Annotated in this window: 52 protein-coding genes (2 of these 52 running past the window's edge); 37 read left to right on the forward strand and 15 right to left on the reverse strand. The window is 41.5% G+C overall.

Going from position 1 to position 57,671, the window contains the following annotated elements:
- Together FW774_RS05080 and FW774_RS05085 are read left to right on the forward strand one after the other, a co-directional pair.
- Positions 1–1,446, forward strand: the 3' portion of a protein-coding gene (locus FW774_RS05080) for an FG-GAP repeat domain-containing protein (protein WP_149347037.1). It extends 561 nt beyond the left edge of the window; the window shows 1,446 of its 2,007 coding nt (coding positions 562–2,007); the start codon falls outside the window, past its left edge; its stop codon occupies positions 1,444–1,446.
- A 154-nt stretch (positions 1,447–1,600) separates the two neighbouring features.
- Positions 1,601–3,595, forward strand: coding sequence for an FG-GAP repeat domain-containing protein (locus FW774_RS05085; RefSeq protein WP_242457730.1), 1,995 nt, complete (start codon positions 1,601–1,603; stop codon positions 3,593–3,595).
- Positions 3,596–4,060: 465 nt separating this feature from the next.
- Here the strand turns inward: FW774_RS05085 and FW774_RS20610 are convergent, their stop codons facing one another.
- Both FW774_RS20610 and FW774_RS05095 read right to left on the reverse strand, forming a co-directional pair.
- Positions 4,061–4,366: a type II toxin-antitoxin system VapC family toxin gene (locus FW774_RS20610; protein WP_317132756.1), complete on the reverse strand. Its 306-nt coding sequence runs from the start codon at positions 4,364–4,366 to the stop codon at positions 4,061–4,063.
- A gap of 79 nt (positions 4,367–4,445) precedes the next feature.
- Entirely contained in the window at positions 4,446–4,661 is a 216-nt protein-coding gene (locus FW774_RS05095; RefSeq protein ID WP_149347038.1) for a DUF2281 domain-containing protein, read from the reverse strand.
- Positions 4,662–4,955: 294 nt separating this feature from the next.
- Here FW774_RS05095 and FW774_RS05100 point away from each other — a divergent pair, with 294 nt between their 5' ends.
- Positions 4,956–5,303, forward strand: a complete 348-nt coding sequence (locus FW774_RS05100; protein ID WP_149347039.1) for a hypothetical protein — start codon at positions 4,956–4,958, stop codon at positions 5,301–5,303.
- 89 nt (positions 5,304–5,392) lie between these two features.
- Positions 5,393–5,929 (forward strand): ferritin, encoded by a 537-nt coding sequence (locus tag FW774_RS05105; protein WP_149347040.1) that lies wholly within the window; start codon positions 5,393–5,395, stop codon positions 5,927–5,929.
- A gap of 259 nt (positions 5,930–6,188) precedes the next feature.
- Here the strand turns inward: FW774_RS05105 and FW774_RS05110 are convergent, their stop codons facing one another.
- A complete protein-coding gene (locus tag FW774_RS05110; RefSeq protein ID WP_149347041.1) occupies positions 6,189–7,691 on the reverse strand; it encodes a hypothetical protein in 1,503 nt (500 codons plus the stop codon).
- 23 nt (positions 7,692–7,714) lie between these two features.
- Between FW774_RS05110 and FW774_RS05115 the strand changes: the two genes are divergently transcribed.
- Positions 7,715–8,548, forward strand: coding sequence for a sulfatase/phosphatase domain-containing protein (locus tag FW774_RS05115; RefSeq protein WP_187774812.1), 834 nt, complete (start codon positions 7,715–7,717; stop codon positions 8,546–8,548).
- A gap of 85 nt (positions 8,549–8,633) precedes the next feature.
- The gene (locus tag FW774_RS05120; protein WP_149347043.1) at positions 8,634–9,212 is read left to right on the forward strand and encodes a transposase; all 579 of its coding nucleotides are present in this window, start codon (positions 8,634–8,636) and stop codon (positions 9,210–9,212) included.
- Positions 9,213–9,839: 627 nt separating this feature from the next.
- Here the strand turns inward: FW774_RS05120 and FW774_RS05125 are convergent.
- The 4 genes from FW774_RS05125 to rbsK are packed head-to-tail and all read right to left on the reverse strand — an operon-like array spanning position 9,840 to position 13,773.
- Positions 9,840–10,151 carry a hypothetical protein gene (locus FW774_RS05125; protein ID WP_149347044.1) on the reverse strand — a complete coding sequence of 104 codons (312 nt, stop codon included), beginning with the start codon at positions 10,149–10,151 and terminating at the stop codon, positions 9,840–9,842.
- A 42-nt stretch (positions 10,152–10,193) separates the two neighbouring features.
- Positions 10,194–11,195, reverse strand: coding sequence for a GRP family sugar transporter (locus FW774_RS05130; RefSeq protein WP_149347045.1), 1,002 nt, complete (start codon positions 11,193–11,195; stop codon positions 10,194–10,196).
- Positions 11,196–11,224: 29 nt separating this feature from the next.
- Positions 11,225–12,769: an ADP-ribosylglycohydrolase family protein gene (locus FW774_RS05135; protein WP_149347046.1), complete on the reverse strand. Its 1,545-nt coding sequence runs from the start codon at positions 12,767–12,769 to the stop codon at positions 11,225–11,227.
- A 56-nt stretch (positions 12,770–12,825) separates the two neighbouring features.
- On the reverse strand, positions 12,826–13,773 hold the full coding sequence (gene rbsK, locus FW774_RS05140) for a ribokinase (RefSeq protein ID WP_242457731.1): 948 nt from the start codon (positions 13,771–13,773) through the stop codon (positions 12,826–12,828).
- 155 nt (positions 13,774–13,928) lie between these two features.
- On the opposite strand from rbsK, the gene FW774_RS05145 reads away from it, so the two are divergent.
- The 24 genes from FW774_RS05145 (at position 13,929) to FW774_RS05260 (ending at position 40,536) form a co-directional block, all read left to right on the forward strand.
- Positions 13,929–15,476 (forward strand): hypothetical protein, encoded by a 1,548-nt coding sequence (locus tag FW774_RS05145; RefSeq protein ID WP_149347047.1) that lies wholly within the window; start codon positions 13,929–13,931, stop codon positions 15,474–15,476.
- 131 nt (positions 15,477–15,607) lie between these two features.
- Positions 15,608–16,510 carry a dTDP-4-dehydrorhamnose reductase gene (gene rfbD / locus FW774_RS05150; protein ID WP_262714430.1) on the forward strand — a complete coding sequence of 301 codons (903 nt, stop codon included), beginning with the start codon at positions 15,608–15,610 and terminating at the stop codon, positions 16,508–16,510.
- Positions 16,511–16,538: 28 nt separating this feature from the next.
- Positions 16,539–17,411 (forward strand): glucose-1-phosphate thymidylyltransferase RfbA, encoded by an 873-nt coding sequence (rfbA, locus tag FW774_RS05155; RefSeq protein ID WP_149347049.1) that lies wholly within the window; start codon positions 16,539–16,541, stop codon positions 17,409–17,411.
- Between the two features lie 5 nt (positions 17,412–17,416).
- A complete protein-coding gene (locus tag FW774_RS05160; protein ID WP_149347050.1) occupies positions 17,417–18,676 on the forward strand; it encodes a nucleotide sugar dehydrogenase in 1,260 nt (419 codons plus the stop codon).
- A gap of 192 nt (positions 18,677–18,868) precedes the next feature.
- A complete protein-coding gene (locus tag FW774_RS05165) occupies positions 18,869–20,002 on the forward strand; it encodes a DegT/DnrJ/EryC1/StrS family aminotransferase (RefSeq protein ID WP_149347051.1) in 1,134 nt (377 codons plus the stop codon).
- On the forward strand, positions 19,999–20,580 hold the full coding sequence (locus tag FW774_RS05170) for an acyltransferase (protein ID WP_242457732.1): 582 nt from the start codon (positions 19,999–20,001) through the stop codon (positions 20,578–20,580). Before FW774_RS05165 ends, FW774_RS05170 begins: the two co-directional genes overlap by 4 nt.
- Positions 20,573–21,616: a Gfo/Idh/MocA family protein gene (locus tag FW774_RS05175; protein ID WP_149347052.1), complete on the forward strand. Its 1,044-nt coding sequence runs from the start codon at positions 20,573–20,575 to the stop codon at positions 21,614–21,616. Before FW774_RS05170 ends, FW774_RS05175 begins: the two co-directional genes overlap by 8 nt.
- A gap of 535 nt (positions 21,617–22,151) precedes the next feature.
- Positions 22,152–23,288, forward strand: coding sequence for a GDP-mannose 4,6-dehydratase (gene gmd / locus FW774_RS05180; protein ID WP_149347053.1), 1,137 nt, complete (start codon positions 22,152–22,154; stop codon positions 23,286–23,288).
- Between the two features lie 90 nt (positions 23,289–23,378).
- Positions 23,379–23,708 carry a nucleotidyltransferase family protein gene (locus FW774_RS05185; RefSeq protein WP_149347054.1) on the forward strand — a complete coding sequence of 110 codons (330 nt, stop codon included), beginning with the start codon at positions 23,379–23,381 and terminating at the stop codon, positions 23,706–23,708.
- Positions 23,672–24,097, forward strand: a complete 426-nt coding sequence (locus FW774_RS05190; protein WP_149347055.1) for an HI0074 family nucleotidyltransferase substrate-binding subunit — start codon at positions 23,672–23,674, stop codon at positions 24,095–24,097. Before FW774_RS05185 ends, FW774_RS05190 begins: the two co-directional genes overlap by 37 nt.
- Positions 24,098–24,138: 41 nt before the next feature.
- Positions 24,139–24,348, forward strand: coding sequence for a hypothetical protein (locus FW774_RS05195; protein ID WP_149347056.1), 210 nt, complete (start codon positions 24,139–24,141; stop codon positions 24,346–24,348).
- Positions 24,341–24,793 (forward strand): DUF6036 family nucleotidyltransferase, encoded by a 453-nt coding sequence (locus tag FW774_RS05200; RefSeq protein WP_149347057.1) that lies wholly within the window; start codon positions 24,341–24,343, stop codon positions 24,791–24,793. Before FW774_RS05195 ends, FW774_RS05200 begins: the two co-directional genes overlap by 8 nt.
- A 158-nt stretch (positions 24,794–24,951) precedes the next feature.
- Positions 24,952–27,471 carry an SLBB domain-containing protein gene (locus FW774_RS05205; protein ID WP_149347058.1) on the forward strand — a complete coding sequence of 840 codons (2,520 nt, stop codon included), beginning with the start codon at positions 24,952–24,954 and terminating at the stop codon, positions 27,469–27,471.
- Positions 27,472–27,995: 524 nt separating this feature from the next.
- Complete coding sequence (locus FW774_RS05210; RefSeq protein WP_149347059.1) at positions 27,996–29,372, forward strand: ATP-binding protein; 1,377 nt, start codon at positions 27,996–27,998, stop codon at positions 29,370–29,372.
- 611 nt (positions 29,373–29,983) lie between these two features.
- A complete protein-coding gene (locus FW774_RS05215; protein ID WP_149347060.1) occupies positions 29,984–31,111 on the forward strand; it encodes a Wzz/FepE/Etk N-terminal domain-containing protein in 1,128 nt (375 codons plus the stop codon).
- Between the two features lie 11 nt (positions 31,112–31,122).
- Positions 31,123–32,616: a lipopolysaccharide biosynthesis protein gene (locus FW774_RS05220; protein WP_149347061.1), complete on the forward strand. Its 1,494-nt coding sequence runs from the start codon at positions 31,123–31,125 to the stop codon at positions 32,614–32,616.
- 28 nt (positions 32,617–32,644) lie between these two features.
- Positions 32,645–33,814: a glycosyltransferase family 4 protein gene (locus tag FW774_RS05225; RefSeq protein WP_149347062.1), complete on the forward strand. Its 1,170-nt coding sequence runs from the start codon at positions 32,645–32,647 to the stop codon at positions 33,812–33,814.
- A gap of 41 nt (positions 33,815–33,855) precedes the next feature.
- Positions 33,856–35,067, forward strand: coding sequence for a hypothetical protein (locus FW774_RS05230; protein ID WP_149347063.1), 1,212 nt, complete (start codon positions 33,856–33,858; stop codon positions 35,065–35,067).
- Entirely contained in the window at positions 35,030–36,283 is a 1,254-nt protein-coding gene (locus tag FW774_RS05235) for a glycosyltransferase family 4 protein (RefSeq protein ID WP_149347064.1), read from the forward strand. Before FW774_RS05230 ends, FW774_RS05235 begins: the two co-directional genes overlap by 38 nt.
- The gene (locus FW774_RS05240) at positions 36,283–37,041 is read left to right on the forward strand and encodes a glycosyltransferase family 2 protein (RefSeq protein ID WP_149347065.1); all 759 of its coding nucleotides are present in this window, start codon (positions 36,283–36,285) and stop codon (positions 37,039–37,041) included. Before FW774_RS05235 ends, FW774_RS05240 begins: the two co-directional genes overlap by 1 nt.
- Before the next feature lie 61 nt (positions 37,042–37,102).
- On the forward strand, positions 37,103–38,212 hold the full coding sequence (locus FW774_RS05245; protein WP_149347066.1) for a glycosyltransferase: 1,110 nt from the start codon (positions 37,103–37,105) through the stop codon (positions 38,210–38,212).
- A 25-nt stretch (positions 38,213–38,237) separates the two neighbouring features.
- A complete protein-coding gene (locus FW774_RS05250) occupies positions 38,238–38,828 on the forward strand; it encodes a DapH/DapD/GlmU-related protein (protein ID WP_149347067.1) in 591 nt (196 codons plus the stop codon).
- Entirely contained in the window at positions 38,825–39,643 is an 819-nt protein-coding gene (locus FW774_RS05255) for a glycosyltransferase family 2 protein (protein ID WP_149347068.1), read from the forward strand. Before FW774_RS05250 ends, FW774_RS05255 begins: the two co-directional genes overlap by 4 nt.
- Positions 39,640–40,536 carry an NAD-dependent epimerase/dehydratase family protein gene (locus tag FW774_RS05260; protein ID WP_149347069.1) on the forward strand — a complete coding sequence of 299 codons (897 nt, stop codon included), beginning with the start codon at positions 39,640–39,642 and terminating at the stop codon, positions 40,534–40,536. Before FW774_RS05255 ends, FW774_RS05260 begins: the two co-directional genes overlap by 4 nt.
- A gap of 673 nt (positions 40,537–41,209) precedes the next feature.
- Here FW774_RS05260 and FW774_RS05265 read toward each other — a convergent pair.
- Positions 41,210–42,394, reverse strand: a complete 1,185-nt coding sequence (locus tag FW774_RS05265) for an ATP-binding protein (RefSeq protein ID WP_149347070.1) — start codon at positions 42,392–42,394, stop codon at positions 41,210–41,212.
- A 283-nt stretch (positions 42,395–42,677) separates the two neighbouring features.
- Here FW774_RS05265 and FW774_RS05270 point away from each other — a divergent pair, with 283 nt between their 5' ends.
- From FW774_RS05270 to FW774_RS05290, 5 genes are all read left to right on the forward strand, one after another.
- The gene (locus FW774_RS05270; protein WP_149347071.1) at positions 42,678–43,658 is read left to right on the forward strand and encodes an MraY family glycosyltransferase; all 981 of its coding nucleotides are present in this window, start codon (positions 42,678–42,680) and stop codon (positions 43,656–43,658) included.
- A gap of 271 nt (positions 43,659–43,929) precedes the next feature.
- On the forward strand, positions 43,930–44,157 hold the full coding sequence (locus FW774_RS05275) for a hypothetical protein (protein ID WP_149347072.1): 228 nt from the start codon (positions 43,930–43,932) through the stop codon (positions 44,155–44,157).
- Between the two features lie 623 nt (positions 44,158–44,780).
- Complete coding sequence (locus FW774_RS05280) at positions 44,781–46,745, forward strand: polysaccharide biosynthesis protein (RefSeq protein ID WP_187774813.1); 1,965 nt, start codon at positions 44,781–44,783, stop codon at positions 46,743–46,745.
- Positions 46,746–46,761: 16 nt separating this feature from the next.
- Entirely contained in the window at positions 46,762–48,369 is a 1,608-nt protein-coding gene (locus FW774_RS05285; RefSeq protein WP_149347073.1) for a gliding motility protein RemB, read from the forward strand.
- 138 nt (positions 48,370–48,507) lie between these two features.
- On the forward strand, positions 48,508–49,689 hold the full coding sequence (locus tag FW774_RS05290) for a glycosyltransferase family 4 protein (RefSeq protein ID WP_149347074.1): 1,182 nt from the start codon (positions 48,508–48,510) through the stop codon (positions 49,687–49,689).
- Here the strand turns inward: FW774_RS05290 and FW774_RS05295 are convergent.
- From FW774_RS05295 to FW774_RS05320, 6 genes are all read right to left on the reverse strand, one after another.
- Entirely contained in the window at positions 49,634–50,200 is a 567-nt protein-coding gene (locus FW774_RS05295) for an NUDIX hydrolase (protein WP_149347075.1), read from the reverse strand. The genes FW774_RS05290 and FW774_RS05295 overlap by 56 nt on opposite strands.
- A complete protein-coding gene (locus FW774_RS05300; RefSeq protein WP_149347076.1) occupies positions 50,193–50,606 on the reverse strand; it encodes a hypothetical protein in 414 nt (137 codons plus the stop codon). Before FW774_RS05300 ends, FW774_RS05295 begins: the two co-directional genes overlap by 8 nt.
- Positions 50,607–50,823: 217 nt before the next feature.
- Complete coding sequence (locus tag FW774_RS05305) at positions 50,824–51,615, reverse strand: TPM domain-containing protein (RefSeq protein ID WP_410522725.1); 792 nt, start codon at positions 51,613–51,615, stop codon at positions 50,824–50,826.
- Between the two features lie 17 nt (positions 51,616–51,632).
- Positions 51,633–52,058: a TPM domain-containing protein gene (locus tag FW774_RS05310; RefSeq protein WP_149347077.1), complete on the reverse strand. Its 426-nt coding sequence runs from the start codon at positions 52,056–52,058 to the stop codon at positions 51,633–51,635.
- Between the two features lie 9 nt (positions 52,059–52,067).
- The gene (locus tag FW774_RS05315) at positions 52,068–52,649 is read right to left on the reverse strand and encodes a LemA family protein (RefSeq protein WP_149347078.1); all 582 of its coding nucleotides are present in this window, start codon (positions 52,647–52,649) and stop codon (positions 52,068–52,070) included.
- Positions 52,650–53,006: 357 nt separating this feature from the next.
- Positions 53,007–55,064 carry a dipeptidyl-peptidase 3 family protein gene (locus FW774_RS05320; protein WP_149347079.1) on the reverse strand — a complete coding sequence of 686 codons (2,058 nt, stop codon included), beginning with the start codon at positions 55,062–55,064 and terminating at the stop codon, positions 53,007–53,009.
- Between the two features lie 210 nt (positions 55,065–55,274).
- Between FW774_RS05320 and FW774_RS05325 the strand changes: the two genes are divergently transcribed.
- Positions 55,275–56,360 (forward strand): MraY family glycosyltransferase, encoded by a 1,086-nt coding sequence (locus tag FW774_RS05325; RefSeq protein ID WP_149347080.1) that lies wholly within the window; start codon positions 55,275–55,277, stop codon positions 56,358–56,360.
- A 31-nt stretch (positions 56,361–56,391) separates the two neighbouring features.
- Complete coding sequence (locus FW774_RS05330) at positions 56,392–57,201, forward strand: alpha/beta fold hydrolase (RefSeq protein ID WP_149347081.1); 810 nt, start codon at positions 56,392–56,394, stop codon at positions 57,199–57,201.
- Positions 57,202–57,342: 141 nt separating this feature from the next.
- Here FW774_RS05330 and FW774_RS05335 read toward each other — a convergent pair whose 3' ends face one another.
- Positions 57,343–57,671, reverse strand: partial view of a family 43 glycosylhydrolase gene (locus FW774_RS05335; RefSeq protein WP_242457734.1) — the end only. Its footprint extends 862 nt past the window's final position; the window shows 329 of its 1,191 coding nt (coding positions 863–1,191); the start codon falls outside the window, past its right edge — the gene reads right to left on this strand; the stop codon is at positions 57,343–57,345.

The raw sequence follows: 57,671 nt of genomic DNA on the forward strand, positions 1-57,671 counted from the left end.
GCTGTAGGTAAGCCGGGTGTGTTCAGTGATCCTAAGCAAGGCCCGGATAGCGCTTATTACACGTCCGAAGGTTTCTGGCCCTTTGATTTGCCTTCTGCCGGAGTTTATGGGGCTTTAACCAATGATTTTACCCGAACAGAATCGCTGAATGCCGTCGTCCTGACCGGTTTAGATGAAGCATTATTCAGCTTTAGCGGTTTTACCTCGTATCGTGAAGGCCAAACAGCTTATGTGGTTGGCGGAGTGCGCATGGGTAATTTCCTGGCTTATACATTAGATGAGAATAAAGGAATTTTTGACAAAAAGAGGTATCTGGTTGGTACAGATGAGGTGTTGCTGCGTCAGCCGGGTGTGAATGCTTTTCCGGCATATTGCAAAATGCCGGGTAATAAAGAAGGGATCATTGCTTCCGGCGAAGGCGGGATCTGTTTTTATGAGAATATCCACCGGAGTGATAGCAAGGGCAACCCGGTGTTCAGCGATCCGGTTTACCTGATGCAGGAAGACCCTGAATTATACGGTGGTTCGCTGGTAGTGCCGAGCCTGGCAGACTGGGATGGCGATGGCGTGACCGACATGATATCGGGAGCTTCATCCGGACATATCTTTTTCTTTAAAAATACCGGAACAAATAGTAAGCCCGCTTTTCAGTCGCCGGTACCGTTAAAAGCAGGTGGCAGGGAAATTCATATACAGCCTGGCTACCGCGAAGATATTCAGGGGCCTGGCGAAGCCCGCTGGGGCTACACATGCCCGACAGTAATAGATTGGAATGATGATGGCTTGCCGGATATCCTTACCGGCGATAGTCGCGGGAAGTTCATGGTGTTTATAAATACCGGCACTAAGGCGCAACCTCGTTTAGAGCCGGAACATCCGCTGTATATGGATGGCATGAATGTGCATGGAGGCTGGCGGGTAAGACCCGGAGCGGGTAAGCTGAACGGAAAGATGGCTTATATCATTCTTGATCGTGACAACGAGTTTCACCTGTACCGGCAGTTGGATCAATATAACCTGGAAGATGGTGGCAAGCTGATGATGAGCGATGGCAAATACATTAAGGCAAACCGCAGGCCAGGTGGGCAGGTTGGTCGCATGAAGATTGACCTGGTAGACTGGGATGGCGATGGTGTGAAGGATTTACTGGTTGGTACAGGACGCAGCGCCTCGGTACCTAATCCGGTTAATGGTTTGCCCTATAACCGGGCAAAGAAAAATGAGGGCGCCGCGGTTCTGTTTCTGAAAAATGCAGGCACTGAAGCCAAACCGGTCTTTGAATTCCCCAAGATGATGGAATTTAAGGGAAAAGACATTCTGCTGGGCGCACATTCCTGTTCACCGGCTGCCACCTATATTGGCGGCGATGGTAAAAGCCTGAATCTTGTTGTAGGGACAGAATACGGCACGTATATGTTCTATGACCGCAAGGATTTGTCGTGGTAATGAAGATAATTCAATGGGACTCGTTTGCAACGAGTGCCTATTCTGTTGTGATTGCATCGCAAACAAACATAATCTTTGGCGTTATAAACGCCGTTTAATAAAGCACTCGTTGCAAACGAGCGCTAACCGGTAAAAACATAATATTAGAAAGAATATGAACTTTTATTTAAAGTCAAAAGCCGTGTTAAAACCAGTTACTGTTTTTCTGTTCAGCATTACGTTTGCTTTCCAGGCCAACGCCCAGGGAAATACGTCCATGTTGCAAAGCGGCGAACCTGTCAAAAACAGTACTCCGGGAGGAGTTGGTCGCTTAGCCTTACCTTTTTACAACGGGTACCTGGCAGGGTTTGTAGCTATCAGCGGAAAAGAGAGAACAGATCTGTTTTTGCAGGGAACCGATGGGCATGGCCGGGGGCTTTATTTCTATACCTTCCGGAAGCTGTCTGCCGCCGGAGTGCCGGTTTATTCGCATCCCCGTAAAATAACCATGCCTTTTACAGATAAAGGCAACAACAGAACGGTGATGCTTCAGGCTGCTAATGGTAAAATATATGGTATCTGGAGTTTTGGAAAAACCTTAAAATGGGCGCAGTTTAATCCATCAACCTATACTTTTTCCGGGCTGAAAACCATAAAAATTGCAGGCTTGCCGCGAGGCTATTCAGATTATGGCATTGTTCAGCTCAAAAATGGCAAGTATCTCCTGCTCTTTTCTGTGCGGGAAGAAGGCATATTTAGTAATGGCAAGCCTTTCCCGGCTAAGATTATGTATACACCCGAAGGCTTTTGGCCTTACGAGATTGCCCGTGCTGGTATTTATGGCGCTATGATTGATGAATTGAATACTTCACAGGTTGTCGTAAAACAGTTTACCAAACTTAACCAGGCATATTATTCGCTGGAAGGCTTTGCCCTGTACAGGCAAGGTTCAAAGTCGTTTTTAATAAGCGGCTCACGTTTAGGGAATATCCTGGTATATGATCTTAATGAGAATAATGGCGCTATAGGCGAAAGAAAGTATGCCGCAGACAGTGAAAATATCCTGTTAAGGAATCCCAATGTGCACGCCTATGCCGGTTACTTTTATCACTCGCCCGGAAACCAGGGATTGGTAACGGTAGGCGAGGGCGGCATCTATTATTATCGTAATACGGAGAAATTCAGTAAAACGGGAAACCTGATTTTCAGGGAATCGCAGCCCTTATTGCAGGAAAAACCCGACTTATACGGTGGTTCGCTGGTAGTTCCGGCTATTGCCGATTGGGATGGCGATGGCAAGCTGGATATGATCTCGGGCAATTCGATGGGCTTTATTTTCTTCTATAAAAATACCGGTACTAATGCTGATCCGCAATACGTTGATCCAGAGCCGTTAAAAGCTGGCGATAAGGTTATTCATGTGCAGCCCGGTTACCGTGAAGATATACAAGGCCCGGGCGAAGCTCGCTGGGGATACACCTGTCCGACAGTTATTGACTGGAATGGCGACGGCTTACCCGACATCCTTACGGGAGATAGTCGCGGGAAATTCATGGTGTATCTCAATAAAGGTACAAAAACACAACCCGTTTTAGAGCCGGAGCATCCTTTATACCTTAACGGGATGGATATGTACGGAACATGGCGGGTGAAGCCGGGAGTTGCAAAGATCGGTAACCGGATGGCGTATGTGATCATGGATCGCGATGATGAATTTCATCTGTACTGGCAACTGGATAAATACAACCTGGAGGATGGTGGCAAATTGAAACTGACGACCAACCAAACCATACACGGTAACTATTATGGCGGCGGTACAGTGGGGCGTGCTAAAATAGAGCTGGTAGATTGGGATGAAGATGGTAAGATGGACTTGCTGATAGGCACGTATGGCAAACAATCTATCCCCGATACTATTACCGGCTTACCTTTGCACATGAAACCCAAACGGGCTTCTACCGTTTTGTTCCTGAAAAACGCCGGCACAGATGAGCGGCCGGTATATGAATATCCCAAAGTATTGAAGTTTAAGGGAGAAAACTTGTCTCTTGGCGGACATTCCTGTGCCCCCGTTGCAGCCCGTATCGGGCCGGGAAACAGGCTTAATTTAATTGCAGGAATTGAAACCGGCGCCTATATGTTTTATGACCGTAAAGATTTGAGCTGGTAGACACTCATTATATTAATAACATTATTAATTAATCTGATTTCGATTAATAATCCTGCTCAAAACAAGATTTAACAAAGGTTATTCATTAGTTTTTATGTTTTTCAGTGGTATTCATGAGCTCGCTGCGTTCGGTTGCTTTCCCGAGGCCTGGGGATCCTCGTCCCGAGGCTTCGTATTAGCTCTGTCTGTGCTGCCACTTCACTTACTGCTTTTTTACCAATAACTATCTAAATATCAATAAATTGACAGTAAATTCCTGAAATTATCTTGACGCCTGTGCGATCCCGTATGTACGGGGGGGAACGAAAATAGGAGCGTCATTGCGAACAGTTAAATATTAATCGAGCTCAGGTTAATTAACATTAGAGCTTAAGAAAATAATAACGCCTGTACAGAGCTTTAAAAGCTGTTTAGAAAGTTATAAGGGCCGCTTCCCCCCGACGTTGGGGATTCAGCATATAAAATTTACCAGAGTACCTGTGCCTGGCTGTAAAGACGGAAATTAGCGTCTTTTGTGATCATGGGCATGTGCTCGCTGCAGGCCTGTGCAATAATTATCCTGTCAAAAGGATCTCTGTGATGAAAATCAAGAAGCAGTAGTTGCTGTAAATGCTCAAAAGTAACAGGAAGAATTTCAAAACCATTTGCCTGTATATTTTTCCATAGCTCTGAGAAGGAGATATCCAGCTTTAGTTTGTCGATATTTATTTTAATAGCTATTTCCCATAAGGAGGCAATACTGATAAAGTTTGTCGTTTGTTCATCAACAATAACTTTTTTTGCTTTGCTGTTAACTGCTTATCCCCATTGATGAACCATAAAAAAGTATGGGTATCTAAAAGGACATTCATTACATATAGTCTTTAAAGTCTTCCAAAGGCTCATCAAAATCGGATAACATGTGGATTTTTCCTTTTAAACTTCCAAATATTGGTACTGTTTTCTTTGTTCTTTTTTTAGAAGATGAGCTGGTCTTTTGCTTTAAAAACGCTACAAAATCCGAAACCTCTTTTTTCAGCTCGGCTGGTAACGAAGCAATTTGCGTATATAACTGGCTGTCTGTCATGGTAATACGTGTTTTTTCAAAGATACAAAGAACAATACTAAAAACCACATATCACAGCCGCTGTCTCCCCTGCAAAAGCCCAACATGCTTTACAGCTAATGATCTGCCTAAAATCTTGTATCCGCTTCAGCGCATTACCCTATCCGCTTATAGCTTCTTCAAAAACTTCTTTTTATGATCCCGGTCAAACCCGCACCTTTACCTTTTTTAGGCTTGTATCAGAAGCCGGAATATTTTTTAAATTTTATTTGGAATAGGTCTAAATAAAGTTCATATTTGTGCTGCGTTTAGAACATGCTCACAACAGATTTACAATTAACAGAAGTTTTTAAGACCCAACACGGCGCTGTTTACCAGTCCGATGCTGACAATTGTATCTATCTTGATTTTAATCATAAGATTGCCTGCTTCCGGTTTGCCTGTTTTCAGCGTCTTAACAAGCTGGTAGAGCAAATTGATATAGCTCAAATGACGCAGGTAGATCACCCTGGTATTGAAATTATTTTTTTACATGGCTGCAGTAACTGTTATGTGCTAACCGTTCCAGAAGTGCTTGCACTAAAAGAGCTTTTAGCGGGCGCCTTTGCCATGTTCCAGCTTAATAACATTATTCAGGACTGTTTATACCGCCTGGTTGTTTGATTTTCTATTTAGATTAACTTCAAATTACATTTTTTTAAAGCAACAGCACGATTGTATAGTTAACTTTATACAAAATAAAACTATACATCATGAAAGATCTCGTTCGCATAAAAAGCTTACTTTCTACCGAGATTGAAAGCTTACTGAACCAGCAGGTAAAAAAAGAAGCTCATTCATCGTCATTATACCTGGCAATGGCTTCCTGGTGCGACCGTAACGGCTTCGACGGATCGGCAGAATATTTCTTTAAACAAGCCGAGGAAGAAAGGCATCATCAGCTAAAAATATACAAATACATCCTGGATATGGGCGGCACAGCAATATCGCCCGACATCTCGAATATAAAAATTGAGTTTGCTTCGTTCAGGGAAGTATTTGAGGATGCCCTGGAACAGGAAATTGCCATTACTCAATCGTTTAAAAACATAGCAGCCCGCTGCCATAAGGAACAGGACTTTGTTACGATGGAGTTTCTGAACTGGTTCCTGAAAGAACAACGTGAGGAAGAATACAAGGCCCGCCGTGCACTCGAACTGTTTGAGGTTATTGGTGAAGAAGGAACCGGCAGATGGCAGATCGACAAGCATGTTAAAGACATCAAATACGATTCTGAAGCAGGCAATTAATCTTAGAATCCTGCTTGCCATTCTGATATGCCAGATCTGCAAGGATTTAAGTCCTCGCAAATCTGGCATATTCATGTAATATTGAATTTTTTATCCTTCTTTCGTCAGGTTAGTGTTTACAAAGTCTGTAAAAAGATTCATCAGCTTTTCACCTAAATCTCCACCATCATATTCATTCTTTTCCCCGAGAATTTAGGTATAAAAAAAGCCGCCTTACATCTGATTTATGAGGCGGCTTCTCCTTATGTTATGACGTGTTTTACCTGACGAGATTTACAGAATATGCATCCAGGGTAACGTTGTTACTTGGATTGGTATGATAACTTACATGATCAGGATCGCCGGCATTGTTGGGGTCTGCACTCTTCTCACCTGAAATAGCAAGCTGAGCCATGCCAGGAAATGCGTCAGAGAGATCAACAGCTATAGGCTGATCACTTAAATTGATGATACACGCCTTTTTATTACCGCCGGAGGCATTGCTAAACAGGTAGCCCTGCAGAACCGTTCTGCCGCCCGGCCCCAAAGTTGGAGATCCCGGGAATTTGAGCTTCCTGGCTTTGATATTATCACGACTGGCCTGCATTAACGGAATAAAAGCATAGCCTTTCCCTTTTATTGCGCCGGTATTAGGATCAACCACATTCGTGTTGTTTAGATTGGGCTGCATATACAATGCCCCTTTCTTCTCTAAAGACCATAATGCGGCAAATACCTGTGCCAGTATGGCTCCCCATTTCTTTTCAACGGCAGCGCTTTTTTGGGTTATACCCAATTCATTCCACCATACCCTCCATTTTTTGTCGGTATTTAAAATATAGCTGTATGTACTTTTATCTGTAAATGTCTGGTTCATGTTATCCAGCCAGGTGCTAATGTTCGATTTTACATTGGCAGCCGTAAAATTGTCGATAGTGAGATCGGCCTCCTGGTAGCTATGCAAGGTGATGTAATCAAAAAGATCTGTGTTAAGGCTTGGAACCATTTGGCTGTTCCAGTCCAGTATCCTGGATGAAGTGAAATCTACCTTCTCGGCAGCGCCGGGCACGGAGAAAATAAAATTATTGCGATTAGTGAGATCCGGATCATTCTTCAGCTTATTGGCAATATAATTTGCTGCTATAGCATAATTCTCACCGGCGCTACGACCACCGTAGGCGGAAAATACTTCGGCATAATACGTGGCATTGGCCAGGTAAACCTCGTTACCTATTTCAATGTATTTTACCGTAATGCCCTGCTGCTGGGCTTTGATCAACATTTGCTTGGATTTTTCATAACGGGCATCCAGCATTTTGTACCAGTCGTCATTCTGGCCGCTTGTTCCGGGATGATCGTTAATGGTTCTGTTCCATCCTTCTGCCGAAGCGTAAAAATCCTTACCGGGGGTCACCAGGTTCATGACGAAAAGTACGGATACTCCTGTGTTATATGCTTTTTTCAGGTCAGCCAGAGAGTTAACCTGCTGTGCATCAGCATTTACTGCATTGGTTATAATATCAAAACCAACCTTATTCACATCGATCCATCCGCTGGGGTTATGACTGGCTTTTTTGCTGAACAGCTTATCCTGTTGGGCACCCCAGAAATTGGCTACTGTTCCGCCCGGATACCTGATGCAGTTAGCAAAACTGGCATCTAAAGCACTTGTCCATGTAGTAGCAGAGCCAGCACCCACCGGAGATCCCCAGGGTTCTGCCGTTTCCGGGAAACGGGTGTTGTAGCCAAAGCCATCATCCAATAAAGTGATCTCAGGATCCATACTTACCAGGATATCAGCATCTGGTGTTGTGGGCGGTTCCTCAAGGTTATGAAAACACCCCGTTAACACGCCAGAATTTAGCCAAGTATTATGCCGAGGTTACCTATTTGGACAGCCTTGTTGGACGTACACTGAACATTATTGAAAGTACGGGTAATAAGAATAACACCTTGGTGATATTTACAAGTGAGCAGGGTTCTCAATTTCCGTTTGATAAATGGACGTGTTACGACCGTGGGTTAAAAACAGCCTTCATTGCCCGCTGGCCAGGTGTTATACAGGCGGGAGTCCGGTCGCAGGCTATGATACAGTATGTAGATGTGGCGCCTACGCTTGTTGAAATAGGCGGCGGGAACCCGGCGACTATAAATACAGGCACTACTGATGCAAATGGAAAAACCGGCTTTGACGGGCTGAGTTTTGCAGACGTGCTGAAAGGAACCAAAAGCACCCTGCGTGATTATGTTTTCGGCGTACAAACAACGCGGGGCATTATTAATGGCAGCGATGCTTATGCCATACGGTCTGTCAGAAACAAGCAGTTTTTATACATTAACAATCTTAATTATACAGCGCTTTTTTCCTGTGCGCTCATCAAGGGACAAATGTTTCAAAGCTGGTTAGAAAGATACCCGACCGGTAGAGGAGTATTTTACCAGCAACGTCCGGAAGAGGAATTGTACAATGTTGTAAATGACCCTGATCAATTGGTAAATTTAGCCGGTGATGCCCAATACGCATCCATAAAAACCACGTTAAAGAATCAATTAACAGCCTGGATGAAGCAACAGGGCGATAAAGGTAAAGAGACAGAGCTGGCTGCCGACAGTCGTATGCTTTCGGGTGATGATGATTAAATTTACAGATAGGGATGTGATTTAATCGCGTCTCTTTCTATTACAGGTATTTTGGATATATTTGACATGACCAATTGTGCCGGATGTGTCCGATAAATTTCAACAGAAATACCGTATAAAATCCGCCAGGGCAGACTGGTGGAATTATGGCGCTAATGCAGCCTATTTTGTCACTATCTGTACCCAAAACAGACTGCCGTATTTTGGAAAGGTGGCAGAAGGACTGGTTGAATTGTCTGATATCGGAAAGATTGCGCACAAATGCTGGAAAGAAATACCCTTACATTTTCCGTTTGTATTGTTGGATGAATTTGTGGTGATGCCCAACCATATTCATGGGATTGTGGTGATTGATAAGGGTAATGCCGAAAACGGCGGTTGTACGACACCAAATCTTGTAGAGACGCAAAATTTTGCGTCTCTACATCGAAACAACCAATTGCCGATTAATAAATTCGGGCCGCAATCGAAAAATCTGGCATCCATTATCCGTGGGTTTAAAATCGGTGTTACAAAATATGCCCGAACAATCAATCCCAATTTCGCCTGGCAATCAAGATACCACGACCGTATTATCCGTGACCAGCCGGAACATGAAAGAATTGCATCTTACATCCTTAATAATCCTATAAATTGGGAGGGAGATAGCCTGTTTGCCGGATAAGGTTAATTGATAAATTATGGCTACGCGGTTAATCGGGTAGTTACTGCATAAACCTGTCCAGCAGTTGCAGCACCTCACGTTCAGAATATTGCCTGATTACAGCAGCTACCCATACCATTATAAACGGCAGCAAAAAAATAACGTTGAACAATTCAAATGATATGAACAAAGCAATAAATATTCCCGGAAGCCAGGTTAACAATTGAGTAAAACGTTTTGAGTTTGTTATAAACAACAAGCTGATAACAGTGACATGAGAAACCAATAATAAAAGCCAATGTATAAAACGGAATGCAGATATATTTCCTGCCCGGATTAATGAAATGGGGCCCAAAAACTCGCTGCCATAAAGAGCTATAAACCCTAAATTTGTCGGGATCCCTACAGCAATGATAATACAATCATTATTAGTATTAATAATTTCATCCTCGGTAATTCTACAAGGTGAAGGTACCTGTTACCACAAATAAATATTCTATATCACCTGCTTTAATTAAGAACATGTTTAAATTTCATAGATGTGATAATTGTGGATGGACAGTGAAGACACCGTCCATGGCTTCCTGCCGCTGCTGGTGTCCCCACCGGCAGCAATAAAACCATTGTTTCATGAAATTAAACATGTTCTTAGATATCCTGCTGATGAAGAATTTTATATTGACGTAAAATTCTTGGGCGGCCCATAAAGAGGTATAACAAACCGGTTATACTGCATAGTACAATAAAGCCAATAGTCCACATTAGTTTTTCGACTGCTTTAATCCTTTTAGAGCCGTATATTTCATAAAGACCGCAGATGATATAAACCAAAGTCGCTAAAAGGCTTACGATAAGAAACAATTGCGCCATTGGCAAATGCAGTATTTTCAAAAGCCCTCCTACAAGCCCGATTATCAGGCTTGTAAAAAGGGCTGATTTAAAAAGAGTTGTCTTGGTCATAATGAGGAAAGTTTAAAAAGAGCCTGTGCCTGACCTTTTACATTACATCCCTGCAAAAACTAACAACCCTAATCCCACCACAAAGAACAGGAACATAGCCGTTAATAACGCGTTAGTTCCTTTCGGTGAATTTTTAAATTCCTTCCATACAAAAACGCCCCATAATGCGGCAATCAGGGTTGCGCCCTGGCCTAAGCCGTACGAAATGGCAGGGCCGGCCTTACCCGCAGCTATCAGATTCAGCGAGTTTCCTAAGCCCCAGATCAAACCTCCGAGTATACCGGTTAAATGTGTGCCAAACCCGCCTTTAAAATATTCAGCGTAGCTGGTTGGCGGACCAACAATCGGTTTCTTTATCAGGATGGTATTAAACACAAAGTTGCTCAGGAATATCCCTACAGAGAAAACAAACACGGCTGTGTACGGGGTCATTTTACCAACTGCCGGCGAAACAAAGTTATCCAGATCCATACCGGCAGCAATAAAGCGGTAGAAGAAAGACATCAGGATACCTGCTACCAGCGATATAATGATACCCTTTGCTGAAACTTTCTGCTCGCCGGCGCTCTTCTTACCATAAGCAACGGCATTAATGATGATGGCAATTACCACAAGGGCAACACCCGCAAACAACAGGATAGGGTCGCCTTTTTCGGCAGCAGCGTAATTAACAATTACACCCAGCACCAGGGCAAGCCCAATAGCTACGGGGAATGCAACCGACATACCGGCTATGGCGATAGCGGCCGAAAACAGGATATTAGCGGCGTTAAAAATCACTCCGCCAATCAGGGCGCTCCCGATGTTTTCAGGATCAGCCTGACGGATATCATCCATAAAGCTGCGGCCTTCGCTGCCTATACTTCCTAATGTAAGGGCAGAAATAATGGAAAACAGCAGGATTCCAATGACGTAATCCCAGTAAAATAATTCAAAACGCCAGGTTTTACTGGCCAGTTTCTGTGTGTTGGCCCATGAGCCCCAGCATAGCATGGTTATCACGCAGAACACAATAGCAAGCGAATAATTTTCAATGATGAACATGATATAATTTGGTTAGTGTTATCGGTTTATTACTTTGCAGGTTTATCAGAAAAAACAATATACGATATACCTCTTACATAATAGTTTTTATCGGGGTTAAGTATATTGATCCTTACCGTATGCTTTCCTTTTGGCAACGGATATTTCCAGAACAGCTCTAAACGGCGTGTGGTAAAATCGGTAGGCAGCTTAGCTGTTTCAATCTTCTTGCCATCCAGGTATAATTCGGCCTCAAAAACATAATCTTTATCAATATCATTCTTCTTTTTGGCTTCGCCACGAAGCATAAAGCCTGTACCGTCAAAATCAAAGGAAAAATCTTTTTTGATATTTCCCCGGATATCCTTAACGGCTACAGGATACATATCCGGAAAGCTTTTTTCAAACCGTACGGCCTTTGGAGCCTGTACCGGGATGGTCACCTTTCCGGCATCAACCTTACCGCCATTGCGTTTAACATTTTCGAGCGCATGCTTAAAGCCGATATCATAAACCCGGTTTAGCGAGATGGTAGTGTATTTAAAATCAATATCTTCGGCGCCTTGCAGGCCAGATTTCCAGTAATCGGGAATTTTGCTGTAGCCGAGTAAGGTTCCCAATATTCCACCTACTGACGATGGATTACAATCGGCATCCTGGCCTGAGCGGGTTGCAATTTCGAGTGATTTGCCAAAATCGCCGTTGCCGTACAATAAGCCCATTACCACGTACGCTGAATTGATGGTAGCATCAATATCGAAGGAATTAAATATCCCGTTAGGACAGCTCCGGTCATTAGACCATTTTTTCTGCAATTCGAACCAGGTTTGATGCCAGTCATCAGGATATTGCTTATGCCAGCTGATCACATCCGAGATACACTGATAGTAATCGCTTTGCTGTGGTATGGTTTTTAAAGCTTCGGATATGATGAAAGGAATATCATCAGAAACAAAGGCCAGACTGTATAAGGCGCCGATATATACGCCGCCGTACCAGCCGTCGCCATAGTTCATGATATGGCCTATTTTATCGCTGATAGCAGAAGCGGCATTAGGCATACCGGGACTCATTAATCCGGCATAATCTGCTTCTATCTGGTAGTCTATACAATCGGCGTGAGGATTATTGAGCCAGTGCCCGGACTCCGGCGCCTTTATCCCGTTAAGGATATTATACCGGGCGGCCTGGTTGGCATGCCAGAGCTTATACCCGGCTTTGGCAAACGCGTTGGCAAATGAATCGACCGGCGCATCCAGGCCCAGGCGCTCAAACACATCCACAAAGGTGAGGTCCATATACAGATCATCGTACAAACCAGGATCCTGGATCATGGTTTCTTTAATATATCCCTGATGCCATACCAGCGGCTGGTAATTCTGGATAAAGGTTCCGTTAAACTTAAATTCATACGGGCCACCATAAGTTACGCCGATGGTTTGTCCGGCCCAGCCTCCTTTTATTTTATCCTGCAATTGCTCATTGGTAAACGTAACGGTTTTGGGTAACGATGTTGTGCTCTTTTTAGCTGTTTGGGCGTTACTGCTCATCATCCAGCATAAAAGCAACGTATAACAAAAAGTGAATTTATTCATGTCGGTTTATAATCTTTAGGTTAAATAATTGAACAATAGTGCGTGTAATGCGCTGTTTATTTTTCAATGCTGATAAAGGTGTCCAGCTCACGTTTGTACGGCGCAGACGATTGGGCTCCCAAACGGGTTACTGAAATTGCCGAAGCATTGCAGGCAAAGGCCACAGCCTCAAGCATGCTTTTGTTTTGCGATAAGGCAACTACCAGCGCACCGTTGAACACATCTCCGGCGGCGGTGGTATCTACAGCTTCTACCTTTACGGCTGGTACGTGTGTAAACTCATCTTCATGCAGCACCAGGGCGCCATTTTGTCCCAGGGTGATGATTACCGTTTTAACGCCTTTATCGCAGATGATACGTGCTGCTTTTTTAGCGCTTTCCATATCGTTAACCTGTACGCCCGAAAGCATTTCGGCTTCGGTTTTGTTAGGCGTGATAATGGATATCTTTCGTAGCAGATCATCGGGAAGCTCACAGGCCGGCGCCGGGTTTAACACTACTTTCACGCTTTTCTCGGCAGCGGTAGAGGCTACGTATTGCACTGTTTCAAGCGGTATCTCCAGCTGCATTAAAACTATTGCGGCCTGCTCTATTACGGCCTGTGCTTTCTGCAAATCGCCGGCATTGAGTGCTGCATTTGCACCCGAAGCTACCACAATACAGTTCTCGGCATCTTTATCCACCGTAATAAGGGCTACGCCCGATGGATTTTTGGAATCAGACAACAGGTATGAGGTATTGATACCTTCGTCTTCAAACAATTGTACAGACTGACGACCAAAAATATCGTTGCCTGTTTTACAAATAAAGGTTACATTGCCTCCAAGCCTGGCCGCGGCAACAGCCTGGTTGGCACCCTTGCCACCAGGATTCATGAAAAACGTACCTCCTAAAATTGTTTCACCGGCTGCAGGTAAATGATCGGCTTTGATAACCATGTCGGTATTAGAACTACCTACAACTAAAACCATTGGATTCATATTCAAAATTCTTTTTTTAATCATATAAAAGTAGTTTTAGTTCACAACGGTCATTTACCAATAATTGCCAGATTCGGATAATCCTAAATTACTATAAATATAGTTTTTTATCCAATTTTATTTGAATTTATTAATTAATAACCTCAATTTTATTAACCCTAAGGGATAATCATAAAGCTATGAGCAAAACCAATACCCTAACACTGTTAATTAATTCACTGTCTAAAGGCGAGAAACGTTATTTTAAGCTCTACACCTCTTTACAGCAGGGCTCTAAAGATTACCTGTATCTTTTTGAGCTGTTTGAAAAAGGCAGCGATTCTATAGCTGATATTAGAGAGGCTTTTCTGCAAAAACGGCCTAAAGCATCGTACGAAGCAACCAGCAAATACCTGTATAAGATCATTACAGATTGCATGCTGCATTTACGTACCGAAAAGGATATTACCACCAAACTGGTAACCGCTTTGCTGAAAGCAAACATCATGTTTGAAAAATCACTATACGAGGAAGGGTTTAAGCAATTGCAAAAAATACAGGCTACGGCCGAAGAGTTCGAGCTGTATATTATAGAATTATGGGCGGCACGGCTGGAGCTTTATTACCTCTGCAACCTGAACTTTCATACCATTACCGAGCCGGAGCTGATACAAAAGCAGATGAACATTGCAGACCTGCTGAAATATGCCCGCAATGCGCACCAGCATACTTCGTTATACGAGCTGCTGCGTCACCGTTTGCTATACAAAGGCAGCGTACGAACGCCTCAGCAAAAAGAGGAGCTGAATGACCTGGTGGTAAGCGAGCTGAATATTGTTTCAAATCCTACAGCCGAAACGTTTGAAAGCCATAAGACCCACCTGTTGTTCCAGGCGCATTATTTTATTACTGTGAGCGATTATAAATCGGCCCTGAAAACATTTTATGAGCTTAACGATCTCTTTGAAGAGCATAACTACTTGTGGGTTGATTCGCCTATGGATTACCTGTCTACGATAGAAGGTATCCTGGACAGCCTGCATACCATAAAAAGATACGACGAAATGCATTTCTTCCTGCAAAAGTTGCAGTTTCTTGAGAACCAGTCGGTATACTTTGAGATCATGGTACAACGCCTGGCTTTTATTTACACCATTGTGGGATACCTGGACCGTGGCGATTTTGACGAGGCCGAAGCCCTGAAAAAGCAATTTGAACAAACACTTTTCAAAAAGATACACCTGCTCGATATCAGCAAGCAGGCCGAGGTGTACCTGTATACAGCGCTTATTTATATAGGCGGAAACAATATGCCTAAGGCACATTATTACCTCAACCGTATTTTACTGGAAAGCAAATTGTATTATGCATTACCTGTTTATCGTACTTTCCGGCTGATACATTTATTGGTGCATTTTGAAATGGAAAATCACGATTACATTGAATACGAAACCCGCTCCATTAAACGCAGCCTGAGCAGCAGTCACAAAAGGGATTACCTGCTTGAAAAAATAGTGTTTAAGTTTATACAGCAGCCCGTACAGGCCTCCGGCAATAAAGGGCGACAGGCAATATGGCAAAAATTCAAGCAGCAGTTTGACGCCATCAGCTCGGATAAATACGAGATACAACTGCTTAAAATATTTGATTTTGCTTCCTGGATAGAAGCCAAGCTTTGCCGCAAGCCTTTTGCTATCCTGCTGAAAGAAAAATACCAGAAAACAGTAGAAACTTATGCCGGAAATTAGGTTCGCTTACTGTAGATGTAAAATATTATTTGTTGTTTTTCTAACGTTTGACTTTTAACTTACCGGTAGCCTATATTTTGATGTATTTGCCTTGACGCTACCGTTTAGGCTTTACCATCTCTGAAATAATTTTGCTATGTTTAACCCGGTATATGAGCAAAGTAATTGTATTTGGTGCAGGCGGACAATTAGGACAATGCCTGCAACTGGTGTCGCAAAATAGTAAATCCACTGGTTTGGAGTGGTATTTTCCGGCGGAGATCGAAGCCAATATCCTGGAACCTGATTTATTAAATGCGCTTTTTAAAGCATACAATCCGGATTTTTGTATAAACTGTGCAGCGTATACGGCTGTAGATAAGGCCGAAGACGATGTTGATACCGCCCGGTTAATTAATAAAACAGGTGCTGAAAACCTCGCCCGGCTTTGCGGTAAATATGGTGCAACCCTTGTCCATATCTCCACCGATTTTGTTTTTGAAGGCAACAGCGGTCGTATATTATCAGAAACCGATAAGGCTAAACCGGTTAATATTTACGGGCTGACCAAGCTGGAAGGCGAGCAGGCTGTAGCAGCATTTGCCGGCAAATATTATATCATCCGTACCAGTTGGTTGTATTCAGAATATGGCAATAATTTCGTGAAAACCATGCTCAGGCTGGGCAGGGAGAAAGATTCGCTGAATGTTATTGCCGATCAGATTGGTACACCTACCTACGCGGTTGATCTGGCTGCGTGTATCGTGCAGATCATGCAATCAGGTGTCCGGGGATATGGCGTTTATCATTATAGCAATGAGGGCGTTACGTCCTGGTATGATTTTGCTAAGGCGATCTTTGACCTGGCAGAAATTAATATTCCCGTATCTCCGGTAACCACAGATCAATACGTTACACGAGCTGTCCGCCCGGCATTTTCGGTGATGGACAAAAGTAAAATAAAAGAAGTGTTTTGCCTGACTATTCCCTATTGGCGGGATAGCCTGAAAATTTGCATACAGCATTTACAGGCATCGAATAATCTTGTGTCTTGATTCTTGTATCTTGGTTCTGTAAAAATATATGAAAGGAATTATACTTGCCGGAGGCTCCGGTACACGTTTACACCCGCTTACACTGGCTACCAGCAAGCAAATGATGCCGGTTTATGATAAACCGATGATCTATTACCCGCTGTCTATCCTTATGCTGGCCGGAATTAAGGAAGTGCTGATCATATCCACACCGCACGATCTGCCGAACTTTGAACGTTTGCTGGGCGATGGTTCCCGTTTAGGATGCCGTTTTTCATACGCCGTGCAGCCGGAGCCGAATGGTTTGGCCCAGGCTTTTGTGATCGGCGAGGAATTTATCGGGAAAGATAGTGTAGCACTTATACTGGGTGATAATATTTTTTATGGCGATGGCCTTTCACAACAATTACAGCATTTGACTGATCCGCAGGGAGGTGTGGTGTTTGCCTACCAGGTTTCCGACCCGGAGCGCTATGGGGTTGTTGAGTTTGATGCCCATAACAATGCACTTTCTATCGAAGAAAAGCCGGCGGAGCCAAAATCCAATTACGCCGTTCCCGGTTTGTATTTTTACGATAATTCGGTAATAGAGATCGCTAAAAACATCAAGCCATCGCCACGCGGGGAGTATGAAATTACCGATGTAAACAAAGAGTACCTCAGGAGAAAGCAGCTTAAAGTCAGCATTTTAAGCCGTGGTACAGCCTGGCTGGATACCGGTACATTTGCCTCGCTAATGCAGGCCGGACAATTTGTGCAGGTAATAGAAGAGCGACAAGGCCTTAAAATAGGATGTATTGAGGAGATTGCTTACCGTATGGGATTTATTTCTGCGCAACAATTACAGCAAATTGCAGAGCCCCTGGTGAAGAGTGGTTATGGACAATATCTGCTGAAACTTGTTAAAAATAAAAACAACTGATCCCTGTGCATAGCGACATCAGTATAGCGGTAATTGGTTTGGGATATGTCGGGTTGCCTCTAAGCCTGGCTTTTGCAAAGAAATATCCTGTAAAAGGATATGATATCAATGAAAAGCGTATCCGCGACTTGGAGAACGGGCATGATAGCACCAACCAGGTAAGCGGAAAGGCTCTGCAGGATTCTCACATATACTTTACGAGTGATATAAATACCATTGCAGACTGCAACGTATACATTATAACGGTACCTACGCCGGTAGATCACTCCAAAAAGCCCGATCTGGCGCCCTTGCTGCAGGCATCGCAGCAGGTGGGTAACGTACTGAAAAAAGGCGATGTGGTGATTTACGAATCAACAGTTTACCCCGGTTGTACCGAAGAAGATTGCATACCGGTGTTAGAAGAAGCAAGTGGCTTAAGCTACAATCATGATTTCTTTTGCGGTTATTCGCCCGAACGGATCAGTCCCGGGGATGAACTTCACACACTTGAAAGTATTGTAAAGATAACATCCGGCTCAACTCCTGAAACAGCTGCATTTGTAGATGAGCTGTATGCTTCAATTATTACGGCCGGAACGTATAAAGCACCTTCTATAAAGGTAGCTGAGGCTGCCAAAGCCATAGAAAATGCCCAGCGGGATGTTAATATCTCGTTTGTCAATGAGCTTTCGCTGATATGCGATAAAATAGGCATAGACACCACAGATGTTATTGAGGCTGCAGCCACCAAGTGGAATTTCCTGAAGTTTAAGCCCGGCCTGGTGGGCGGGCATTGCATCGGTGTAGATCCGTATTACCTGGCGCATAAGGCCGAATCGCTGGGGTATCATCCGGAGGTGATCTTATCCGGCAGACGGGTAAATGATTATATCAGCACTTTTATTGTCAATAAGGTGGTTAAGCTGATGATAGAAAAAGGTAGCAATATCAAACAGTCAGGCGTGTTGGTGCTGGGTATCACCTTTAAAGAAAACTGTCCCGATATCCGTAACTCCAAAGTAGTGGATATTTACCGGGAGTTACAGCAGTTTGGAATGATGGTAGATGTGTACGATCCCTGTGCGGATAAAAGCGAGGTTCAGCAGCAGTATAACATCGATTTAATAGATGATATTTACGCTCACAACTACCACGCTGTTATTCTGGCGGTAGCGCATAAAGAATTTTTAGCTATTGATTTTGCCCGGCTAAAGCAAGCAGGAGCGATAATTTATGATACGAAGTCTGTTATCGACCGCCGGTGGGTAGATGCCAGGCTGTGAAGGCAGATGGTAAAGCTATGTAGAAACCAGAATATAGATGCAAGAAACAAGAAATAACACTACCCAACTCCCCTCTCCCTGCGCCACCGCTAAAGCTAAGGCGGCACGCGGTTGGAGAAGGATTGGGGGTGAGGCTAAACAACGAACATATACAGAGTCTAACTTTTAACTTTCTACTTTTAACTTAGTGCCATGCAGGTTCCATTTGCAGATATTCAGCTTCAATATCAGCATTTCCGGCAGGAAATAGACGCCCGCGTGCAGGCATGCCTGGCATCCGGGGCATATATCAACGGTCCGCAGGTCAAAGAGTTTGCCGAAGCACTTGCCGCTTATCTTTCGGTAGAACATGTTATTCCCTGCGGCAATGGTACCGATGCGCTGCAGATAGCGCTGATGGGGCTGAACCTGCAACCCGGAGATGAGGTAATTGTACCTTCCTTTGCTTACATTTCTCCCGCAGAAGCGGCACTATTACTGCAACTCAAGCCCGTTTTTGCAGATGTAAAGCCGGATACCTTTATGCTGGATGAAGCTCAGCTTGAAAAATACATTACATCCAGAACCAGGACCATTATACCGGTACATTTATTTGGCCAGATAGCCAATATGGAGGCTATTCTGGAGATAGCCCGCCGCCATAATCTCTATGTTATAGAAGATGCAGCACAGGCTATGGGGGCCACGTATACATTCAGCACAGGGGAAATAAAGAAAGCCGGAACCATAGGGCATATCGGTTGTACCTCGTTTTTTCCAACCAAAAACCTGGGTTGCTTTGGCGATGGAGGTGCATTATTTACCAATAATGCGGAGCTTGCCGGTCGGTTAAAACAGATTGCAAACCACGGGCAGGAAAAAAAATATACCTACCGGCAGGTCGGTATTAATTCACGCTTAGACAGTATTCAGGCGGCAGTGCTGCTGGCCAAATTACCGCATCTGGACGAGCAAAATCGCCATAGGGTTCAAATCGCTGAACAATATTCGGCAGCATTTGCTCCATACAATTTTTTCAGCACGCCTGTTGCTGAAAAAGGCAGTTCGCATGTATATCATCAGTATACGCTGAGACTTTCTAACAAGACTTTACGAGATCTTCTGATAAATTATTTGAAAGAAAAATCCATATCTTCAATGATTTATTACCCGCAACCCTTACATTTGCAACAGGCTTTTCATCATATTACTTGTGCTGAAAACAGTTTTCCGGTATCTGAAGCATTATCAGAAACAGTACTTTCCATACCGGTTTATGCTGAATTAACGCCTGCACAGGTTGACTATGTAATTGAAAGCATTGCAGAGTTTGAAAATCTGAATTGACAACAAAAACGCTCATACATCCAACCGCAGTCATAGATTCGGGCTGTACGATAGGGTTAGGTACAACCGTGTGGCATTTTTCGCATCTAATGCCCGGCTGTATCATTGGCGACCATTGTACTATCGGGCAGAATGTATTTATTGGCGAACGGGTACAGATAGGTAATCGTGTTAAGATCCAGAATAATGTATCGGTATACACAGGGGTCACCTGTTCAGATGATGTATTTATAGGGCCATCGGTAGTTTTTACCAATGTGCTTAATCCACGCAGTTTTGTAGATCGTAAGTCAGAATTTAAACCGACCGTATTGCAACAGGGGGCTTCTATCGGAGCTAACAGTACCTTGATTTGTGGAATCACGGTAGGTAAATATGCAATGATCGGTGCCGGCTCTGTAGTGACAAAAGATGTTCCTGCTTTTGCTTTAATGTATGGTAATCCGGCAAAACAGCACGGATGGGTAAGCAGGAACGGATATAAACTGAATTTTGCAAACAATCAGGCAGTATGTCCTCAAACCGGTGAGAAATACAGCTTGGATAATGGTCGGGTAAGTTTAACAGGGAATGAATGAAATTATCAACATAGCCTTAATTGGATATGGCAATATTGGCCGGCGGCATGCTGCCGTTATTGCATCCCATCCTTTTGCACGGCTTACAGCCATTGTTGATCCGGCTTTGGTGGATAGCGATGATTCCGAAATAGCTCAATACACATCGGTAGATAGCTTTCTGACACAGGATAAAATTACCGATGCCGTTGTTATTGCCACCCCGAACGGCCTGCATTATGAACATGCTAAAGCATGCCTGATGGCCGGCAAGCATGTGCTGGTGGAAAAGCCCGTTGCATTATATGCTGATCAGGTTAGTGATTTAATGCACATTGCGCAACAGCAGCAGGTATGTCTTAAACCGGTATGGCAGATCAGGCATAGCCCCGTTATCAGGCAATTGAAAGAATGCTTCTCAGACGGTTCGTTGGGCAATGTACTATGGGTACAGGCCGACTGTTTCTGGAACCGGGGCGAGCAATACTATCACAATCATCCCTGGCATGGAAAAATGGAACTGGATGGAGGCCCGTTATATACCCAATTCAGTCATGTCATTGACTTGTTAATATGGCTGCTGGGTGATTGTGAAGCCGCAGAATCGTCATTTTTTAAACTTCGTGATGATATTATCACTGACTTTGAAGATAGCGGTTCCATTCTGCTGAAGTTTAATGCTGAGCAGCAGGTAGGTGTGATCAATTATACAACTTCTGCGCCCGAAGGAACTTCCTCAAATGAACTGACCATTATTACCGATACGGTAAAAATACAGCTGGAGGGTAAATATTTTGAAAAAGTAAAAAGTCTCCAACCGGTAAATAAAATTAATGCAATGCAACTATCCGGGGAGCAGCCACGGGATTATCCAGACGATATCGCTTCATATTGCTCATTTCAGTTATTAAATCAATACCTGGATAATGTACAGAGGAAGCTGCTGGTTAATCACGATGATTTATTTTTACCGGTATCATTAATAGAAAATATCTACCAAACCCGGCCATCCGTTTTCCAATCCCAATTTCGGCAGATCAGGATAGCAGCCTTATAGCTGGGGGCATCCAGGGTTTAAAGGAAAATGAAAAAATGGCTTGAAGCGATAAAAAAGTGTAAGCCCCTTCAAAAAAAATTTCCGTACACTAAGTGGGCTTAAAGCAGCGTTTTTAGAAATTTTCCCGAAGAGCTGTCGAAGAAAGTGCAGGATCATCTACCTTGCCGAATATCCTGAAATGGGCGAAAATGGGGTGACGCCCGACAAGCAAAAAGTTATCAAAGTAACCCAGCGTACACAAAAACCGATTTTTTTCAAAACACTTAGTGTATTGCTCCGGGACACATTCGAAAATTTGGGGATCTTTCCCGAAGAAGTCCCGAACATGTCCCGAAGAAGATTGCCCGGGTTTTGCACCTGAAATAGCTTTAATCCTGGAATTCGCTTGCGCTTGTTTACAACGGGTGCATCGATATCCGGCGTTTGTAACGCCGTAATTGCAATATAAGCTACAAACACGAGCAACGAACAAAAAAAACTTATATTTTTGAAGCCGTTAGACAAAGAACTAAAGGTCTGATACGGAATATAAAATATGAAAGTTGCATTAATTACAGGGATTACCGGGCAGGATGGAGCTTACCTGGCCGAGCTGCTTATTAAAAAAGGATACATGGTGCACGGCCTGAAACGGCGGAGTTCGTTGTTTAATACCGATAGAATTGATCACCTTTATCAGGATCCGCATGAAAAAGGCATTCGCTTACAACTCCATTATGGCGACCTGACAGATTCAACTAACCTTATCCGGTTAATACAGGAAACGCAACCTGATGAAATCTATAACCTTGCGGCGATGAGCCACGTAAAAGTGAGCTTTGATACGCCGGAATATACTGCCAATGCCGATGGGATAGGAACTTTGCGTATCCTGGAAGCGGTGCGTTTGCTGGGTATGACGAAAAAAACCAGGGTTTACCAGGCCTCCACCTCCGAATTATATGGCTTGGTTCAAGCCGTTCCGCAAAGCGAAACCACGCCGTTCTATCCCCGTTCGCCGTATGCCGTAGCCAAACTATATGGTTATTGGATTACCGTTAACTATCGCGAAGCCTATAACATGTATGCCTGTAACGGGATATTGTTCAATCACGAAAGCCCTATTCGGGGTGAAACGTTTGTAACGCGTAAAATTACCAGGGCCACAGCTAAAATAGCGTTAGGATTGCAAAACTGCCTGTATTTAGGTAACCTTTCTGCACAACGCGATTGGGGACATGCCAAAGATTATGTTGAGGCGATGTGGCTTATTCTGCAGCAGGATAAGCCGGAAGACTACGTAATTGCCTCTGGTATTACCACCACCGTGCGTGATTTTGTGAAAATGAGCTTCGCCGAACTGGGTATAGAAGTTGAGTTTAGCGGAAAAGATATTCATGAAAAAGGGGTTATAATATCTTATGACGAGGATCGTTTAAAAGAACTGGGTATTGACAAAGAAAAACTGAAGATGGGACAAACCGTAGTGAAAGTAGACGAGAAATATTTCCGGCCAACCGAAGTGGATCTGTTACTGGGCGACCCAACCAAGTCGAAAACAAAATTAGGCTGGAAGCCGAAGTATGATTTACCTGCTTTGGTTAAGGATATGGTACATTCTGATCTTCACCTGATGAAAAAAGATGAATATCTGAAGCTAGGTGGATATAAAATTCTGAACTATTTTGAATAAGTTAGTGTTTGGGAGTTGTTGGGTAACTGTTTAGTTGGTTAACCGTTTAAGTGAAAGCATGGCAGTTCATACAACGATAAACGAAAAACGATGAACGAACAAAACGACCAACGATACGTTGACATCATTAAGTCCATCGTGCTTAAGCAGGTGCCTTTAGATAGTTATACGGTATTCCTGTTTGGTAGCAGGGCCGTAGGGAATGCCCACCCCATGTCTGATATAGATATAGGGTTTATGGGTACAGCAGCCTTACCTGTTGGGGTAAAAGCAAGAATAGAAGAGGAAATAGACGAGAGCGTTGTGCCTTTTCATGTTGATTTAGTAGATTTTTATCAGGTAACAGAAGCATTTAAAGAAGAAGCCTTAAAAAAAACTGTAATATGGAACTTACCGAAAAGTTTATTGCAGAACGGTTAAATCTTAAGCAGGCAATAGAAACATTTGGCCGGGCCTTACAGGTAAACGAGCAAAAATTTGATGCGGTTACCTCTGACCTGCTTAAAAACGGGAAGATCCAAAAATTTGAGTATTGTACGGAGCTTGCCTGGAAAGTAAGTAAATTATTCTTGCAATTGGAAACCGGCGAGATTGAAATGTCTCCTAAGCAGGTATATAAAACCATGTTTACAACCGGCTTGGTCAAGGAACCTCTTTATAACGCTCTTTTTCAAACCATTGATGATAGAAATAAATTAAGTCATATTTACCGGGAAGAAATGTACGATTTGATCTATGCGGATTTAACAAGGCATTGGGATACATTTAAGGGCTTATTGAATGTATTAAACAAAAACCAGGTTGGATAACTTCGGTCAACGAATTAACGATTAAACAAATCAACAGCGAGATGTCATACCGTGTAGATAAAACAGCTTTTAAAGCGCAAACCGCATCAGAGGCTTCTGCGCAGCATGCTCGTTATTACAGGAGTTTATCCTGGCAGGAGCGATTGAAAATTGCGAACTATCTGAATAGTATAGCATTTAATTATCCCGAGAATAGGCCGCCATTGATGGATAAGACCATGTTTTCAGTACGTGCAAGAAAAGATGGGTAATATTTTCAATACTGATTTTAGAGCGTTTATTCATTATTTGAATGTCTGTGAGGTAAGGTATATCTTAGTCGGAGGGTTCTCAGTGATATTGCATGGTTATTCAAGGACAACGGGTGATATGGATATTTGGGTAGAAAGAAGTGCAGATAATTACTCGAAGATTCGGCATGTTTTTGAAAAGTTTGGAATGCCGGTTTTTGATATGACCGAGCAAAATTTTCTGCATCATCCGGTTTGGGATGTATTTACGTATGGCCGGCCCCCGGCAGCCATTGATATAATGGTCAAGATAAAAGGTTTGGAATTTAATAAATGTTATCAAAACGCAGTTGAATTTAAGGATGATGATCTAAAAATCAGGACCATTCATTTGAATGATTTGCTGACCGCTAAAAAGGCCAGTGCCAGACCAAAAGATATGGATGATTTAGAGAATCTGACATGACTATAGTGATAAATGGGCTTGTCTTCCAACGACCAGCGAACGCGAAACAACTCCCCCTTAGGGAGGGTTGGGGTGGGCCGCTCAACGAAAGACGACCAACAATTAAGCACATAGCCAAATAAATATTACTTTTGCCAATTGCCAAAGAGAATCTATTCATGAACATACAAAAAATCGCTTTCATCGTTTGTCTCCTTACCGGGATGTTTTTTACAGGCGGCATCCGTGCTCAGAGTATTAATCAGCAGAATTTCAGCAACATTAAGGTAGATGAACTGAGCGATGACCAGATACGTGAGTTTATAAACCGGGTAGAAGCCAGCGGATTGAGTGATGCGCAGTTAGAGCAGGTTGCATTATCAAGAGGGATGAATGCTGGCGAAATTCAGAAACTGAGGGATCGCGTTCAAAAAATAAGATCCGGTCAGTCAGCATCCGGTACACAAGGTACATCGGTAAATAATCGGTCAGGGAATAATCAGGTATTGAGCAGAGGCAGGCAATATAATCCGCCTGACGATTCGCTTGAATTAAACCCAGCTAACCCACAGATAGAAGGACAAAAAGTATTTAGTGAATTGCGTTCAAAAATTTTTGGAGCCGATCTCTTCCGGAATAACCAGATCACCTTTGAGCCCAACCTGCGTTTAGCAACACCTAAAAATTATGTCATTGGTCCCGACGATGAATTGCTGATCGATATTTATGGTAATTCAGAAGCCAGCTATAAATTACGCGTTTCGCCCGAAGGGACGATCAATCTACAATACGTAGGCATCATTCCCGTTGCCGGTATGACCATTGAGCAGGCCACTTCCCGTATCCGTTCACGCATGGCCACGGTGTATTCTGGTTTGCGTAATGGCGGAACTTCATTGAGCATTGCATTGGGTAATATCCGCAGCATTAAAGTTATTCTTACCGGCGAGGTGGTGAAGCCGGGAACATACACATTGCCTTCGGTAGCAACCGTATTTAATGCCCTGTATGCTTCCGGTGGCCCTGGCGATAACGGCTCATTCCGGAATATTGAAATTATCCGGGCAGGACAAAAGATCGCCACGCTGGATATTTACGATTTCCTGTTAAAAGGTAGCCTCAAAAATAATATACGTTTGCAGGATCAGGATATTATTCATATTCCAACCTATCAAACCCGCGTGGAAATGGTGGGGCAGGTTAAGCGCCCCGGTATATTTGAGATGAAGACTTCCGAAAGCCTGTCGGATCTGTTACGTTTTGCCGGTGGATTTAACGAGGTTGCTTATAAAGCGAAGATCAAGGTGCTGAAAAACACCGACACGGAGCGTAAAATTACCGATGTGATGGCTGCAGATTATGATTCGTATGTACCACAAAGCGGTGATAAATTCTTTGTGGATGAGATATTGGATCGATTTGAGAACCGCGTAACCATCAATGGAGCGGTATTCCGTCCGGGGCAATACGAGCTGGAGAACGGTTTAACGCTCTCACAGCTTATTAAAAAGGCCAATGGAATAAAAGAAGACGCTTTCTTACCCCGTGGTTATATTACCCGGTTAAATGATGATAATACCACACAGTTGATCTCATTCGATTTAGGTAAAATACTAAAGGGCGAAGGCGACGACATTGCACTAAAGCGGGAAGATGTGGTAACTATTTCCTCCATTTTCGATCTTCGCGAAGAATATAAAGTGTCTATTGATGGTGAGGTGCGTTACCCGGGCTCATTTGATTATGCAGATAATATGACGCTGGAAGACCTGGTCATGAAAGCCGGAGGCTTTAAAGAGGGCGCTACAGCAAAGCGGATAGAGGTATCCCGCCGGGTGAAAAATAGCGATGCAACATCCAGTTCAGCCCATATTGCCGATGTTTACCAGATCAATATTGACCAGGATCTGCGGATAAAAGGAAAGAAATTTATCCTGAAACCATTTGATATTGTATCTGTGCGGGCCTCTGCCGGGTATGAAGAACAAAAGCAGGTGCGTGTGGAAGGCGAAGTATTGTTCCCCGGTACTTACACTATTACCCGACGTGATGAGCGGGTTTCAGACCTGGTGCAGCGTGCAGGTGGTTTTACGGCCCTGGCTTACCCGGACGGCGCCTCATTAAAACGCCCCGGTCACGTAACGCGTGACAGTATACCGCCGGAGAAGAAACGGGAGAATGACCGTTTGAATCAGTTTCAGCGATTACAGAAACGGCTGACAGATACCGTTAAAATAGACGTGGTGGAAGAAGCCAAGCAGAATGATTATGTGGGCATTAACCTGGGCAGAATACTGGAGAAACCAGGTTCGAAGTATGACCTCTTCCTGGAGGATGGCGATATTTTAACCGTGCCCAAACAATTACAAACTATAAAAGTCAGGGGAGAAGTGCTTTCGCCGGTTACAGTGCTGTATTCTACAGGGAAAGGTTTCAGGCAGTATATAGCCAATGCCGGAGGATTTAGTACTAAAGCGCTCAAGAAACGGGCGTATATTATTTATGCCAATGGTTCGGTGCAGAGTACAAAGAAGTTCTTGTTCTTTAACAACTACCCGGCTGTACGTCCCGGAGCAGAGATTTTCGTGCCAACAAAACCGGAACGTAAACACTTAACAACAGGTGAGACCATTGGTCTGGCTTCTGCCATCGCTTCATTAGGTGCTATTGTGATCGGTATTATGAATAGTGCGAGGTAGGAGAAAGGTTGAAGGCGATAAAGGTTGAAATGATAGGTTATAAGTTTTAGATCCACTACCAGCGGAAGCCAAAGTTTAGGAGTTGATAAGGTTATAAGTTTATGACCAACGAAGGACGAATAACGAACAACGACTGTCAGCCCCGTTATTGCGAAGTCTGCTTAGGGAAAGTGAGAGAGACGGTTAAGCAATCAAAGCGAGGTTAAAGGTGTACGGTATAAGGCCAACAGAGAAAGTCGATAAACGACCATGGGAAATCAAAGGTTAGAAGTTGATGAGGTTATAGGTTTATAGTCGAGAGACGAATAACGATGAACGAACAACGAAAGACAACGTTCTTTTGTCATGCTGATCCCGGGATATTCTGGAGAAGCATCTCCGGGGTTGGGCAGAGGCCAGCCAATAATGGCCGGACAACGAAAAACGAGTGACGGAGACGAAACAGGTTGAGGATAAGGTTAAGAAGTTGATAAGGTTATAAGTTTATGACTAACGAAGGACGAATAACGAACAACGAATAAGACGTGAACCTTCAGGAACTGCATAAGTTAATTTCAGAAGGAGAGAATGATAAAGTTGAATTCAAAAGCAGCTTTAACATCGAAGCTATTGAAAGCCTGGTTGCTTTTGCCAATACCGGTGGCGGTAAGGTGCTGATAGGTATTCACAAGGGGACTGCGGTGGGTATTGATCTGAATACAGAAACTGTGCAAACCTGGGTCAACGAAATTAAAACCAAAACATCCCCCATGCTTATTCCTGATGTAGATGTTATAGCGACCGGGGCAAAAAAAGTTGTGGTTTTTATCATCCAGGAATATCCGGTCAAACCGGTTTCGGTAAGGGGGAAATACTATAAGCGGGTAGCGAACTCCAATCACCTGCTTTCTACCTCCGAGGTAGTGAATATGCACCTGCAGACCTTTAATACCAGTTGGGATTACCATCTCAATAATCAGTTTTCTATTGAAAGTATTTCACTGGAGAAAGTGCAACTGGCCATTGATACCATGAACCAGGCCGGAGGCCGTACTCATGATGATCCGCTGACCTTTTTACTGAAAAATGATCTGGTGCGGGAAAGCGCTTTGACCAACGCGGCTTATTTATTATTCGCAAAAAGCGATTCGGTATTAACTACCATTGAATTAGGCCGGTTTCAGTCGGATATTATTATAAAGGATGCGGTTCGCACCAAAGCGGATATCCTGACCCAGGCAGAGCAGGTGTTGGATTTTGTCAGAAAGCACATAAACAAGGAAATTATTGTTACCGGGAATGCCCGGCATATCGAAAGATGGCAATATCCCCTGGAAGCCATTCGTGAAATTGTCCTGAACATGGTCGTCCACCGCGACTATCGCTCGGCCTCCGACGCCATCGTGAAAATATACGATCATAAAATAGAGTTTTATAACCCGGGGCGTTTGCCGGATAACATTACCGTAGAAGATCTGCTGACCAATAACTATAAATCAACGCCAAGAAATAAATTAATTGCCGATTTTTGTAAAAGTCTGGGCATTATTGAAAAATACGGTTCGGGAATAAAAAGAATTATTGATTATTTTGCAGGCGCCCGGTTGCCTATGCCCGAATTTAGAAATATTTCGGATGGGTTTATGGTAACGGTATCGGATGGATATCCGGAAACTGTGGAAGAAACTGTGGAAAAAACTGTGGAAGAAACTGTGGAAGAAACTGTGCCCCGTGATAAAGCGGTAGCGGTTATACTGGATAGCATGGTTAATGATCCGCGTATAACCCAGGCACAGTTAATGGAAAAGACCGGGCTTTCCCGCCGGGGGATAGAGTGGCATATCGCCCGATTGAAACAAAAGGGCATGATAAAACGTATAGGCGCCACAAAGAACGGGTATTGGGAAGTGAAGGGAGGTTGAGGTTGAAAATGAGGCTAAGGCTAAGGTTGAGGTTGAGAAGGTTATAGGGTTATGAGGTTATAGGTTTATAACCAACGGGAAACGACAAAGATAAGGTTGAGGTTGAGAAGGTTATGAGGTTGAGGGGTTACGGGCTAACAGCCAACGGCTAACGACCAACAGCCAACATAAGGTTGAGAAGGTTATAGGGTGATAAGGTTATGAGTTGATGAGGTTATAGGTTTATGACAGACGACCAACGACAGACAAGCAACAACAAACGGATAACGAAAAGGTAACATTTATCAGAGCCTGGTGATATATAAATGAGGAAAGGCTTTAAATAAGAACGTGAAACGGCTCCCTCTCCTTTGGAGAGGGCTGGGGTGAGGCTGACAAACGAACAACGAAAACGCAATAGGCTGAGGATAAGGATAAGGAGGTTATAGGGTTATAAGTTTAGAAGGTTATATGATCTAACGAAAGACAAGCTTTTTGTCATGCTGATCCCGAGATATTCGGGAGAAGCATCTCCGGGTTAGGCCAAGGCCGCCCCGCGAATAACGAAAGACGAGTGACGAAAACGAAATAGGTTGAGTATAAGGTTAAGAAGTTGATAAGGTTATAAGTTTATGAACGAACGACAAGACAAACCGCAAACAACTCCCTCCCTTAGGGAGAGTTGGGGTGGGCCGAACAACGAACAACGAACATATCCCGATGATGAGATCTCCCTAAAGGAGCTCATTCTGAAGCTCAGAGAATGGTACCGTTATCTCCTGAGTAAATGGAAACCCATTGTACTGGCCGGTATCCTGGGCGGAGTATTAGGATTAACGTATGCATGGTTAAAAAAGCCTGTCTATACCGCTACCACCACCTTTGTATTAGAAGATGAAAAAGGAGGCGGAGGATTAAGCCAGTACATGGGCCTTGCGGCTATGGTAGGTATTGATCTGGGTGGGAGCGGCGGTGGTATTTTCCAGGGGGATAATATCATGGAATTGTACAAATCACGTACCATGCTGCAGAAGACGTTGCTTACCGAAGCTGATTTTAATGGCAGGAAGCAATTGCTGATCGACCGTTTTGTAGAATTTAATGAATTACGTAAGGGTTGGGATAAAAAGAAAGAATTAAAAAATATTCAGTTTACCGGTGATCCGGCCAGGTTTTCTATCAAGCAGGATAGCCTGGTTGGTGAGATCGTTAAATCAATTAATAAAAATTATCTCACAGTAAGTAAGCCGGATAAAAAATTAAGCATTATCAAAGTAGAGGTAAAGGCAAAAGACGAATTATTTGCTAAACAATTTACCGATCAACTGGTTGCTAACGTGAATAATTTTTACGTGCAAACCAAAACTAAAAAGGCGATGGAAAACCTGGCAATTTTACAGCATCAAACCGATTCGGTACGGCGGGAATTAAACTCAGCAATCGGTGGAGTTGCCATTTCGATAGACGCTAACCCCAACGCCAACCCGGCCCGCCAGGTATTACGGGTGCCTTCGCAACGCCGTACGGTAGATATACAGGCCAATACGGCTATTTTGGAGGAACTGGTGAAAAACCTGGAACTTGCTAAAGTTACGTTAAGGAGAGAAACACCGTTGATACAGGTAGTGGATCGTCCGATGCTTCCATTGGAGAAAAATACTGTAAATGCTTTTTTGGCAATCATGGCGTTCTTTTCAGGCTTCTCTTTTTTGACAATCATTTTTTTGTCCCTAAGGAGAGTCATTTATAGCGCTTTTTAACTCTCCTATCCTTGAAGAATAAACTGAAAGAAATATATATAAGGAAAAGATTATTTGTTAATGCGATATTCTCTGGGATTCAGGTTTGCTGTACGGCAGGTATATATTTATTAATTTATACTCTATTATTGCACAAGGTCGGCGCTGAGAAGTTAGGTGTATGGTCAATAATCTTAGCAACATCCTCAATCGCAAATGTTGCAACAATGGGCTTAACAGCAAGTTTGGTCAAATATTTAGCAGTCCTAGATTCTAAAAAAGATTCCGTGGAGGCAAATGATTTAGTTCAGACCAGTTTTTTAATAGTCTCACTATTAAATGGAGGAGTTGTAATTATAATATACTTTTTAGCACAGTTTTTTTTACCGAAAGCTATAGTACGTTCAGAACTAGATTTGGCGTTCAATTTACTTCCATTCTCATTAATTACTTTATGGTTGAATGGATTATCAGGTGTTTTTTTATCTACTTTAGATGGGTTTCATCATAGCAGTCTTCGCAGTTTTATTTCGATTATATCGATAATTTTTTTCTTTTTCCTTTCTTATTTCTTAATAGATAAATATCAGCTTTTTGGAATAGCTATTGCTCAAATTGCACAAGCGATACTAAGCGTCTTTTTAGGAATAATTGCTACTAAGTATATTTTTAAATCTTTCCAATTCTCAATTAAGTTTAGTAAAAGTGTCTTTAGAAAGACATTAAATTATAACTTAAGTTTTCAAATAATTGGTGTTTGTTCAATTTTAATTGAGCCAGTCTTGAAATTATTCCTTTCGAGATTTGGGGGATTGGCTTATGTAGGATATTTTGAAATGGCTAATAGACTTGCACAGCAATTTAAAGTACTAATAACATCTGCGAATCAAGTGATGGTTCCATATGTCTCTAAAACAACATCCAGTATGGGGGCAAAGGATTACACTTATCCAATCTTATTACGAATTGTTTTTTCTATATCATTGTTATTTCTTCTATTTATTATTGTTTTTTCTCCTGTTATTTCAATAATCTGGTTAAAATTGCGAGTACCAGAATTTGAGTTTTCGCTATTAATGATGGGACTTGGCGTTTTTTTTAGTTTGATTGTTGCTCCTGCATATTTTTCAAGTATAGGAATAGGAAATTTGAAAGGTATATTAGGGAATCATATTAGTTTATTATTTCTTAGTAATATCTTATGTTACTTTTTAGGTAAGTATTTTCATGGTGATGGAGTTATAATTGGATATTCCGTTGCGACAATTATTTCAACTTCAATCACATTTATTTATTATCATATAACGTTTAAGCCGCCTTTTTTTGAAGTATTTTCTAGAAATTTGATTATAGCTTTTAGTTTATTGTTGTTGATTTTATTAGCTATATGGTTAAGGATGAGCTATCAAAAACTTTCATTTCTTTTTTATATGATTGCGGCAAGTTTATGGTTGATTGCTTTATTAATAAGATTATACTTGAATAATAAGGCTTTAATATTATCTTGGATAAATAGAAATCATTAGTAGAGACTGTGTATTGGTTTAGTTTTTTATGAAGAATTCAAAAGATATTAAGATTGGTTTTGTAACGATTGATTCTCCACGAGATAGAAGGTCTTGGTCTGGTATTAATTATATGGTATTAACACATCTAGAGACGCATTTTGAAAATATAGATGTATTTGGTCCTTTGAAGGATTTTTATCTAAAGAAATTATTGTCCGTTTTCAATAAGATTAGTTTGCTTCTGTTTAGAAAAAGATACAACTATGGGCATTCGGTATTATTAGCCTATTTATACTCATATCAGCTTAATAGGATAATTAAGAGAAGAAAAAATGATTATGAAGTCATAATTTCAGTGATATCCTCTCCGGCATTAGCTTTTTTAAAAACATCAGCAAAAATTATATATTTAACAGATGCAACATTTTTAAGTCTTGTTGATTATTATGTGTTTGATCTATGGAAATTTTCAATAAGAGAGTCCAATCATGTAGAAAAATGTGCGATAAAGAAATGTAATCATATTATATTTTCTTCGGAATGGGCTTTAAATGAGTCGGTTATAAATTATGATATTGACCGTAAGAGAACTAGTATTGCAAAATTTGGGTCGAATGTTAATATAGTCTTTGATCGTCCTATCGAAAGAGAAGTTGGTCGTGATAAGGTATTCAATTTGTTATTTGTTGGCGTTGATTGGAATAGGAAGGGGGGAGATATTTTACTCAGAAGTTACCTTTCGTTAAAGGAAAAAGGTTATGATAATTTATGTTTAACAATTTGTGGAACAATTCCTCCTTGTGAGCTAGACAGTAATATAAAGATATATCCTTTTCTGGATAAGAATAAAGAAGTGGATTTAAAAACTATTCAAAGTTTGTATCAAAATAGTCACTTATTTATACTCCCAACTAGAGCAGAATGTTCAGCAATCGTATATGCTGAGGCTGCAGCCTTCAGTTTACCTGTTATTACTACTGAAACAGGTGGCGTGTGTTCTTACGTTGAGAATCTATATAATGGTTATACTTTACCCCTAGAAGCCGATTATATAGCTTATGAGAGTGCAATTGTCAAACTTATGACAGATCAGGTTTTATATGATACTTTTTCTAGGAACGCATATAAAAAGTTTAGAGCAGAGTTAAATTGGGGGAGATATTTTACTGCAATTGACGATGTTATTGAGCAAGTTAGAACCGGGAGCGTAAGATAATAGAATCGGCGAATCGGAGTGTAAAGAATGCTGAAAACTAAATGAAAAATATTCTTCCCTATTTGTTGCTCTTTTTTCCTTTTCAAAACTTAGCTATAGGTGTGGCTACTACGAAATTTGATGTCTTTCCAGTAGTTTTGGTACTTTTGTTAATGGCCGAAGTTCTGATTTTTGAAAGAATTAAATATATTTCAAAAAACCAGTTTTATAAATTATCCTGTTTTATTATTATTAGTGTTCTAATATGGATTTTGCTGCATTATGCACCAATTTCAAGATTTTTATCAGCTTTGTTTTGGCTTTCAAGTCTTTTATTCGTTTATTTTTCGGCCACTAAATTATATAGCGATAATATTTATAAATCAGTAATTATAACTTGTCTAATTAGTTGTTTAGTTGTGCTGTTTCAATTTACTATTCTTCGTTCGGATCGACCCAAAGCTTTTTTTCAAGAGCCATCAACAGCAGGACTCATATTTTTTAGTCTTGCTATTGTAATGATGTATAGAATTGTTTATCGTAATCATTTAAAAAAAAGTATCTGTGATGTTACCTTTTTATTATTGTTTCTAGTATGTGGTTTTCTTACTAAATCTTCACACGTTGTCTTGGTTTTTTTGCTCCCCTTTTTATTTGTTTTATACGGTTTGACAATGAAAAATTTCATTAAAGTCTCCTTGGGATTAGGAACGTTCTTTATTCTAATGATGTATATTGTCCTTAATAATGAATATTTTGTTGAGAAATTTGATTTTAGAATAATAGAAAATTTTAATCTTTCACAGTTGGCATGGCTAAGGGGAGGGGAACAAGCAGTCTATGTAGCAAAGCATTCTCCAGTTTTTGGATTTGGGCTGGGTTCTACAGGATGTTTTAATTTTAATAGTCAGTCCGCTTTTTATTTAGATAAATTGGATAGTGGAAATTTGAATCTATTGGATGCGTATAGTTTGATGTTTAGGTTAATAATAGAGGTTGGGCTTCTAACACTTCTATTTATATTGTATATATTGCATAATAAAATAAAAAGATTTATGAAGAACTTTAGAGATAGAACAGAGCCGATTTCACTTGATAAGCAATCTCTATTCGTCTTCGGATTGAGTATATTTATTGGATCCTTGATTAAGGAACCCAATTATGGAGTAGGGCCACTTTTTGTGAGTGTGTTATGTTTAGGTTATGATATAAAAGGTTTAGGGGGGATTAAAAATAATGGAGAAAGAAGTCTTAATATCTCAAGGTCAAGGTAGATTACATTTTAGTGAAGCTTGCGAAGCTTTAGAAAGAGTAAATGTTCGTTTTGTAACTCTAATAGGTTGGGTACCAAAGTATATACCGGAGAAACTTGTCGACTTAATTGGAAGAATATTTGATAAAAGCTCGTTGTCTCAACGGTTAAAACTTAGAGTGCCAGTAAATGTGCCATCAGATAAGATTATCTTTTGCTTATGGCCTGAGTTTTATTACTATTTATTGGTTTTGCTTTCTAAATGTGGTTTGTTACCACTAGAGACGGCTACATCAATGGGATGGAAATATTGGGGAGCTTATTCAAAGAAATATCTATATGGTAAAAACATTTTTCATGTAAGAAGCGGGGCAGGGCAAGGCGGAGCTATCAATGCTGCTAAAAAACAAGGTATAAAAATAATTGTGGATCATAGTATTGCTCATCCGTTAGAGATTGACGAAATTTTGAGCAAAGAGTATGAAAAGTTTAATATGTCTTTTGATCTAAATCCAAGGAGTGAGTTTTGGCAAATGGTTATAAATGATTGTACCCAGGCTGACTATTTATTGGTTAATTCAAAATTTGTGGCAGAAACTTTTCAAAAATGGGGTTATAATAAAGAAAAAATAAGAATAGTTTATTTGGGTGTTCGCGAAGATTTTATTGGATTAAAACAAAATTGGGACATTAATGGAACAATTAATCTTCTTTTTACGGGTAGTTTTAGTATACGTAAAGGAGCTCATATTCTCATAGATGCGATGGAGATTTTGAACCAATTGAGCTATCCGATTGTGTTGCATGTGATAGGTTATTACGATGAGTTGGCTTTTATCAAAAAACATTACAAGATCCCCAATAACATTCGTTTTTATGGTAATATTTTGCAAGATGATTTAAAAAACTTTTTTTTTAGTAGTGATATTTATGTTTTTCCCTCTCTAGCTGAAGGTTCTGCTAGATCTGTAATGGAGGCGATGGCCGCTGGACTTCCTGTTATAACTACGGAGAATTGTGGATCCCCTATTCAAAATGAGAAAACAGGACTTATTGTTCCTGTGAAAAATTCTTTAGCATTGGCCAATTCAATAGAAAGATTGATTAAAGATCATGAGCTAAGAAAGAGAATAGGACAAGGGGCTGTAGAGCAAATTTCAAGACATTATAAATGGAGTAATTACGCTTGTAATATAAATGCTGTGTATAATGATATTTTGAAGAATGTTAAAATTTAATGAAGCAAGAACCATTAGTTACAATTATAACAGCAGTCTATAATGCTGAAGATACATTAGAAAAAAGTATTGTAAGTGTATTGACTCAAACTTATAAAAAGATTCAATACATTATTATAGATGGAGGCTCAACAGATGGCACTGTTGATATTATAAAAAAATATGAAAGTAGTATTTTCTATTGGGAGTCTGAAAAGGATTTAGGTATTTATGACGCATGGAACAAGGGATTAAAAAGGGCTGAGGGAAATTGGATCGCATTTTTAGGAGCAGATGATAGATATCTCCCTAAAGCTATAGATAGTTATATTCAACGTATTGCTGATATTGATAATTCTTTACTTGAATATATCAGCTCTAGGGTGTGTTTGATAGATAATAATGGAAAGCCATTGGGGCTAATTGGAGAGCGTTACGATTGGAAACGTTTTCAAATTTATATGAATGTTGCTCATGTAGGATCCCTGCATAGTAAGAATTTCTTTTTGAAATATGGGGACTTTAATACAAGTTTTAAGATTGTTGGTGATTACGAGATGTTGCTTAGGGCAAATAGTAGTTTAAATGCAGGTTTTTTAGATGAGATAACAGCTGAGATGCGAGTTGGAGGGGTTAGCAGCCAAGGTACTCGAGCATTTAAGGAAGTTTTAAGAGCTAAACAATTAACAAATGCTCGTACAGTTGTTCAATTGAGAAGAGATGCTCTAATTTTTTATGTGAAATATTATTTTAGAAAAATATTGGGATTTAAATATTAAGCAGATTCCTGACAAATTATATGTATATGGTTATTTATATCCCACATCTTCATGATCTATAATGTATACAATTGTAATCTCTGCTATCAATTTTTTTGAAGGAGGTCCGCTTTCTGTTTTAAAAGATTGTTTAGCTTATCTAAATACTCAGCAAATTATTGCCAACACGAGAATTATGGCACTAGTGCATAGTAAAAAACTTTTTAATGAAGCTGATTACTCAAATATTGAATTCATTGAATTTCCTAAATCAAGAAAATCATACTTATATAGGTTATATTATGAATATTATTACTTTAATAAATTCTCCTCTATAAATAATGTTAAGTTTTGGTTCTCATTGCATGATATTACTCCTAATATAAGAGGAATTCCCCAAGCAGTTTATTGTCATAATCCCTCCCCATTTAATACACTAAATTTAAAAGATATTGTGGTTCAGCCAACTCAGTTCTTTTTTCGCTTATTTTATAAATATTTATATGCAATTAATATAAAAAAAAATAAGTATATAGTGGTTCAACAGCAATGGATAAAAAAAGAATTCGAACGAATGTTCGCTATAAATAATAGTCAGATAATAGTTTCTCCTCCTCAAATACCCATTGTTCCTGAAACGTATTTGCAAAGAGATGAAGTCAGTGCAATTACTACGTTCTTTTTTCCTACGTTTCCTCGCCCATTTAAAAATATAGAGATTATATGTGAAGCTGTCAAGCTTTTAAATCAAGGAAACGTTGTTGATTATAAAGTAATTATTACAATTGATGGCTCAGAAAATAATTATTCCAAAAGTATAATCAAAAAGTATGGTACAGAGCATTCTCTGAGATTTATTGGGCTGGTTTCCAGAGACGAAGTTTATAATTTATATTCTGAAATAGATTGTTTGATTTTTCCGTCCAAACTAGAGACTTGGGGGTTGCCCATAAGCGAATTTAAACAGTTTAATAAACCCATTTTTACAGTCAACTTACCATATGCAAAAGAAACTGTTGGAAGTTATGATTTAGTTAAGTTTTTTGACGCGGATAATACAAGCCAACTGGCTTGTATTATGGAGGAATTTATCAAAAAAAGGACATTAAAGTATGATCAAACAGGAAGTCTCAAAAAGACAGAACCTTTTGCAGAAAACTGGGATAAGTTATTTTCAATACTTTTGTCTTAAGTTTTAAGTGTTAAAATGCTTATTTATGTATAAAAGATACGGACTCTTAGGATCAATTAGGCTCGTTATTTCTTTAATATATACCAAAACTGTATGCTCCAGAGCAAGATTAGTCAGATTGCCATTTGATATTAGAAATAAGCAGTATATTTCGATTGGGAAAGGGTTTACCTCTGGTTTTGGATGTAGAATAGAAGCACATCCAATTAAAGAATTAACTCAAAAGTGTGTCATTTTTGGTAAAAATGTTGAAATAAATGATTACGTACATATCGCAGCGGGGTATAGAGTTGAAATTGGAAATAACGTTCTTATTGCCAGCAAAGTTTTTATTACAGATTTAAATCATGGAATATACTCAGGAAAGAATGTAGATACCCCGACCTCATTGCCAAAGGATAGAAAAATTTATACAGATCCTGTTTATATTGGAGACAGAGTTTGGCTTGGAGAAAACGTATGTGTTTTGCCTGGAGTTACTATTGGAGAAGGGACGATAATTGGTGCGGGTTCAGTTGTAACAAAAGATGTTCCTCCAAATTCAATTGCGGTAGGAAATCCATGTAAAGTAATAAAGGTTTTTGATTTTCAACAGAATTCTTGGATTAAGATATGAGTAATATAGGAGGCTCTGCTAGTATTGTATTATTTAAAAATGAAACTAAAGTCGTCCAAAATACTATATTGAGGGTAATCGAATCACAGTTTTTGCAAGTTTATCTTATCGACAACTCTCCAACAGATGTACTTAAAAATATTTCAAAAGATAGCGGAGTAATATATATCCACAACTCTTCCAATCTAGGTTTTGGAGCGGCTCATAATATTGCCATTAGAAAAGCAATGGAAGACGGATTAAAATACCATTTCATCATCAATCCAGATATCGAAATTAAAGAAGATGTATTTACGCCGATGATTGAATATATGGAAGCGAATCCAGATGTTGGAATGATGATGCCTAAAGTGCTCAATGGAGACGGTTCTGTTCAAAACTTACCGAAGTTGCTACCCCACCCTGCTTGGATATTTAGGAGAAAACTGAAAAAAATGGATCCATTTAGCGAAACATTTATAAATAAATATGAGCTAAGGAAAGTGCCCTATAGCTTAATATATAATGTTCCCATTCTTTCGGGATGTTTTACTTTGTTAAGATTGGATGCGATAAAAGAAGTGGGCAAGTTTGATGAAAAATTCTTCATGTATTTCGAGGATTTTGATTTATCCCGGCGAATGCACAAAAAATATAAAACCATTTATTTCCCAAAAGTATCAGTTTATCATGGTTATGAAGGTGGTGCTAATAAGAGCTGGAAACTGTTTAAGATTTATATTAAATCGATGATAACCTATTTTAATAAATGGGGTTGGTTTTTCGATAAGGAACGTAAAAAGTTTAATAAAGAAACATTAGCCCAGTTTAAATGAGAATTACTGTCACTGGCGCAACTGGCTTTGTTGGTCAGAACCTGTTACACTATCTGGAGGATTCAGGTGTAAATACCCCCAACCGTCAGCAATTAAATAACTTAACAATTAAACAATTAAACAATACAGACGCTGTTATCCATCTCGCAGGTAAAGCCCATGATTTAAAAAAGACATCCAATCCTGAAGAATATTATCAAGTTAATTACAAGCTTGCCAAAAAGCTCTATGATTCTTTCCTAGAGTCCAACGCAAAGAAGTTCATTTTTATTAGTTCTGTAAAAGCCGCCGCTGATGTAGTAAAAGAAACACTAACCGAGGAATGCCTTGCGGCCCCTCAAACCGATTACGGGAAATCTAAGTTAATGGCAGAGCAATATATTCAATCACAAACTCTTCGGGAAGGTAAATCATATTATATTCTTCGTCCCTGTATGATACATGGACCGGGAAATAAAGGGAACTTAAACCTGCTATACCAGTTTGTAAGAAAAGGTATTCCTTACCCGCTGGCAGCTTTCGAAAATAAGCGGTCGTTTTTAAGTGTAGAGAATTTGTGTTTTGTGATAAAAGAATTGCTCAAAAACGATATTCCGTCAGGAATATACCATATTGCCGATGACGAAGCCTTATCTACCAACGAAGTAGTACAGCTATTGGCTGAAGCGATAGGACATAAGCCCAGGTTGTGGCATATACCTAAAGCCTTCATAAAAGCAGTAGCTAAAGCGGGTGATATACTACGGCTTCCCCTAAATACAGAACGTCTTACTAAGCTGACAGAGAATTATGTGGTTTCTAATGCCAAAATTAAAGCAGCCATAGGAAAAGACTTTCCTGTTTCGGCACGTGAAGGTATTTTAAGAACCGCTGCATCATTTCAATACAGATAATATAATCTTCGTATCTTTAGATAACATTAGCAATAATTCATAGTGCAGTGGCAAAAGTAACAGGTAACATCTTGCTGGAAGTACTCGGGGCCGGTTCCTCGCAATGAACGTGAAAAATGAACGGCAGTGCTTAAAATACCTGCGTTGCTCTTTATACGCTATACTAAACTTTGGCCCGTCAAAGAACTTCGCCTCATAAATACATAAGCCTATATCCTTCTAAACCTTATCCTTGCCCTCAACCGGAAATGCGGAAAGTACATTCGTAGCTCAACGGTCGCTATACTAAACGATGAACCCAGGCCTTGCCCGGTGCGCCGTGCTTTCCGGCAGTGCCTGTAAAGTTTGGTATCACGGACAGCCTGTGGGAAGGCAAGGGGCCTTGGCTTGCATTCTGGGGCAAGGGAAAGTAACGGCGAATGCAAGACGCAGCCCGAGCTGATGCCAAACGAGCGTAGCCTGTGCCTGGCACCCAAAATACACCATCCTGCAATGTCTGTCTTATAACCTTATGCTCCCCTCAACCTCAACCAGCCCTCCGCCCATGAACTATGAACCCCCAACTCATAACTTCCGGTCTCTCGGACACTTTCCCCTCATAAACTCATAACCCCTATAACCTTCTAAACTTATCCTTGAACTAAGTCCCCACGGCAATGAGCGGACAAAAGCCTTACATACTGCTCACAAGCTCCAGAAACGGTGTGAGCCCGATAACTTCAACCCCGTTGGCGATAGGATATTGTTCCGGACCATGGTACACGATAAACTTTTTCACCGCCTGCACGTCCGCACAGGCCTCATGAAAGCTTCGTTTAATAGTGGGAGCAGAAGAACGTTTGATCTCAATGGCCCACACCTCATTGTCCGGGGTTTCCAGTACCAGGTCTATTTCGGCCTGGTTACTGCTCCGGTAATAACTGTAACGCCATTTATCAGAAAGTTGTAGCAGGATGTTCTCAACAACAAAACCTTCCCAACTGGCTCCCAGTACAGGATGTCCTAACAGGTTTTCGAAGGAAGATATGTTAAGTAACCGGTGAAGTATTCCCGAATCCCGTAAATAGATCTTTGGGGATTTAACTAACCGCTTTTTGGTATTACCAGACCACGGTTGCAGTTGGCGGACCATATAAAAATCAGTCAGTATATCCAGGTAAGAGCGAATGGTGGTGTGACTTAATTCCAGGCTTCTTCCCAATTCAGAAAAAACTACCTGCTGCCCGTGATAATGCGCCAGCATAGACCAGAATGTTTTTATCCGGTTAGCTTGCACCTGCGGGCCCATCAGCGGGATATCGCGTTCCACGTACGAAGCGATAAAATCTCCCCGCCATTCCCAGCTTTCGTGGTCTGTTGCCGCCAGGTAACTATCCGGGAATCCCCCTCTGAACCAGAGTTTATCGTATGCCGTACCCAGGGCATCTTCCTGTAGGATTTCAAAGATGTTAAACGGGCTCAATTCCAGGTATCGGATACGGCCGGCCAATGTTTCTGCAGTATGTTGTAACAGGTCTTTGGAAGCGGAGCCTAACAGCAGGAACTGTCCTGTTTTTTCTCCCGCTCTCCGGCGGATATCTACTAAGGCTCTTAATGTCCTGAACAGGTCAGGTTTGCGTTGCACTTCATCAATAATGAGCAATTGACCTTCCATGCGCTTTAAATAGGCTTCAGGATCGCTCAGTTTGTTGAAATCCGAATCCAGTTCCAGGTCTATATACGTGGTTGGTTTGCCGGTTTCTTTGACAATAGACAAGGCTAATGTGGTTTTTCCAACCTGTCTGGGGCCCAGTAAGGCCACAACGGGCATGTTGTTCACGGCATAAAGTAATTGCTGATGAATACTCCTTCTGATCATGTGTTAGCACCTTTAAGAATAGTTAAAGATACTAATTTCCATGTAAATTGAAAGTTTTATTTTCAATTTACATGGAAATTAGTGCATTTTTTATGTAAATTGAAAGTCGTATTTTCGTTCGACAGGATATACATTTTAACTTCCGGTCTCTTAAACTCCGGCTTCCTTACCATGAACCATCCGCTCTGAACGATGAACACGCTCATTCGTAACTTCCGGACTTTCCGACTCTCAAACTTTCCGACAACATTGCCATCTCCTGAAAAATCAACATCTTTGCGGCATGAATCTACTGTTGATCATCGGAACTATCCTTTTCTTCTTTATTGTTGAAACCGTATATTTCAGAATAGCCGACCGGTATAACATTATTGATAAACCCAATCACCGCAGTTCACACAGTTCGGTTACTATTCGTGGAGGTGGGATTTTATTCCCCATAGCCGTATTGGTATTTTCCGGGTATTCCGGTTGGACATATCCTTATTTTACTATCGGGTTACTGGCTATTGCAGCAATCAGTTTCCTGGATGATATTTATACACTGGATAATAAAATTCGTCTGGTAGTGCACCTGGCAGCCGTAGCCTTACTGTTTTACCAGTTGGATATATATCAATTATCGTTATTCTGGTTATTGCCCACATTGATATTCGTGATCGGCACGATCAATGCCTATAACTTTATGGATGGTATTAATGGCATCACCGGTGGCTACAGTCTGGTAACCCTGTTAACATTATGGTATATCAATGAAAAAGTGCAGCCATTCGGTTCTTCAACTTTGATGATAGTAATTATTCTTTCACTTCTGGTGTTCAACTATTTTAATTTCCGGAAAACAGCCCGTTGTTTTGCCGGGGACGTAGGCAGTGTAAGCATGGCATTTATTATCCTGTTTTTCCTGGGGCAGTTACTGGTAATTTCTCAGAATCCGGTATATATCTTTTTATTATTGTTGTACGGCCTGGATGCGGTGACAACCATCTGTTTTCGTTTGATCCGTAAAGAAAATATCTTTAAAGCCCATCGTAGCCATGTATACCAGTTTCTGGCTAATACAAAAAAATGGCCGCACGTATGGGTTAGCATCAGTTATATGATAGTTCAATTAATCATTAACCTGTTTATAATAAGTTATTCAGAATACTTTCGTGATTCCCTTTTGGGTTGCGTAGTATTTTTACTGATTACAACAATACTATTTATAGGGTGCAGGTTAATCTTTGAAGGGAAAAAATACCTGTTTGGAGAGGTTGATTGATTTGTCTTGTTGATTAGTATGCTATCTTTACGACCCCATCCACTCCTCAACCTTATCCTCAACCAGCCCTCCGGCGGCGGCGGGCCGGACTGCAGAAAATGATAGCACGATCCACTGTTCAAAACACGCAAGGATATTATAGCCGCTTCCTATAACCTCATACACTCATAACCTCCTCAACCAGTCCTCCGGTTGCCATGAGCAGTGAACAATCTCATAACTTTTGATCTCATACGTTGACAGTTTAACTGATAAAGTATAAATTTGTTATATGGATTTGCAGGCAGATAAAATAGAGCTCGTTAAAATGTTGCTTGAAACAGAAGATAGGGATTTAATTGAAGCTGTCAGGGATTTGTTTAAAAGCAGGCAGGAGGATTTTTGGCCGGGGCTGCCGGTTCATGTAAAAAAAGGAATCAAAAAGAGTAAAAAGCAGGCTACGTGTGGTTTGCTGACAGCCCATGATGAAGTAATTAAGAAGTACTCAAAGTATCTATGAGTCTCCCGGTTTATTAGACTGATGAGGCGACAGAAACATTCGATGCTATAGTAAAGTTTATCGAAGAAACATGGAGTGAAAAGGATGCTAAGAAATTTGTTAAAAGAACCCTGGAGGTAATAGCAACCATATCAGTTCAACCTTACATATTCAAAAGATCTGTTTCAGAAATGTACGTAAGGGTTTGATCAGTAAGCAATGTTCTGTATTTTATCAGGTGATTCAGAAAAAGTCACAGTTTTATGGTTTTGGGATAACAGGCAAGATCCTGTTCTCTAAAAGGTAGTATCGGTAAATTATAAGCTACTAACATACACGTACAAACTCACTGTTAGTACCACCTCAGCCTTATCCTTGCCCTCAACCGGCAGTGCCTGTAATGTTTGATAGGACTGTGGTCTTACACTATCTTATAACCTCATAAACTTATAACCCTATACACCCCTCAACCTTATCTTCGGCCTCAACCTAAAAGGTAATTAACATGGACGATAGCTGGTTGGCCAATAGGCGAAATTGCCTCTCTATACAAGAGATAAATTCAGATAAACATTAATATTTTGCAAAAGTAAAACAAGATTAAACTATCTTTGTTGCTGACTTAAAATTAGCAATATTGTACCTTGTTTACACGCATTAATATTGTACCCCGCTGGATCATCTTTACCATAGACTTGTGTTGTTGCCTGGTATCTATGGTGTTTGCCTATTTTATCAGGTTCAATTTTGATGTTACCGATATCAATACCACCGAATTAAGCCGTAACCTGTTGGTTACCTTGGTTATTAGCAGTATTGTATTTTACAGTGTGCGTACTTATGCCGGTATTATCCGTTATACCAGCGCCCAGGATTCGTTCCGGATATTAACGGCGGTGCTGATCAATAATGCCTTGTTTTTTTTCACCAATTTGCTTTTGGTTGCCTTTGCCCGGCCGGTTATCATCAGTAATGTGGTATTGGTCATTAATCTGCTGTGCAGCTTCTTACTGCTGATCACCTACCGGGTGTTGATCAAATATTTCTTTTTGTATATCAAAAATCTGCGTATCGATCGGAGACGGGTAGTATTATATGGTGCAGGCGAAAACGGTGTTGCTGTAAAACGTACCTTGGATCATGATGCCACGTTGAATATGCATGTGGTTGCCTTTATTGACGATGATGAGCGCAAAGCTGGTAAAGTAATCGATGGTGTTAAAATATTCCTAACTAAAGAATTTAAATTATTGGTACAGCAGGAGTTGGTTAATGATATATTGATTGTTGCAGATTTGCCGTTGGAGCGTAAAACCACCATTGTGGATTTCTGCCTGGAAAATAACATTAAGGTATTAACCTTACCGCCTGTTCCTAACTGGATCAACGGACATATCAATACCCGGCAGATACAGAATATCAAAATTGAGGATCTGCTGGAGCGGGATTCCATCGTGATCAATACCGATGCCATCCGTGAGCAATTGCGGAATAAGCGGATATTGGTTACTGGTGCGGCGGGTTCTATCGGAAGTGAGATTGTGCGGCAACTGGCAAAGTTTTCCCCGCAGATGATCATCCTGAATGATCAGGCGGAAACACCGTTGCATGAACTGGAACTGGAATTACAGGATAAAGACCTGAACAACGATTTTAAAGCCTTTATCGGTGATGTTCGTGATGCCGCCCGGATGGAAATGCTGTTCCGGACGTTTAAACCACACTATGTATATCATGCGGCAGCATACAAGCATGTGCCGATGATGGAGCATAATCCATCCGAGGCCATACGTACCAATGTGATGGGAACACGCACCATAGCCAACTTAGCGCTAAAATACCAGGTGAAGAAGTTTGTAATGGTATCTACCGATAAAGCGGTAAACCCAACCAATGTGATGGGAGCATCCAAGCGTATCGCCGAGATATATGTCCAATCGCTTTACCAGGCCATTGAGCGGAAAGATAAACTATTCAGCAATGGATTAAGCTATCTGAATGCCACGTTAAGACAGGTAAATACCAAATTTATTACCACCCGCTTTGGTAATGTGCTGGGTTCTAACGGTTCGGTGATTCCCCGCTTTAAGGCACAGATACAAAAGGGAGGCCCTATCACGGTGACTCACCCGGATATTACCCGTTATTTCATGACCATTCCCGAGGCCTGCCGTCTGGTGCTTGAAGCCGGCTCAATGGGTAATGGCGGCGAGATCTATATATTTGATATGGGGCAATCGGTCAAAATTGCAGAGCTGGCCAAAAAGATGATTCGCTTATCCGGGTTAATCCCTAACCAGGACATTGCGATAGAATATACTGGTCTCAGACCTGGCGAAAAGTTATATGAAGAACTATTGAATGATAAGGAAAATACGGTGCCGACACATCATGAAAAAATTATGATCGCTAAAACCCGCTGCTATGACTTTGAGCAGGTGAACAAGGAGGTGGAAGAGCTGATCCGATTAAGTAATGAATGTAATGACAGGCAGGTTGTGCTGAAAATGAAAACGATAGTTCCGGAATTCATCAGCAATAATTCAATTTACGAGGAATTGGATCACCCGGAAGTAATTGTTCCGGATAATATTGCTTCCTTGTTATAACATCCCTGTTAATTTAATGAAGAGATTAGCTAAGATAGTGGCGCTATGGGCTTTTGCTGCAAATGCCTGGGCACAAACGCCTAACCAGGTAATACCATACACCTACCAGTTTTACCAGAAACTAAATAATGTAGTCTATTCTAAGGAAACACGGTTTCACAGTGCCATAAGGCCTTCTTTTGCAGACGACTCTGTTTTAGCCGGACGCTATAATGAGCTGATGAGTTTAGGGGTAGATACACTTCAGAAACACTCCTGGGGACATCGTAAGCTATTTAATGAACACCTGCTGCAATTCAGAGATAGTGATTACCAGGTATATGCTGATTTCCTCCCGGACTTCCAGGTGGGGAAAGAGTTCGCAGATCAGAAAACCACCTGGCTGTATACCCGTGGTTATCAGGTAGGCGGAAATGTTGGTAAAAAGTTCTCATTCTATACCAGCGGTTATGAAAACCAGGGTGTGTTCCCTAACTATCTGGAGAGCTTTATCGATTCTAACAAGATCATTCCGGGACAGGTAAATGGTAAGATCAATAAGGCAACGAAAGATTGGGCCTATGTTACTGCTTTATTATCGTACACGCCCAATAAATATCTGAATCTGGCTTTAGGATATGATAAGAACTTTATTGGTGACGGCTACAGGTCGATGCTGTTGTCGGATCTGGCGGCTAATTATTCTTTCTTCCGGTTAAGGGCCTCGTTAGGAAATGTAACTTACCAGGCTATATACGCTTATATGGCTGATCCCGGGGCCGAACGATTCACTACAGACCGGCGCCTGGGCGACCGGCATAAATGGGGTGTATTTCATTATGTGGACTGGAATGTGAATAAGCGCCTGTCGTTGGGATTTTTCCAGGCCATAACCTGGGCCGAGGCGGAGAAAGAAGGCTATCGGGGGTTTGACTTTAATTACATTCATCCTTTTGTGTTCTTGAGGCCTATTGAAGGAGCGAACAGCACCTCGCCGGATAAATTACGTTTAGGGCTGAATACCAAATATGAACTGTTTGAAGGTATGGCTTTATACGGGCAGTTTATGATTGATGAATTTACAGCAAAAGAATTTTTTGCCGGCAATGGTTATTGGGCTAATAAATGGGCTGCTCAATTTGGGATAAGGGGAGCTGATATATTTCATGTTAAAAACCTCAATTATTTGTTTGAGTTTAATACAGCCCGGCCGTATACCTATTCGCATTTTGACCGGGTTTCCAATTATGCGCATTACAATCAGCCCTTAGCCCATCCATTTGGGGCAAACTTCAGGGAGTTTTTAAGCATATTGAATTATAGCGTAAAGCGTTTTGACTTCCAGGGACAGCTAAATTATGCCCGCTACGGGTTAGATCCTGCAGGTGAGAATTATGGAAAGAATATCTTCCTGTCGTATGATACCCGTAGTGTGAATTATGGAAGTCATGTAGGACAAGGTATCGGTACCGATTTTTATTATGGTGAAGGAAAAGTAGCTTACCTGCTCAATCCAAAATATAACCTTCGCCTGGAGCTGGGCGCTGTTGCCCGGATAGAAAAGAATAGTCTGGCAACCAATAAAACCGGCTGGCTGACGTTTGGTCTGAGAAGTTCATTCAGAAATTTATACCAGGATTTCTGATTCAATGTGTGTATATTAGGCAGGATGATTTATACTCTCTCTGTTTTTCCGTTCTCTAGAAACGTAACGTTCAATAGTAGGATTCAATCATTCTATAGATGTCTAAAAGATAATGGCTATCCTGTTAAATTAATAGTATTGTCAGCAAACCCAATAGCTATTAATGCCCAAACCCCTAGCGAAGAAAGAGAAGATATTATAATTTTAGACCTTAACAAAGGGAACTTTATTCAGCGATTGGCTTTTTCTAACTCCAAGCGAAATGGGTCATTAAGGTTATTCTGGTTGCTATATATACTTCATTATATCATTTATTTTAAAGATATTTATTCTACAGACCAATTGTTTAAACATTATTTTAATGTAAATGCTCAATTGACAAGTAATGATATTATCATATGCTCTATTCCGCCTACTGGTTTTCTCATAAAAACATATAAGTTGATAAAGAAAAATACTATTCCATTAATAGTAGATTATAGAGATCCCTGGACGTATGGTTATCGTATATTAAATGTAAATCATATATTTTATTTGTTTAGAGTGCTTTTAGAAAGAAGGGCAGAGAAAAATATATTATCCTATGCTTTGAATGTTTTTACTGTTTCAGAAAGCCTCAAACGTTTTTTTCCCCGTAAAATCCGCGGTAAAATTTCTGTTCTGAAAAACGGTGCTAACGTTTCAGCGATTAATAAAGAGCGGATTACTGACCAATTCGATGTATTCAGGATAATATATTCGGGTACGCTATACCGGTCCCAGCTAAAAGACGAATCCTTCTTTTTTAACCTCATTTGCTTTATTGAAACCAATCATATTAAACCGGGGCAGTTGGAGTTGTGTTTTTTGGGAGCGGGGCAGGAACTTCTTTTAAAAAAGATAATTAATAAATATCGACTGAATGATTTTACCACAATATCTGATCGATTACCATTAGAAGAAAGCATGGAAGTTATGTGCTCGGCCTCTGTATTCCTTCATCTAAAATATGGTTCAAGGTCAAAAATCATCACCTCCAAGCAAGCCGATTATTTGGCACTACAAAAGCCAATACTTTTGCCCCTGACGGATCATGGCGATATTGCTCAAAGCATAGTTGAGAATAATGCTGGTTATGTATGTAATAGTAAGGAAGAATGCCTGGCTGCGCTAAACGAGTTATGGCGTAAATTTCAGAATAAAGAAAGCTTTGTTATCGAGCGCCCAGCCGATTTCCACTATAAGCTCAGTCGTGAATATGAAGCCCAGAAATTAGTGGCTATTGTTAAAGAGCTGATGGATGAGCGATCTTCTGAAGCTTCTCCAGCGCATAAAAAATAGCGCTGGCATGTAAAGCCTGCTCAAACTGGTTATTGAATAACATTTCTTTCAGTTTATTGATGCTGACCAGCTCCACCTCAATTTCTTCCCGTCCGTCCAGGTGCTGCTCCCGGACTTTTCTGCCGCCGGTAAGTAAAAAGCTGTAGGTTTTATTTCCGGCTGTAGATGGATTGGCATATAGCGTGGCGATAGGTTCGATGGTTTGAAACTCATAGCCGGTTTCTTCAGATAACTCACGTTTAACCGCTTCCTCCGGTGTTTCGCCGGGATCAATACATCCGCCCGGAATTTCAGTGATCACCTTACCGGCAGCATGGCGGTATTGCCGGATAATAATGACCTCGTTATCTTTTGTAAGAGCAACGGCATTTACCCAATCCGGATATTCCAGTACATAATAATCATCAATGATAGTTCCGTTGGGCATGCGGCAGGTATCTACCCGGAGGGTTGCCCAGTTTTCTTTAACAAGGTATTCAGACGAAAGACGCTCCCAGTTCAGCTTACTCATATTGATCGGTGTTCAGGAATTTATCAATCATCTCCCGTTTGCTCAGGTTATCCAGCGATTGCTGGTGATACACCTGCTCCAGACGGTTAAAAATAGCCAATACAGCATGAAGCTTATGATATGTTTCGTCGGTATCTTCAAAGGGATGAGCGCTCTCAAAAATAAGTGTTGAAAGAATGTTAAGCTTTTCTGCATCCAGGTTGCTGTTTTGGAGTGTTTGCTCAAAATCAGCAGTGCTGAAGCTGTCTGAAAAATAATCCTCGGGGATATCGAAACTTTCGTTCAGTACTTTACGGGTTTGGGTATGGGCATCATCAATATTACCTTCTTTCTTAAGATTAAGGATACGTGCAAGCGCCTCACGTAATTTTTGAATTTCGGTACTGATTAAATCTTTACGTAACATGTTTTCTTAGTTGTTAGTGATTAGTTGTTCGTAGTTAGCAGCCTTTAACTTTCTACTTTTAACACCTTGTCTCTTGGTTCTTGCTTGGCCTCATCCCTAACTCTTCTCCCAAGGAGAAGGGAACCGGCCTATGCTATTTATATTTGTTCCTACTTCTAATATTGTTTTCCGCTTTTAGCTCACCTTATGCCTCACACCTTTCTGCCTTCTACCTCACTTACCAGCTTCCGCTGGCGCCACCGCCGCCAAAGCTTCCGCCACCAAAACCGCCGAATCCACCGCTACCACCTCCCCAGCTGCCGCCACGACCTCCGCCCCAGTTTCCGCTGCTGCCGCGACCCATGGCATTACCCATCAGGAACCACCAGAACGGACTGGCACCGCCGCGGCTGCCGATAACCTGGTTACCGCCACCACCCCTGCGGGAAATAATGATCAATATGATAATAATGATGAGGATAATTAATCCTACGGAACCACCCTGATCCTTCTGTTTGGGCTTATCGTTTTTATATTCCCCTTTGGTATAAGCAATAATGGCATCTGTACCCTTGTCCAGTCCGGCATAGTAATTGCCTTGCCGGAATTCAGGAGTTATCTGGTTTTCAATAATTCGCTTGGCAATAGCATCCGGAAGAGCGCCTTCAACGCCATAGCCGGTTTGAATGGTGATCTTCCGGTCGCCGGTAGAAACCAGTATCAATACACCGTTGTTTTTTCCCTGCTGACCAATTCCCCATTTCTGGGCAAGCTGAGCACCGTAATCAGCAACTTCATAGCCGTTCAGCGATGGAATAAGAACCACGGCAATCTGGGTTGAGGTTGAATCGTCAAACCGGACCAGCTTTTGCTCTAACTGGTTAATCTCATTAGCGGACAGGGTATGAGTGTAATCGTTGACCAGGGTATTGGGTTTTGCAGGAAAATCCTGTGCCTGTAACAGTAAGCCTGCCCCGCAAATGAAAAAAACGAATAGAAAAAATCTCTTAATAAAATAATACACGTTTATCAGTTTAGCGGGACGGGTCAAAAGAACGCAATATCATCAGATAGCTCATTTTTATCACCATCCCGGTAAGGGAAATAGGCTTTTAACTTCTCACCGGCAAGCCTGATACCGGTAATAATACCTTCGGCCATATCGCCCTGCTTAAAGTATTGCAGCATTTGCTCTTTGGTATCGTTCCAGAAGTTTTCGGGCACAACGCTATTGATGCCGGAATCGCCGATAATGGCAAACTTACGATCCTGAGTTGCCAGGTAGATCAACACGCCATTGTGCAAACTGGTTTGCGACATGCCCAGCTTATGAAAATACTCCGCCGCACGGTCGAGTGCATCTCCAGGGCAGCTTTTCTCTATGCAAATGCGTATCTCGCCTGATGTAAGCGCCTCGGCATCTTCAATAGCCTTGCGTATCTGCTGTTGTTCCTGTTCAGAAAATAGGGCCATTGTTTAGATTTAAAACTCAACTTTGGGAGCTTTGTTGGCGCCGGCTTCGGCCTGGAAGTAGCCTTTTTTCTCAAACCCGAAGATAGAAGCGGTAAGATTAGTAGGGAAACTGCGGATCTTAGCATTGTATTCCTGCGTAACCTGGTTAAACTTCTGCCGCTCAACCGTAATACGGTTTTCCGTTCCCTCGATCTGGGCCTGCAATTCCTGGAAGTTGGCATTGGCTTTTAGTTCCGGATAGTTTTCTGTAACCATCAGCAGACGCCCCAGGGCAGAGCTTAATTCACCTTGTGCCGCCTGGAATTTCTGGATAGATTCCGGGGTAAGCTTGGTAGGATCTACCGTAACCTGGGTTGCCTTAGCCCGGGCCTCTACTACCTGGGTGAGTGTTTGCTGCTCAAAATTAGCGGCTCCTTTTACTGTATTGACCAGGTTGGGAATAAGGTCGGCCCGGCGTTGATAAACATTTTCTACCTGGGCCCATTGTGCCTGTACCTGCTCATCAAGTTTTACCATGCTGTTATAACCGCATGAGCTTAAAGAAAATAAGGCTATAGCGCCAACAAATAAGATATAAAGGTTTTTTCTCATGATGAATGTATTTTTCAATGTTTTGAATATACGATTTTGATTGCAATTAACAATTGTTGTTACAATAATGTGTTAAATTTCTTTGGGTTATCAGCCCTGTATGTAAATGTTATTGAAAAAAAGCACAAAGCATAGCGAAGACCATCTTCCAAAGGAAACGGAAAGAGATCCTGAAGTATGGATACGTTATCTATAGCAATTCTATGCCATTACCGTTCTTTATGATTATTAACCCCAGCTTGGTTATTAGCATATTGGTTTACAATATAAACCACACAATTTGTTCCGCCACATGTATATGGTTTTAATCGAACTCAGGTATTATAAATAACCAAACCAATAAATCACCGGATCAATTTAATTCATCACCGGCAGGAACGCGTATTTTTTGCCATAATCAAGCATCTGCTTAAAAAACGAGGTGGGATACACTACTTTAACATCGGTGATCTCATCGCTGTTCATTACAGGCTGCAATTCCGGCTGGATAAATCCTTTATAGGGTTTAATGTTTAATTTAGCGTAACGTGCCAGCACCTCGTTCAATAAATCCTGGTCAACTTTTACGCCATAAGTTTCAATGAGATTTTTACCGGCATTAAAATCGCCTTCAGATTTTACGCGTTGTATTTCGCGGAGCAATTGCCCGAAAAGCTGGCGAAGTTTCTTATAATCATTGATCCTGGTATAGGTCTTGCCGTTTTCCTTAACAAATTCGATAACGTGATCTTTTTTACCCTGTTCATAGGCCCAGCGGGCAATAAGCTGCCGGTTACGCATGTGCGCTTCCTCGATGTTATCGCCCGGTTTAATACGGGTAAGCTGGGTAATCAGCCCGTTCATGATATAGCTATCGTATTCGGCTTTGCCCACTTCCAGCGAAGGCATGACACCGATATCCACCAGTTTCTGATCCAGGATATAGTACAGTCCAACCAGGTCGGCACGGGCCTCCTCTAAAGCCGAAGCATAATTTTTGAGTGTTTTTTCCGGTGTTTCTACACCGGGATTGATCTGTCCCGAAGCGTGGCCGATACACTCGTGCATATCGGTATGCAGGTCAGAAGCCAGGTCGCCATATTTTTTCAGCCGTGCTTTCACGCTATCGCTGTAAGCAAATTCGTCCAGCAGTCCGCTGCTACGGCCGGCAACATTGTACGAATGGATAATGTTGCTGAGCGAAACCGACTTAGAGCCATATTCCTTGCGGATCCAGTCGGAATTGGGCAAATTGATGCCAATAGGTGTTGAAGGAGTTGCGTCGCCCGACTCGGTTACTACGGTAATCGCTTTGGCGGTAATACCTTTCACCTGTTTCTTTTTATGCTGTGGCATCAGCGGCGAGTTATCTTCAAACCATTGTGCCTGACCGGCTATAGCCTGTATGCGTTTGGTTTCTTCAAGGTCTTTAATGGAAACCACGCTTTCAAAGCTGCCCTTTTTGCCGATGGCATCGTTATAAACTTCAATAAATCCGTTTACTACGTCTACGCGTGATGTGGTATCGGCCACCCAGGCAATGTTATAATCGTCGAAATCTTTCAGATTACCGGTTTTATAATAGTTTATCAGCTTCTGTAGGGTCAGTTTTTGCTGCTCATTTTCGGCCACTTCAGTGGCTTTGTTCAGCCAGTAGACGATCTTTTCAATGGCAGAACTATACATGCCGCCTATTTTCCATACCTTTTCCTTTATGGTGCCGTTTTCCTTTACCAGTTTAGAGTTTAATCCCCATAAAGGCTGATCGCCTTTTGCATCAAAGCGGTTGTAAAAGGCCTCAACCTCTTTTTGAGTGACATTTTCATAGAAATTATTCGAGGAAGCGGTAATGTTGTCGATGTTCGGCGAGAGATCAACCATTTTAGGCTGAAAATCCAGGTCGTAAACAATGGGTTTGAGGCGGATCAGGAAAGCATCAACACTCTCGCCCTTGTTCAGGGGAAAGCCCCTGGCATCTGAACCCTTTACCAGCGTACTGAAATATTCAAACGAACATTCGGGAATGAACTTTTCATTGCCATAATGGTGATGATTGCCGTTGCTGAACCAGAAACGTCCGCTGTAGGTTTTAAATTTTTGCCAGTCGGCAGAACTGGTATCGCCTTTATAGGTATTAAAAATATTCTCTAACGTTTTGCGGATGAGCAGGTTGTATTTGCCCCGCTGGTCGTAGATAATATCGCGGCCTGACAGAGCGGCTTGCGACAGATAGTAACATAATTTCTTTTGTTGCAGGCTCAGTTCATCAAAGCCTGGTACCTGGTAACGCAGTACCTGCAGATCGGCAAACGATTCTGCTTTTACTTCAAAAGTATCGGCCGTGGCAGAAGCCGATTGGTTTGACGATTGATTTTGCGAGCATGCGCCTAACAGGGACAGGCCTGCAATAGCGTAAAAAAAGAAATATGGTTTCATAACTTTATTAAGTGTCAAATCAAAATTAAATTAATTATCTTAAAGTCAGCAGGTATATGCTTTCTTTTAGTTTTGCTGTAAAAAATATTCAAAGAAAATCCTGGGCAAAGCACTATGCATCTCAAATATGACAAATTTGTTGCAGTTGTTGTTTTTTTTTGCGAAGATTGTAATCATAAGTCTCTCATTACTTGAAATTGAAAAGTGCGTATGCCCGAACCTTTATTTTACATCTCCGTAGTACTGTTCTCCTTTTTGCTCGTCCTTTTAGCTATTCCGTCTATTATTCACGTAGCTAAAGAGCGCTCGCTTTTTGATGATATGGATACAGACCGGAAGGATCATAGCTGCCATATTTCGCGTTTAGGCGGTGTCGCTATTTTCTGTAGTTTTATGATCACCTGCCTGGTTATGGCGGGCATTAATGGTTTTGGTACGCCTAACTACCTGCTGGCTTCGGCCATGATACTGTTTGTGGTAGGTCTTAAGGATGACCTTTGGGGCGTCAATCCAAGCACTAAATTCGGGATGCAGTTTATTGTAGCCTTGATCATGGTATTGCTGGCCAATGTGCGCCTGACAAGCCTGTATGGGGTATTTAATATTCACGATCTGCCGTACATTCCCAGCGTTATTATTTCGGTGCTGGTTATTATGTTCATCACCAATGCATTTAACCTGATTGATGGCATAGACGGCCTGGCTGGTATAACCGGTATTGTTGTAAGCATAGCCTTCGGGGTATTATTTGCCCGGATGAAGGAAGTTACACTATCGTGCATGGCTTTTTCACTGGCGGGCGCTTGTATGGGTTTTCTGAAATACAATTTTACGCCGGCAAAGATCTTTATGGGCGATACCGGATCGCTGCTGATCGGTTTTATAGCAGCTGTATTGAGCATCCATTTTATCGAGCTGAATAAAGTAGGTGTATCGCCTAAGCTGTTTTACAGTTCGGCGCCATCTATTGCCGTTGCCATACTGATAGGCCCTATATTTGATGCCATACGCGTTTTTGTTATCCGTATAGTAAAGAAGACCTCGCCATTTGCCGGCGATAGAAATCATATCCATCACCGGATGCTATTGTTAGGCTTGAACCATCTGCAAACAGCATTTATCCTGCTGCTGTTCAATGTACTGATGATATACGTTACCCTGCTGATGCGGGATTTTGGCAATTTCCTGCTGATCGGTATCCAGTTTTCCATTTGTGTGCTGTTTAATATGATCTTGTCGTATCTAATCCGTTCAAGACAGCGGAAATCTTACCGCTTTATCAATTTCCTGTGGTAAACAATTTGTATGCATTTCGGTTAAACCGGATATGAATATATCTGTAAAAGATCTGGGAGATGTAAAGGTCTCTTACCGGCTGATCCCTTCCGAAACATCATATACACTTGTTTTTATTCACGGATTTCCATTCAACCAGTCGATATGGGACCCTCAGATGCAGGCTTTGCAGCGTTATGCCGATCTGCTGAGTTATGATGTGCGTGGGCACGGCAATACGGTATCATCGCACCGTTTTTTCAGTATAGACTTGTTTGCCCGCGATCTGCTTCAATTAATAGACAGCCTGCAACTGAAGCAGGTTGTTTTATGCGGTATATCCATGGGCGGTTATATTGCCCTGCGGGCAATGGAAATTGATGCCGGGAAAATTACCGGCTTGATCTTGTGCGACACCAATGCTGTTGCCGATAGTAACGAGGCGAAGCTTAACCGGTTTGCCGGTATTGACACCCTGCTAAAAAATGGCAATGTACCGTATGCGGACAATTTTGTGGGTAAGGTACTGGCGCAATCTACATTACAGCATAAGCCGCATGTTGTGCGGCATGTAAAACAAACCATTACAGAGAACTCACCGGAAGATATTTGTGCAACATTATTAGCACTGGCTTCACGTACGGATACGTCGGCCGGTCTTTCAAAAATAGCCGTTCCGGTATTGGTTATTCGCGGAGAGCATGATGCATTAATGAGCAATGAGCAGACCCGGCAATTAACTGCCGGTATCAGTAATGCTAAGCTGGAAATCATTCCCGGTAGCGGGCATCTGCCCAACCTGGAAAACCCGGTTGAATTTAATAAGGCTGTGAGTGATTTTATGGCCGGCCTTTCCGGATAATTTCAGGTCAAAAGAGTTAAGGAAGCTGTTTCATACCAGGCATATTAGCCCTGATATCGCATGACGGGTAAACTGCATAAGTTTTAAATAATATTCCGGTCTGCCGGGGCAGGCCGGCGTAAAAATGCGTCAAAATTCGCCTTACTTTAAGCTTTTGTAAAATTGTTCTGTGCGTTTAATATCAGGCATCAGCTTGTTGTTTTCCCATTTTACAGCTAATACGGCGGGTCTGCACGTAACAGGATATATTTTGCCCATCTCGCCCCTGGGATTGAAAAATGTGGTAGACCACCAGTTGCCATCTTTATCCGTAAATAGATTGTTGTGTCCGCCTTCCAGAATTGCCGGATACCGGGGGCCATACGGGCCATAAATATTATCTGCTTCGGCTACTACCACATCATAGCTGTGCACTAATGCTTTGTTACCGTTTTCTATATATGAGAATTTGTTTTTCCCCGGCTCATCAC

It is taken from the genome of Pedobacter sp. BS3 (assembly GCF_008274585.1).
GTDB lineage: Bacteria > Bacteroidota > Bacteroidia > Sphingobacteriales > Sphingobacteriaceae > Hufsiella_A.

Excerpts from the sequence above, each read along its gene's own strand:
- FW774_RS05230 (WP_149347063.1), top strand. The coding sequence starts at position 33,856 with ATGAAAAATATTCTTCCCTATTTGTTGCTCTTTTTTCCTTTTCAAAAC.
- FW774_RS05110 (WP_149347041.1), bottom strand. The coding sequence starts at position 7,691 with ATGGATCCTGAGATCACTTTATTGGATGATGGCTTTGGCTACAACACC.
- FW774_RS05300 (WP_149347076.1), bottom strand. The coding sequence starts at position 50,606 with ATGTTACGTAAAGATTTAATCAGTACCGAAATTCAAAAATTACGTGAG.
- FW774_RS05190 (WP_149347055.1), top strand. The coding sequence starts at position 23,672 with ATGGAACTTACCGAAAAGTTTATTGCAGAACGGTTAAATCTTAAGCAG.
- FW774_RS05270 (WP_149347071.1), top strand. The coding sequence starts at position 42,678 with ATGAATCTACTGTTGATCATCGGAACTATCCTTTTCTTCTTTATTGTT.
- FW774_RS05200 (WP_149347057.1), top strand. The coding sequence starts at position 24,341 with ATGGGTAATATTTTCAATACTGATTTTAGAGCGTTTATTCATTATTTG.
- FW774_RS05310 (WP_149347077.1), bottom strand. The coding sequence starts at position 52,058 with ATGGCCCTATTTTCTGAACAGGAACAACAGCAGATACGCAAGGCTATT.
- FW774_RS05285 (WP_149347073.1), top strand. The coding sequence starts at position 46,762 with ATGAAGAGATTAGCTAAGATAGTGGCGCTATGGGCTTTTGCTGCAAAT.
- FW774_RS05195 (WP_149347056.1), top strand. The coding sequence starts at position 24,139 with ATGTCATACCGTGTAGATAAAACAGCTTTTAAAGCGCAAACCGCATCA.
- rfbA (WP_149347049.1), top strand. The coding sequence starts at position 16,539 with ATGAAAGGAATTATACTTGCCGGAGGCTCCGGTACACGTTTACACCCG.
- FW774_RS05100 (WP_149347039.1), top strand. The coding sequence starts at position 4,956 with ATGCTCACAACAGATTTACAATTAACAGAAGTTTTTAAGACCCAACAC.
- FW774_RS05245 (WP_149347066.1), top strand. The coding sequence starts at position 37,103 with ATGTATACAATTGTAATCTCTGCTATCAATTTTTTTGAAGGAGGTCCG.
- FW774_RS05260 (WP_149347069.1), top strand. The coding sequence starts at position 39,640 with ATGAGAATTACTGTCACTGGCGCAACTGGCTTTGTTGGTCAGAACCTG.
- gmd (WP_149347053.1), top strand. The coding sequence starts at position 22,152 with ATGAAAGTTGCATTAATTACAGGGATTACCGGGCAGGATGGAGCTTAC.
- FW774_RS05105 (WP_149347040.1), top strand. The coding sequence starts at position 5,393 with ATGAAAGATCTCGTTCGCATAAAAAGCTTACTTTCTACCGAGATTGAA.
- FW774_RS05130 (WP_149347045.1), bottom strand. The coding sequence starts at position 11,195 with ATGTTCATCATTGAAAATTATTCGCTTGCTATTGTGTTCTGCGTGATA.
- FW774_RS05085 (WP_242457730.1), top strand. The coding sequence starts at position 1,601 with ATGAACTTTTATTTAAAGTCAAAAGCCGTGTTAAAACCAGTTACTGTT.
- FW774_RS05275 (WP_149347072.1), top strand. The coding sequence starts at position 43,930 with ATGGATTTGCAGGCAGATAAAATAGAGCTCGTTAAAATGTTGCTTGAA.
- FW774_RS05325 (WP_149347080.1), top strand. The coding sequence starts at position 55,275 with ATGCCCGAACCTTTATTTTACATCTCCGTAGTACTGTTCTCCTTTTTG.
- FW774_RS05175 (WP_149347052.1), top strand. The coding sequence starts at position 20,573 with ATGAATGAAATTATCAACATAGCCTTAATTGGATATGGCAATATTGGC.
- FW774_RS05095 (WP_149347038.1), bottom strand. The coding sequence starts at position 4,661 with ATGACAGACAGCCAGTTATATACGCAAATTGCTTCGTTACCAGCCGAG.
- FW774_RS05330 (WP_149347081.1), top strand. The coding sequence starts at position 56,392 with ATGAATATATCTGTAAAAGATCTGGGAGATGTAAAGGTCTCTTACCGG.
- FW774_RS05255 (WP_149347068.1), top strand. The coding sequence starts at position 38,825 with ATGAGTAATATAGGAGGCTCTGCTAGTATTGTATTATTTAAAAATGAA.
- FW774_RS05235 (WP_149347064.1), top strand. The coding sequence starts at position 35,030 with ATGGAGAAAGAAGTCTTAATATCTCAAGGTCAAGGTAGATTACATTTT.
- FW774_RS05295 (WP_149347075.1), bottom strand. The coding sequence starts at position 50,200 with ATGAGTAAGCTGAACTGGGAGCGTCTTTCGTCTGAATACCTTGTTAAA.
- FW774_RS05315 (WP_149347078.1), bottom strand. The coding sequence starts at position 52,649 with ATGAGAAAAAACCTTTATATCTTATTTGTTGGCGCTATAGCCTTATTT.
- FW774_RS05240 (WP_149347065.1), top strand. The coding sequence starts at position 36,283 with ATGAAGCAAGAACCATTAGTTACAATTATAACAGCAGTCTATAATGCT.
- FW774_RS05215 (WP_149347060.1), top strand. The coding sequence starts at position 29,984 with ATGAACGAACGACAAGACAAACCGCAAACAACTCCCTCCCTTAGGGAG.
- FW774_RS05145 (WP_149347047.1), top strand. The coding sequence starts at position 13,929 with ATGAGCAAAACCAATACCCTAACACTGTTAATTAATTCACTGTCTAAA.
- FW774_RS05250 (WP_149347067.1), top strand. The coding sequence starts at position 38,238 with ATGTATAAAAGATACGGACTCTTAGGATCAATTAGGCTCGTTATTTCT.
- FW774_RS05125 (WP_149347044.1), bottom strand. The coding sequence starts at position 10,151 with ATGACCAAGACAACTCTTTTTAAATCAGCCCTTTTTACAAGCCTGATA.
- rbsK (WP_242457731.1), bottom strand. The coding sequence starts at position 13,773 with ATGATTAAAAAAAGAATTTTGAATATGAATCCAATGGTTTTAGTTGTA.
- FW774_RS05225 (WP_149347062.1), top strand. The coding sequence starts at position 32,645 with ATGAAGAATTCAAAAGATATTAAGATTGGTTTTGTAACGATTGATTCT.
- FW774_RS05185 (WP_149347054.1), top strand. The coding sequence starts at position 23,379 with ATGAACGAACAAAACGACCAACGATACGTTGACATCATTAAGTCCATC.
- FW774_RS05205 (WP_149347058.1), top strand. The coding sequence starts at position 24,952 with ATGAACATACAAAAAATCGCTTTCATCGTTTGTCTCCTTACCGGGATG.
- FW774_RS05265 (WP_149347070.1), bottom strand. The coding sequence starts at position 42,394 with ATGATCAGAAGGAGTATTCATCAGCAATTACTTTATGCCGTGAACAAC.
- FW774_RS05165 (WP_149347051.1), top strand. The coding sequence starts at position 18,869 with ATGCAGGTTCCATTTGCAGATATTCAGCTTCAATATCAGCATTTCCGG.
- FW774_RS05135 (WP_149347046.1), bottom strand. The coding sequence starts at position 12,769 with ATGAATAAATTCACTTTTTGTTATACGTTGCTTTTATGCTGGATGATG.
- FW774_RS05320 (WP_149347079.1), bottom strand. The coding sequence starts at position 55,064 with ATGAAACCATATTTCTTTTTTTACGCTATTGCAGGCCTGTCCCTGTTA.